The organism is Heyndrickxia sp. NPDC080065 (genome assembly GCF_050281185.1).
Classification (GTDB): Bacteria; Bacillota; Bacilli; order Bacillales; family Bacillaceae_C; genus Heyndrickxia.
In genome coordinates this window covers 1-57310 of record NZ_JBNNWS010000024.1, presented here as the reverse complement: position 1 = coordinate 57310, position 57310 = coordinate 1, and the positions used below count along the sequence as shown (strand labels likewise).

Genomic DNA, 57310 nt, shown 5'->3' with positions numbered 1-57310 from the left:
AAGCCATGAGCAATTAAAATTCTTTCCATCTCTTTTGGGAATACATATCTTAAGCTAATATTTGTTCTTTTTTCTTTTAAAATTTCACCGGCATTATTTTTATATCTTCTAATAGTTGTATAATGTTGAATTTGATTTAGAGAGTCGTAATCACTAATAGTAAATAAATCAACTGTATTTAAAGTTTCATTGTCAGTATAAGATCTCCAAAACTCTTCAGTACTAGGTTGTAACAATTCTTCAACACTAGGAAACCTTGTACCAAAAATGAATATACCTTCAATCTCTAAAGACTTATTTATGGAAGTAAGTAATCCATCCTGCGATTCATTTGTAAGGAAGTGTTGAAAAGAGTTACCAACTGAATATACTAAATTACTCTTGATTTTTAAATCTAATTTAGTACAATCCTGTTCAGTCCAATCTATTTGTAAATTAAGTTCATCTGCCTTCTTTTTGGCATGGTTTAACATTCCCTTATGTATATCTACTCCTACAAGCTTATGTCCTTTTTGCGCTAGAGGAATAGTTACTCTACCAGTACCACAAGCGATATCAATTATAGGACCTTGTTTTTTAGTTGCCCATTTTAGTAAAAATGGTATCTCTGGCATAAATAATTCATTTTCTTTATCGTATAAAATAGGGTCATCATATTCTTGAGAATTATTTAAAATCATTTTCTCCCCTTAAATTAATGCTAAGACATGTCTAATTATAATTTTATCCCATAATTGGAAATTTTCCAATAAAATAACCTACTAAGTTTGTACCATAAGTATGGATTTCTACATTATTACAGGAATGCTGCCACTGTAGTTTCAGAAAAGACATAAGAAATAAGAGCATGGATTTATGCATCCGTTCATTTAATATTTGGTGCTATGCTCAAAAATGTCTATTTTTAATCTCTTTAACACTTCAATAGCTTCTTTTACTGGTAATTTGGGTAACTTAAACTCTTCTATTAATACTGTTCTAATTTCCTCTTCTGATGATAAAGTTAAAACATTTGTTTCACCATTTGAATAACGTATACTGAACTTATTATTTACGATAGAAATACTTCTTTGTTTAGGGATTTGATATAGTTGGCATCTTAAAATAGTCATAAATGTGGCGTTAGGTTTATAAGATTTTTTTATTACTTCATTAAAATCACTAACTTTAGCTACTTTTCGAGAATTAAAGTGCCAAGCTTTTCCGCTTTGTTTCCCATTAACGTGGCGAACATATCTATACCTATTTAGTCGAGGATCTTCTGGTAATATATTAACTTCATCTTTACCAAAAGAGGAGATATTCTCAAAATCATTCTCAAAACGCACCGGTTTGAAAAAGGGAGCAGCAGCACCACAATCAACATAAAAACGTTCTTTATTAATTTTAACTATAATGCCCATGTGCTTTTCTTCAAGCATCACATGATAACAATCAAACCCAATCCCCCTTAATAAAATCAATAGGTTGGAATTCAAGGTGTAACAAGTTCCTCCAAAATTATATTCCTTAAAATTCTTAGTAAACAACTCAAATGAAGGTATTTCGAAATAATTATTATTATGATTTTCACAATATAAAAGCTTACTGATATTCTCAAAGGGAAAAGTATTTAATTGTGCATTACAAATTCTTTCTAAATAATTTAATGATGGCTTCTCTAAAGGTAAATTAAGAATGTCCAGATATTTAGTTATAGTTTCAGTTATATTTGCCAAGCTATTCTACCTCCCCAATACCTTTGTGTAGATTGTTTCTGTTTAACTAATCGTTTGTTCAGCCTTCTGTTTACTGTTATTCTTATATATTTGTTGAAGTTTCTCTTCTTGCGAATCTGTAATTTTATTTGAATTAAGTATTTTTAATACTTCATTCTTAACAATTGATCTTTCAGATTTAATTGTACTAATTCTTTGATATGTATTACTACCAATTATAAGTCCAACAAGTAATAAAGGAATAGATAAGTTTAGGGTAAAATATTTCAACTTCTTTATATAAAATTTGGAAGACGTTACATAATAGCATTCCATATCATTTATCTAACAACAGGATCGGAGCATTTTTTTGTTAAGAAATTCACTTAAACTATCTTGCCACGATTGTGACATAAACATGGCTCTTCATTTATAATAGGAATGTTATTACTTTAATCTTTACTTAAATAAGACAAATACTGTTAAAGCTACTTCTTTAGGTCTTACATCTATAGATAACAGTTTTATTCTCTTAATATTATAGTATAGTTAAATCGTTATAGACGGTGAAGTTATAGTTTCAGACAATCAAGGAAAGCCTGATTTTGAAGCTGTAATGGAACGCTTTAAATCAAAAAAATCATTTCATGAGATAACCTATTGTGTCTTTGATATTCTCTATTATAACTGTGAAAAGATAACTCATAGACCACTCTTAGAGAGAAAAGAAATACTCTCTCAAATCATTCCCGAAGATAAATATCTTTCTGGAATTTCTTTACTTTTTTCTTCAATATGACTTTTTCGTTCTTGGTGACGTTTTTTTGTTTTAAAGTCCTTTTTATAAATCAGATTATCATGTTGTGCTATTTTTTACACTCCTTCCAATTTTCTAACAATTCAATTTTACCTCACTAAATAAGTTACGACAACTCTATAATGTCATAACTTATTTTTCTATTTAAAAACTAAGTTTTTTTATATAACTTTAAAATAAATTTTGATTAGAAATACCAAATAAACATGAAATTTATACAGTAAATTTAAAGAATCCATTTTGAAAAAAATCTATCAAAATGGATTCTACAGTTTTTATTACAGATGTATTTTTATATTTAGCCCCCTTACATAATAAAAAAAATTAAACTAGATGATGAAACATTCGAGATCATAAAGGAACTAATGAATTTGAATGAAGAACATAGAAATGAGTTTGGTAATCCAGAAATAGAACATTTTCTGTTTCCGAGAGAGGATTTAAGACCTATGAGACTTGAATACCCCAATGAAACCCTATTTTCGGCTTGTAAGAGGTTTAAGGTAGATAAACATTAAAGTACATGGATTAAGGCATACACACGCTTCTATGCTGTTTGCGGCAGGTGCTAGAATGAAGGACGTACAAATGAGATTAGGACACTCCCGAATTTCTATTACAATGGACATTTATACCCACGTTACAAAGCAAAGTGAAGAAGATATAAACGACTTGTTGGCAGATTATCTAAATAGAAATACGCATGAAAATAAAGAAAAAGAGCCACAAAAATAATTTATAAATTTTTGCAGTCAAATTGCAGTCAAAAGCTTTTTAAGTCATAAAAACAGCCCATTCCAACAAAGTTGAAACGAGCTGTAAACGTTGATTTATTAACGTTTTGAGAACTGAGGTGCACGACGAGCGCCTTTAAGACCGTATTTTTTACGTTCTTTCATACGAGCGTCACGAGTTAATAGACCTGCACGTTTTAATGTTGAACGGTATTCAGGATCAGCTTGCAATAATGCACGAGCGATACCATGACGGATTGCTCCAGCTTGACCTGTGAAACCACCACCACTAACGTTTACTAAAACATCGTAGTTACCAAGAGTTTCAGTTGCGTTTAATGGTTGTTTAATTACTTCGATTAAAGCTGCAAATGGAATATAGTTTTCTACTTCACGTCCGTTGATTACGATACGACCGTTACCAGGAACTAAACGAACACGTGCAACAGAGCTTTTACGACGTCCTGTTCCGTAATATTGAACTTGTGCCAAATTAATACCCTCCCTTATTGATTATCCGCGAAGTTCGTACACTTCTGGTTTTTGTGCTGTATGTGGATGTTCTGCACCTGCATACACATGTAATTTCTTGAACATTTGGCGACCTAAAGAACCTTTTGGAAGCATTCCTTTAATAGCTAGTTCAAGCATTTTTTCTGGATAGTTTGTACGCATTTCGTTTGCTGTACGAGTTTTTAAACCACCAGCAAATTGTGAATGACGGTAATAGATTTTGTCAGATAATTTCTTACCTGTTAATTCGATTTTTGATGCATTTAAAATAATAACATAATCACCAGTATCAACATGTGGTGTGAAAGTTGGTTTATGTTTACCGCGCAAAATAGATGCTACTTCACTTGATAAACGACCTAAAGTTTTACCTTCAGCATCCACAACGTACCATTTACGTTCTATATTGTTTGCATTAGCCATATACGTAGTACGCATTAGTTACCCTCCTAAAAATAAAAAATTAAATTCTATCGTATTTATTATTATCACGAATAAGTTCCGGGGCTTATTTGTGGGGTTAATAACATACCATATGTAATAATATCTTTTTATAACATCAATGTCAAGATAATGTTACACCTGGTTTAGTTGTTTTGGTGGTGTTAGTAAATTCCAACTCTAGCACCAAGCCCCAATTCCCTATTTATAATACACCTTCCACAAATAAAGCCCTTCAGCCGGGGCAGTTTTCCCAGCATATGCACGATTTTTCTTTTCAAGAATAATAGGAATATCTTGTGGACTTTTTTTCTTCATTCCTACCTCTAAAATCGTTCCCATCAGAATTCGAACCATATTATAAAGGAAACCATTTCCCACAAATGTAAATTCAAGTTCATCATTTTCTTTAGAAAAATGAATCTCTTGTAACGTTCTAACTTTGTCTATGATCTCAGTTTTGGCAGAACAGAAGCTGGTAAAATCATGTGTTCCAATTAAATAGTTACAGGCTTTTTCCATCGCACTGTAATCTAATGAATAAGGAAAATGATATGAATAATGACGTTTAAAAGGGTCTCTAAATAGACTTGTGTGCACCTTATAATGATATTCCTTCTGAGCGACGGAATACCTCGCATGAAAACCTGAATCCGCTATTTTCATATTTTTAATTGATATATCATCAGGAAGAGTACTATTCATCACAATTGGCCAACGCCCAAGTGGAATATTAAGGGGCGAATCAAAATGAATCACTTGCCCAATTGCATGAACACCTGCATCCGTTCTTCCGGATCCTGTTACTTTTATCTCTTCACCCTTATGAATCTTTTTCAGAGCCGCTTCAAGCTCCCCTTGAACCGTACGACCATTTGGTTGAACTTGATAGCCTGAAAATCCTGAACCATCATACGATATTACACACTTATATCGAAACATGAACTTTCCCTCACGCTCTAAAGATAATTAATGCTATAGTTAATAGGAGTAAAAGTAATACCGCCAGAGAATCTGATCTTCTCCAGTTTAACAATCGATATTTTGTACGACCTTCTCCACCACGATAGCCTCTCGCTTCCATAGCTGTTGCCAATTCCTCAGCCCGTTTAAAAGAACTAACAAAAAGTGGAATAAGCAATGGAATAATAGCTTTTATTCGATCTTTTATCGGACCACCTGAAAAATCGACCCCTCTGGCCATTTGTGCTTTCATAATTTTATCTGTTTCATCCATCAGTGTAGGAATAAACCGTAAAGAAATAGACATCATTAAAGCTAATTCATGGACAGGAAATTTCAATTTTTTTAATGGGTTTAATAAGGTCTCCAATCCATCTGTTAGAGATATAGGTGTTGTTGTTAATGTCATAAGAGATGTAACAAAGATTAATAACATAAATCTAAGAGAAATAAAAAGACCCTGTTTTAAACCTTCTTCATATATTTTAATAAATCCCAAGTGAAAAATGAGACTCCCTTGTTTCGTAAAAAATAAATGTAATACTAACGTAAACAGGATCAGCCAAAGAATAGGCTTTAACCCCTTAATAAAAAAATTAAAAGGTATTTTTGAAATAAAAACTAATAGAATTGTAAAAACAGCCAATATGCCGTAAGTTATCGCATTATTCGCCAAAAAGACAATGCATATAAATGCAAATACAAAAATCAGTTTTGAACGTGGATCTAGTCGATGGATAACAGACTCAGCTGGAACATAACGACCAAAAATCATTTTTTCCATCATGGCCGTTCACCTCGACTATATAAATTTTTTACTGCATTTGAGAGCTCCTCAATCGTTAAGCATGTTTTTCCCAGATTTCTGTTTATTTTTTCTTCTAAAAGGTACTGGAAACTTACGACATCTGGAACATTTAACCCTAATGATAATAGTTCCTTAGGTTCTGAAAAAATTTCTTCTGGGGTCCCTTTTCGTTTTATCTCCCCTTGATGCATAATAACAATTTCGTCTGCATAAACAGCCGCATCCTCCATACTATGTGTAACAAGTACAGTTGATAAACCTTTTTCCTTATGAAGACGATAAAACATTTCCATGATTTCTTTACGCCCTCTCGGATCTAGTCCTGCTGTAGGCTCGTCCAAAACTAGCACTTCCGGTTCCATCGCTAATACACCGGCGATTGCCACTCTTCTCATTTGCCCACCAGATAAATCAAATGGCGATTTTGTAAGTACTTCTTCTGATAATCCTACTTGAAGAATCAGTTCCCGTGCTCGTTTCTTAGCTTCTTCTTTACTTACCCCATAATTCAGCGGACCAAAACAAATATCTTTTTCGACTGTTTCTTCAAAAAGTTGATGCTCAGGAAATTGAAAAACGATTCCAACCTTTTGTCGAACTTGGCGAAGGTTTTTTTCCTTTTTTTCAGAGTTGATAACATAATCACCAACATTTATTTTTCCCTTTGTAGGCTGCAATAAAGCATTTAAATGCTGCAGAAGGGTGGATTTCCCGGAACCGGTATGACCGATAATGGCTATAAAGCGGCCTGAAGGAATAGACAAATCAATATTCTTTATCGCTAACCTTTCAAAAGGAGTATTCGCTTGATAACGATATTCTACTTGCTCAAGTGTAATGTCCATAGTGCATCCACCAATTCTTTTTCTGTTAAATACATATTAGGCAAATGAAATCCTTGTTCCTCTAACTGCTTGCCCATTTTTATTGTAAAAGGGATATCTAACCCAAGCTTAACTAGTTCTTCTTCCATTCGAAAGATTTCAATGGGGGTACCTTCTTTAAAAACTTCTCCTTTATTTAAAACAATGATTCGGTCTGCTCTTGATGCTTCTTCCAGATCATGTGTAATTGAAATAACAGTAAGTCCAATTTTCTCCTTTAGCTCTCGAATCGTTTCCAAAACCTCTTTGCGGCCTTTTGGATCTAACATCGATGTAGCCTCATCCAAAATGATTACTTTCGGCTGAAGTGCAATAACACCTGCAATTGCGACTCTTTGTTTCTGTCCCCCAGATAAATGGTGTGGCTCTTGATCAAGAAACTTAAGCATATTTACTCTACTTAAAGCGTCATTTACACGCTCTACCATTACCTTTTGATCAACACCGTTATTTTCTAAACCAAAAGCCACATCATCCTGCACAGTCGTTCCAACAAACTGATTATCAGGGTTTTGAAACACCATACCAATCAGCTTTCTAATATCCCAAACGGTTTCCTCAGATAATAAAATATCTTCAACCATTACTTTTCCCATTTCCGGAAAGTGAAGGCCATTTAACATCTTTGCCAATGTAGATTTACCAGAACCATTGTGGCCTACGATTGCCAGCCATTCCCCATGATTAATAGATAATGATACATCGTTAAGTGCATAAGGCTCTTGACCAGGATAACGATAAAAAACATTTTCTATAGAAATAACCTGTTCTGCCATTTCCATGCCTCCTCTAAGCTAAGCTATTCTGTCTCGTCTCTAAAAATTTATACGAAAAATAAAAAAGCCTGCATCCCTCTCCTGGGGAATTATACACGTTCCCTGGTCACAAAAACTCTATTTACTAGAGATGGAGAGGGATGCAAGGAGCTAGACGCGATAGATCTATAATCTACCCATCGTAACACTCTATTAGCTTCAATACATCACGTTTATTAAAATTTGCACAAAAAGGGCATAGAAGCAGTTAAAAATCACTAACTGTCCTGCCCTTTTTGAAAGAAATATTATACTAATTCAATAATTACTACTGGTGCACCGTCACCACGACGAGGTCCAAGTTTCATGATACGAGTGTATCCACCTTGGCGTTCTTGATAACGTGTAGCGATGTCAGAGAATAACTTTTGAACTGCATCTTGGTTTGTTTCTGCATCAGCAATTTCATGACGAATAAATGCTGCTGCTTGACGACGCGCGTGTAAATCTCCACGTTTACCAAGAGTAATCATTTTTTCAACAACTGAGCGTAACTCTTTCGCACGAGCTTCAGTAGTTTCGATGCGCTCATTGATGATAAGGTCAGTTGCTAAATCACGAAGCAACGCTTTACGTTGGGCACTAGTACGTCCTAGTTTTCTGTATGGCATGAAGTTTCCCTCCCTTGTTGAAATTTATTCATACGAGTTATTTAGCATCAATCGTCTTTTCGTAAGCCTAAGCCAAGTTCTTCTAACTTCGCTTTTACTTCTTCTAAAGACTTGCGACCTAAGTTACGTACTTTCATCATATCTTCTTCTGTTTTGTTTGCTAGTTCCTGAACAGTATTGATACCAGCACGTTTTAGGCAATTATAAGAACGAACGGAGAGATCTAGCTCTTCAATAGTCATTTCAAGAACTTTTTCTTTCTGATCTTCTTCTTTTTCAACCATGATTTCAGCATTTTGTGCTTCATCAGTAAGTCCAACGAAAATATTCAAGTGCTCTGTAAGAATCTTTGCACCTAGAGAAATGGCCTCCTTAGGCCCAATACTTCCATCTGTCCAAACATCAAGAGAAAGCTTGTCATAGTTTGCAACTTGGCCGACACGTGTATTTTCTACTTGATAGTTTACACGTTGAACCGGTGTGTAAATGGAGTCAATTGGGATAACACCAATTGGAAGATCTTCGCGTTTATTTTGTTCAGCAGGTGTATAACCACGACCTGTTACAGCTGACATACGCATGCGGAAGTGAGCATTTTTCCCTAAAGTCGCAATGTAAAGATCCGGATTGAGAATTTCAACATCGCTGTCATGAGTAATGTCAGCAGCTGTTACGACTCCCTCTCCTTGCACATCAATTTCAAGCGTCTTTTCTTCGTCAGAGTATATTTTCAAAGCTAGCTTTTTTATATTAAGAATAATTGATGTTACATCTTCAACGACGCCTTCAATTGTTGAGAACTCATGCATGACACCATCTATTTGTATAGAAGTGACAGCTGCACCTGGAAGTGAGGATAATAGGATACGACGTTTGGTGTTACACAAAGTTGTACCATATCCACGCTCTAGTGGTTCTACGACGAACTTCCCGAAGCTTGTGTCATCGTTGACCTCAACCGTTTCAATTTTTGGTTTTTCGATTTCAATCATTAAAATTTACCCTCCTTCAAAACGTCGAAACCCCGGTAAAGATAGATTTTAATCGACCTAACCGAAATTCCCCATGTTTACATTCCGTTTGTGCACAACAACTGGATTAATCATTTCTGTTTTGAAAATTTTTCACATATCATATCCCATTATTGACATGGATACAAATTCTATACAGAAAAATTAAACACGACGGCGTTTTGGTGGACGGCAACCATTGTGTGGTACCGGTGTAACATCTTTAATTGCTGTTACTTCTAGACCAGCAGCTTGAAGTGCACGAATAGCAGCTTCACGACCTGCACCAGGTCCTTTAACAGTTACTTCAAGAGTTTTCATTCCATGTTCCATGGAAGCTTTAGCTGCAGTTTCTGCTGCCATTTGAGCTGCAAATGGAGTAGATTTACGAGAACCTTTAAATCCAAGAGCACCCGCACTAGACCATGCAACAGCATTACCATGAGAATCTGTAATTGTTACGATTGTATTATTAAATGTAGAACGAATGTGTGCAATACCTGTTTCTATATTCTTTTTCACACGACGTTTACGAGTGTTTGTTTTACGTGCCATATTACTATGAAACCTCCTTTACTAATTATTTCTTTTTACCTGCTACAGTCTTACGAGGACCTTTACGTGTACGAGCATTGTTCTTCGTATTTTGACCACGAACCGGTAAGCCACGGCGATGGCGAAGTCCACGATATGAACCAATTTCCATTAAACGTTTGATGTTTAAAGATACTTCACGGCGAAGGTCACCCTCAACCTTTAATTTGTCAATAATATCACGGATTTTATTTAATTCATCTTCAGTTAAATCACGAACACGAGTATCTTCTGATACACCTGCTTCGGCTAAGATTTTTTGGGCAGTTGGTTTACCAATCCCAAAAACATAAGTTAAAGAGATCACTACACGTTTATCACGTGGAATGTCTACACCTGCAATACGTGCCATAGTATATTGCGCACCTCCTTCAATATTATCCTTGTTTTTGTTTATGTTTAGGGTTTTCACAAATAACCATTACTTTACCATTTCTGCGAATGATTTTGCACTTTTCACAAATTGGTTTTACTGATGGTCTGACTTTCATCTGTTTTACCTCCTTAACAGTACGGAGTGCATTATTATTTGAAACGATACGTAATTCTTCCGCGCGTTAAATCATATGGAGAAAGTTCAACTGTCACTTTGTCCCCAGGTAAAATACGAATGAAATGCATTCTAATTTTCCCAGAAACATGTGCGAGAACAGTATGACCATTCTCTAATTCTACCTTAAACATTGCGTTTGGCAAAGTTTCACTAACAGTACCTTCAACCTCGATAACATCGTCTTTCGCCACCTGTACCCATCTCCCTTCTTCTTACATTTATGGACTATAAGTAATACCACTTTCACAAAAGTTATGGCTGTGTGATTGTTAAAATTTCATATCCAGTGTCTGTAATCGCGACAGTATGCTCAAAATGTGCACACAAACCACCGTCAACCGTCACAACCGTCCAATCATCTTGGAGAGTTTTAACATAACGACTACCCGCGTTTACCATTGGTTCAATACACAATACCATTCCTGGCATTAAGCGAGGGCCTTTGTTAGGCGGTCCATAATGAGGTATTAGTGGGTCTTCATGTAATTCTTGACCAATCCCGTGTCCGGCATACTCGCGAACGATAGAAAAGCCATGATTTTCTACAAACGTTTGAATCGCATGAGAGATGTTCGAAAGACGCTCACCAGGCTTTATTTCATTTAAGCCATGATAGAGAGATTTCTCTGTCACATCTAGCAGCCTTTGTGCCTCTTTATCTATTTTCCCAACAGGATATGTCCATGCAGAGTCACCATGGTAGCCATTATACTCCACACCAATATCTATTGTGATAATATCACCTTCATTAAGCGTTAAATCACCTGGAATTCCGTGAACTAGTTGATCATTGACCGAAGTACAAATACTGCCACGAAACCCATTATACCCTTTAAATGAAGGAATTGCATCAAACTTGCGAATAAAATTTTCAGCAATTACATCCAATTCTTTTGTCGTAATTCCTGATTTTATATACTTTTTTAATTCTTGATGGGTTAAAGCAACAAGCTTACCTGCCGTTTTCATAATATCAATTTCTTGGGCAGTTTTGTAAACGATCATTCACACAAGCTCCCAAGCAGTGTATCAATATCAGTAAAAACTTTATTGATGTCTTGTTGGCCATCAATAGTTTGTAAATAGCCTTTGCTTGCATAAAAATCTAGAAGAGGTTGAGTCTGTTTAATATTCACATCTAGACGATTTTGAACAGTTTCTTCATTATCGTCTGCACGTTGATATAATTCTCCGCCACAGCGGTCACAAACACCAGCTTCTTTTGGTGGATTAAAAACGAGATGATAAGTTGCACCACAATTTTTACAAATGCGTCGGCCAGTAAGCCGTTCCATTAAAATCTCTTTTTCCACTTTGATATTTATACAATAGTCTATTTGTTTATTAAGATCACGAAGGATTGCCTCAAGTGCTTCTGCTTGTGGCACAGTTCTAGGGAATCCATCTAGCAAAAATCCTTTTTGACAATCATCCTTGCTTAAACGTTCACGGACAATTCCAATTGTCACTTCGTCAGGAACAAGTTCACCTTTATCCATAAACGATTTTGCTTTTAAGCCGAGTTCTGTTCCTTCTTTTATTGCAGCACGGAACATATCGCCAGTTGAGATATGAGGGATTTCATACTTATCTACGATTCTTTCGGCTTGTGTTCCTTTACCGGCACCGGGAAGGCCCATTAACACTAAATTCACTAGTACTTCCCCCTCAGACTCTTCATTTTAGTTTTAGGAACAATCACTGTTCCTAAAACTATAACTATTTAATAAAACCTTTATAATGACGTTTCACAAGTTGTGATTCTAATTGTTTCATTGTATCAAGTGCCACACCAACTACGATTAGCAAGCTAGTACCGCCAATTTGAGCCGAATCTGGTAAATTTGCAAATTTTGTAAACAACACAGGAAGTATTGCTACAACAGCCAAGAAAATTGAGCCAACAAACGTTAATCGATAAAGAACATTTGTTAAATACTCTTTTGTACTCTTACCAGGTCGAATTCCTGGAATATAGCCTCCTTGTTTCTTGAGGTTATCAGCCATTTGCTCAGGATTCACTTGTACGAACGCATAGAAATATGAAAAAGCTATAATTAACGCAACATAGATGATCATTCCAACCGGTTTCGTATAATCAAAAACCCATTGAATAGTATCTGTTACACTATTTGAACCAAAGAATGATGCAATAGTTCTTGGTGCAATGATAAACGAAACTGCAAAGATAACCGGAATAACACCAGCTGCATTTACTTTTAAAGGTAAGTGTGTAGACTGGCCACCAACTGGGTTACGCCCTGCAAGGCGTTGTGCATATTGAATTGGTATTTTTCTCAATGCTTGTTGGAAGAAAATTACTGAAACTATTATAGCAAGCACAACTAGCAAAATAAGTAATAAGATAACAATTTTGATAAATAGTTGTTGTCCTGCGTTTTTGAGCTGTTGCTCGAAAATCTGCTGTAAAATACTCGGGATACGTGCAACAATACCAGCTAAGATAATAATGGAAATGCCATTTCCAACACCTTTTGCTGTAATCTGTTCACCTAGCCACATAAGAAATGCAGTACCTGCTGTCAAAACAACTGCGATGATCAAATACGTACCGAAATTAGGATTTGAAATCAATTGGCCTTGAGTCATAGTATTGAAACCATAAGACATACCTACAGCTTCAATAAAACCTAGAACGATAGTAAAGTATCTTGTAAATTGAGCTAATTTACGACGACCAACCTCACCTTGTTTTGACCATTCAGTAAACTTAGGAACAACATCTATTTGTAAAAGTTGAACAATGATTGATGCAGTGATGTAAGGCATAATCCCCATTGCCAAAATGGAAAATTGGTATAATGCCCCACCACCAAATGTATTTAGAATGCTAAAGAAACCAGTTTGGTCATTAGCCTCTAAGGCACGTGCATCAACACCAGGAACAGGTATAAAAGTACCGATCCTAAACACAATTAACATTAACAGGGTGAAAAGAATTTTATTTCTTATTTCACCCACACGCATAAAATTGGAGATTGTCTTTAACATTAGATCACCTCAGTTGATCCGCCAGCAGCTTCGATAGCTTCTTTAGCAGCAGAGGAGAATTTGTGAGCTTTGACAGATAATTTTTTCTCAAGCTTACCATTTGCAAGAATTTTAATTCCTGCTTTCTCTTTGCTAATTACTCCTGTTTCAACTAGAAGTACCGGAGTAATTTCAGTACCATCTTCAAAACGATTTAATGAATCAAGATTCACGATTGCATATTCTTTACGATTAATGTTAGTAAAGCCGCGTTTTGGTAAACGACGGAATAAAGGAGTTTGACCACCTTCAAATCCAGGGCGTACTCCACCGCCAGAACGAGCATTTTGCCCTTTGTGACCTTTACCAGCAGTTTTTCCATTACCAGAACCAATACCACGACCTACACGATTACGCTCTTTACGTGATCCTTCAGCAGGTTTTAATTCATGAAGTTTCATTGTCGGCACCTCCTTGTATTAGTAAATTCGATTACTGTTCTTTTACTGTTACGAGATGAGCAACTTTAGTGATCATGCCACGTATTGCAACATTATCTTCATGCTCAACAGTTTGATTTACTTTGCGCAAACCAAGAGCTTTAACTGTTTCACGTTGATTTTGCGGACGGCCAATCAAGCTGCGAGTGAGGGTAATTGCTAATTTGTTTGCCATTAAAATCCCTCCTTATCCTAACAGTTCTTCTACTGATTTATTACGTAATTTAGCAACATCTTCCGCACGTTTTAATTGCTTAATACCATCGATAGTTGCACGAATCATATTAATTGGTGTATTAGAACCAAGTGATTTAGATGTGATATCAGCTACTCCACCTAATTCTAGGACCGCACGAACTGGACCACCTGCAATTACTCCAGTACCTGGAGAACCTGGCTTCATAAGAATTTGGCCAGCTCCGAATCGACCGATTACTGCATGAGGAATTGTTGTACCAACAATCGCTACTTCTACTAAGTTTTTCTTCGCATCTTCAACTGCTTTGCGGATTGCATCAGGTACCTCTTGAGCTTTACCTGTACCGAAGCCAACATGACCGTTTCTGTCACCTACAACAACTAGTGCAGAGAAACGGAAACGACGTCCACCTTTAACAACCTTCGCAACACGGTTAACAGTAACAACGCGTTCTTCTAATTCAAGTTTGTTAGGATCAATGTGACGCATCTATATGTCCCTCCTTTTTCTATTAAAATTCTAGGCCGTTTTCACGAGCTGCATCAGCAAGTGCTTTAATACGTCCATGGTAGAGGTATCCACCACGATCGAAAACTACAGCTTTAACGCCTTTTTCAACTGCACGCTTAGCGATCAATTCACCGACTTTTTGTGCCGCATCTAAATTGCTATTAGATTCAAGGTTAAGATCTTTATCTAGTGTAGATGCACTAGCTAAAGTTACACCATTCACATCATCGATCAATTGAGCATAAATGTTTTTATTTGAACGATATACGTTTAAGCGAGGACGAGTTGTTGTACCACTTAATTTAGCACGTACACGAGCATGTCTTTTCTTACGTACTTTATTTTTATCTGGCTTAGTGATCACCTGCGGTCACTCCTTTCTTTTAGCCTTAAGCAGCATTATTTACCAGTTTTACCTTCTTTTCTACGTACATATTCGCCTTCATAACGAATTCCTTTTCCTTTATAAGGTTCAGGCGGACGAACACCACGAATATTAGCAGCTAATGCTCCAACGCGTTCTTTGCTTGTACCTTTAACAATAACTTTTGTATTGGAAGGAACTTCGACTTCAAGTCCAGCTTCTGGTTCGAATTCTACTGGATGTGAATATCCTACACTTAGAACAAGTTTATTACCTTGTTTTTGAGCACGATATCCAACCCCGATTAGTTCTAAAGATTTTTCAAATCCTTTAGAAACTCCTTCAACCATGTTTGCAAGTAGAGCGCGAGTTGTTCCGTGTAATGCACGGTGCTCCTTCGCATCTGATGGGCGAGTAATGTTGATTACATTTTCTTCAATATTAATTGTAATGTCAGGGTTAAAGTTGCGAGTAAGCTCACCTTTAGGACCCTTAACAGTAACATTGCTTCCATCTAATGTAACTGTTACACCAGAAGGAATTTCAATAGGTTTTTTACCTACACGTGACATTCTTTTGCACCTCCATTCATGCCTTTATATTACCAAACGTACGCTAATACTTCTCCACCGACTTGTTTGTTACGAGCTTCTTTATCAGTTAAAACACCTTGAGAAGTAGAAACGATTGCGATTCCAAGACCATTAAGGACTTTAGGAACTTCGTTCGCTTTTGCATATACGCGCAAACCTGGTTTACTAATACGTTTAATACCAGTGATTACACGCTCATTGTTTACACCATATTTCAAGAAGATCCGGATGATACCTTGTTTGTTATCTTCGATAAATTCAACGTCACGAATAAAACCTTCACGCTTAAGAATTTCAGCAACTTCTTTTTTGATTTTAGAAGCAGGAACTTCTAATTTTTCGTGACGAACCATGTTCGCATTACGAATGCGAGTAAGCAAATCTGCAATTGGATCTGTCATTACCATAATATTAACCTCCTTCCCAATTTCGGGGTTTACCAGCTAGCTTTTTTAACGCCAGGAATTTGACCCTTATATGCAAGTTCACGGAAACAAATACGGCAAAGTTTGAATTTGCGAATGACTGAATGTGGACGGCCACAACGTTCGCAACGTGTATAAGCTTGCACTTCAAACTTTGGTGTGCGCTTTTGTTTCACGATCATAGATTTTTTAGCCACGTTTTCGCCTCCCTTTTTTAGCGATTACTTTTGGAATGGCATTCCGAGTTGTGTTAATAATTCGCGAGCTTCTTCGTCTGTTTTAGCAGTTGTTACGATAACGATGTCCATTCCACGAACTTTGCTAACTTTATCGTAATCAATTTCAGGGAAGATAAGCTGTTCTTTTACTCCAAGTGTGTAATTTCCACGTCCATCAAAAGCTTTCTTTGAAATACCGCGGAAGTCACGTACACGTGGTAGTGAAACTGAAATTAGTTTGTCTAAGAATTGATACATGCGTTCGCCACGAAGTGTAACTTTCGCACCGATTGGCATACCTTCACGAAGACGGAAGCCAGCAATAGAATTTTTAGCTTTTGTTACTACAGGTTTTTGTCCTGTGATGATAGATAGTTCTTCTACAGCATTATCTAATACTTTAGAGTTTTGAACTGCATCACCAACACCCATGTTAACAACAATTTTTTCAATTTTTGGTACTTGCATTACTGATTTGTAATTGAACTTGCTTAATAAAGCAGGAGTCAATTCTTTTTCATATTTTTCCTTTAGGCGGTTCATGTCGTGTACCTCCCTTCATCTAAAAACTATTTATCTAAAACTTCACCAGATTTTTTTGCTACACGTACTTTTTTACCGTTTACTTCTTTGAAACCAACACGTGTTGGTTCATTTGTTTTAGGATCTACTAACATTACGTTAGATACGTGAATAGCTGCTTCGAAGCTAACGATTCCACCTTGTGGATTAGCTTGGGAAGGCTTAGAATGCTTTTTCACGATATTTACACCTTCAACAATTACACGGTCCTTTTTAGGAAACGCTGCTAAAATCACACCTGTTTTCCCTTTATCTTTACCAGTGATAACCATTACTTTATCGCCTTTTTTAACATGCATCTCAATCGCACCTCCTTGGTTTACGAATCAATTATTATTAAAGAACTTCCGGAGCTAAGGATACGATTTTCATGAAATTGTTGTTACGAAGTTCACGAGCAACTGGTCCGAAGATACGAGTTCCACGAGGGCTCTTATCATCACGGATAATTACACATGCATTCTCATCGAAACTTATATAAGATCCATCCGGACGGCGGACACCACTCTTAGTACGAACAACAACCGCTTTAACAACTTCACCTTTTTTAACAACGCCTCCTGGTGTTGCTTGTTTCACTGTACAAACAATAACATCACCAATATTAGCAGTTTTACGTCCAGATCCACCTAGTACTTTAATTGTTAAAACTTCTTTTGCACCAGAGTTGTCAGCAACTTTTAAACGAGATTCTTGTTGAATCATTATGGTTTACCTCCCTTCGGAAAAACTAATCCGAAAAATTCTATTAGATAATAACAGCCTTCTCAACGACTTCAACAAGACGGAAACGTTTTGTCGCAGATAGTGGGCGTGTTTCCATAATGCGAACGATATCGCCGATTTTTGCTTCATTTTGCTCATCGTGTGCTTTGAATTTCTTAGAGTATTTCACGCGTTTGCCGTAAAGTGAGTGTTTTTTATATGTTTCTACAAGAACTGTAACTGTTTTATCCATTTTATCAGAAACAACACGCCCTGTATAAACTTTACGTTGGTTCCGTTCACTCATTTTCGAAAAACCTCCTCTCTTTATCGATTATTTACGCCGATCTCTCTTTCACGGATCACTGTTTTCATACGAGCAATCGCTTTGCGTACTTCACGAATGCGAGCTGTATTTTCAAGTTGTCCAGTAGCTAATTGGAAACGTAGATTAAATAGTTCTTCTTTAAGAGATTTTACTTTTTGTTCAATTTCAGCAGTGGTAAGGTCACGAATTTCATTAGCTTTCATTTGATTCACCACCAATTTCTTCTCGTTTTACAAACTTACATTTAACCGGAAGTTTATGTGCTGCAAGACGAAGTGCTTCACGAGCAATCTCTTCAGATACTCCTGCAATTTCAAACATAATTTTTCCTGGTTTTACAACTGCTACCCAACCTTCAGGTGCCCCTTTACCGGAACCCATCCGTACTTCTAATGGTTTTGCAGTATATGGCTTATGAGGGAAGATTTTAATCCACACTTTACCGCCACGTTTCATATAACGTGTCATTGCAATACGAGCAGCTTCAATTTGACGGTTAGTGATCCAAGATGCTTCAACAGCTTGTAGACCATATTCACCAAATGCAACTTCAGTGCCGCCTTTAGCGCGTCCACGCATTTTTCCACGATGTTCGCGACGATATTTAACGCGTTTAGGTAATAACATGATTATTTTCCTCCTTCCTCAGATTTTTTCTTCGCAGGAAGAACCTCTCCACGATAAATCCATACTTTTACTCCAAGTTTACCGTATGTTGTATCTGCTTCCGCATGTGCGTAATCGATATCAGCACGAAGTGTATGAAGTGGAACAGTTCCTTCGCTATAATGTTCAGCACGAGCGATATCTGCTCCGCCAAGACGTCCAGAAACTTGTGTTTTAATTCCTTTAGCACCTGCACGCATCGCACGTTGGATCGCTTGCTTTTGTGCACGACGGAATGATACACGATTTTCTAATTGACGAGCAATATTTTCTGCAACTAGCTTAGCATCGATATCAGCTTTTTTAATTTCAACGATATTGATGTGTACACGTTTGCCTGTTAAAGAGTTTAATGCTTTTCGAAGTGCTTCTACTTCAGTACCACCTTTACCGATAACCATTCCTGGTTTTGCAGTACGGATAGTAATATTGATGCGATTCGCAGCACGTTCAATTTCTACACCAGATACAGAAGCATCTACTAGGCGTTTTGCAATGTATTCACGTACTTTCAAATCTTCATGTAAAAGATCTGCATAGTCTTTTTCAGCGTACCATTTAGATTCCCAGTCACGAATGACTCCAATACGCAAACCTATAGGATTTACTTTTTGACCCACGAATTATCCCTCCTTCTTTTCTGATACCACAACTGTAATGTGGCTAGTACGTTTAAGGATTTGGCTTGCACGTCCTTGTGCACGTGGACGGAAACGTTTTAAAGTTGGTCCTTCGTTCACATAAGCCTCAGTTACAACTAAGTTATTGATATCCATATCATAATTGTGTTCTGCATTTGCGATAGCAGATTTTAATACTTTTTCTACAACCGGTGAAGCAGCTTTAGGAGTTAAATTTAAAATTGCCACTGCTTCTCCTACTTGCTTACCTCGTATTAGATCGACAACTAAGCGTACTTTACGAGGAGCAATACGAACTGTTCTTGCAACAGCTTTAGCTTGCATCAGGATGCCCTCCTCTCATTAGCGTCTTGTTTTCTTATCGTCACTAGCGTGACCTTTATAAGTACGAGTTGGTGCAAATTCACCAAGCTTATGACCTACCATGTCTTCAGTTACGTAAACAGGAACGTGTTTACGACCATCATAAACAGCAATCGTATGTCCGATAAATGCTGGGAAGATTGTAGAACGACGAGACCAAGTTTTTACTACTTGTTTTTTTTCAGACTCGTTAAGAACTTCAACCTTTTTCATTAAATGTTCATCAACAAAAGGACCTTTTTTTAAGCTGCGACCCATGGTCGAACCTCCTTTCGTGATTGCTCTACGGCCCTACAATGAACCGTAGTTCAACCCGAGTTATTTTTTGCGGCTACGCACAATAAACTTATCAGATTTGTTATTCTTCTTACGAGTTTTGTAACCAAGAGTTGGTTTACCCCAAGGAGTCATTGGTGACTTACGTCCGATTGGAGCACGTCCTTCACCACCACCGTGTGGATGGTCATTAGGGTTCATAACAGATCCACGAACAGTTGGGCGTTTACCTAACCAACGAGAACGACCTGCTTTACCAATATTGATCAACTCGTGTTGTTCATTACCAACTTGACCAACAGTTGCACGGCAAGTAGCAAGAATCATACGAACTTCACCAGAGTTTAATCGTACTAGGACATATTTACCTTCTTTACCAAGTACTTGTGCTGAAGTACCTGCAGAACGAACTAATTGTCCACCTTTACCAGGTTTTAGCTCGATGTTGTGGATAACAGTACCAACAGGAATATCAGATAATGGAAGTGCATTTCCAACTTTGATATCAGCATCTGGACCAGATACTATTTCCATACCAACTTTAAGATTTTTAGGTGCTATAATATAGCGCTTTTCTCCATCTACATAGTTAATTAAAGCAATGTTAGATGAACGGTTTGGATCATACTCGATTGTAGCAACGCGTCCAGGTATACCATCTTTATCACGTTTGAAATCGATGATACGGTATTGACGCTTATGACCGCCACCTTGATGACGAACTGTTAACTTACCTTGGTTGTTACGACCGCCTTTTCTCTTAAGTGGTGCAAGTAATGATTTTTCCGGTTGATCAGTTGTGATTTCCGCAAAATCAGATACAGTCATACCACGACGTCCGTTGGAGGTAGGTTTGTATTTTTTGATCGCCATTTTATTCCCTCCTCTTCAATATTGTTAGTTTTATGAATTAAACTTCGAAGAATTCGATTTCTTTACTATCGTTAGTTAAAGTAACAATTGCTTTACGGCGCTTGTTAGTGTAACCAGCATGTTTGCCCATGCGTTTGAACTTACCTTTGTAGTTCATTACATTGACTTTAGCTACTTTCACACCAAAGATTTCTTCAACTGCATCTTTAACTTGTGTTTTATTAGCTCTTACGTCAACTTCAAACGTATATTTTTTATCAGCCATTACGTCCGTTGAACGTTCAGTGATGACAGGGCGCTTAATGATATCACGTACATCCATTATCCAAGCACCTCCTCTACTTTTTCAACAGCGGCTTTTGTAATGATCAATTGATCATGTGAAACCACATCTAAAACATTAACTCCATTTGCTTCTACAACAGTAATACCAGGAATATTACGTGCAGATAGAGCAACATTCACATCAGAACCATCTGTAACTACAAGAGCTTTCTTGCCTACAGATAAGTTTTTCAATACTGCAACAAATTCTTTTGTTTTAGGAGCAGCAAAAGAAAGTGATTCTAAAACTAGAATCTTTTCTTCTAATACTTTTGAAGAAAGTGCAGATTTGATTGCTAAACGACGAACCTTCTTAGGTAGTTTATAGCTATAGCTACGTGGAACTGGGCCAAATACAGTACCACCGCCACGCCATTGTGGTGAACGAATAGAACCTTGACGAGCACGGCCAGTACCTTTTTGACGCCATGGTTTACGACCACCGCCACTAACTTCAGAGCGATTTTTTACTTTGCTTGTACCTTGACGTAATGATGCTCTTTGCATAACAATCGCGTCAAACAATACATTATTATTTGGTTCAATACCAAAAACAGAATCTTTAAGCTCGATATCACCAACTTGAGATCCGCTTTGATTATATAAAGCTACTTTCGGCATTCCTGTTTCCTCCTTTCCTTCTGATTAATCTACTTTGCTTTAATCGCTGTTTTGATTATAAGCATTGCTTTTTTAGGACCAGGAACATTACCCTTGATTAGGATAAGATTGCGTTCTGCGTCAACTTTGACAACTTCTAAGTTTTGGATAGTAATTTGTTCTCCACCCATACGTCCTGGTAGTGCTTTTTGTTTGAAAACACGGTTTACAATGGCACCCATTGAACCAGGGCGACGATGGTAACGAGAACCGTGAGACATAGGTCCACGAGATTGTCCATGACGTTTAATAGCACCTTGGAAACCTTTACCCTTAGAAATTCCAGTTACATCTACGATGTCACCTTCTGCAAAAATATCAACTTTGACTTCTTGACCAATTTCATACTCATCTGAGTTTACTGCGTCGAATTCGCGAATGAAGCGCTTAGGAGCAGTATTTGCTTTTGATACATGACCTTTTTCCGGTTTATTAGCTAACTTTTCACGCTTATCTTCAAAGCCAAGTTGAATAGCTTTATAACCATCAGTTTCAACAGTTTTCTTTTGAAGAACAACGTTTGGAGCAGCTTCAACAACTGTTACTGGAATTAGATCTCCATTTTCAGCAAATATTTGCGTCATACCGATTTTTCTTCCTAAGATTCCTTTGGTCATGAGTCACACCTCCTAGTATTAATTAACATTATTATTTATTAAAGTTTAATTTCGATGTCTACACCTGATGGCAAATCTAAACGCATCAATGAATCTACTGTTTGTGGAGTAGGGTTAACGATGTCGATTAGACGCTTATGAGTGCGCATTTCGAATTGTTCACGAGAATCTTTGTATTTGTGCACCGCACGTAGGATTGTATATACAGATTTTTCAGTCGGAAGCGGAATCGGACCAGATACGCTAGCACCAGATCTTTTAGCTGTTTCAACGATTTTTTCTGCAGATTGATCAAGGATTCTGTGATCATAAGCCTTTAAACGAATACGAATTTTTTGTTTTGCCATTATTTTCCCTCCTTTATCGCCTATTTTTAGAATAGACATTCTCCGTGGAAATTTCCCACACACGCGCCATGGCAAAGCGGCCGGGTGTGTCAGCAACCTCCCACATCATCGCAGTCAAAGACCAACATTCTCTATTATACATAAAACATACAAACTATGCAAGATAATAATAGTTATTTGTTTGGATTTTAACACTTTTTCAATTATACATAGATATTAGCGTTAGTTCAAGTATATCTGTAATTGTTGTAAAATATTGATTCTTTATTCCTAAAGAACAAAAGCGCAAGCGCCTTGCTCATCGGCGTACGGATTTCATAGTCTTCGACTGAGATAAAGGAAACACGGTGAGGTAGTTCACGAGCCGATGTTGACTTATTGTAGGGAGGGGACGGAGAAATCCGCTAGCCGATAGGCGCTGGAGCTAGACGTAAACTTCGCTATTCATAAAGTTATCCACAGTACGAATATTTTATAGACAATAAAAAAAGCAGACGATCGTCACCGTCTGCTTTTTATTATTTGTAAATAGATTACTTAGTAATAGATGTTACTACACCAGAACCTACTGTACGTCCACCTTCACGAATTGAAAAACGAGTTCCTTCTTCAATCGCAATTGGTGAAATAAGTTCTACATTCATTTCAGTGTTATCGCCAGGCATTACCATTTCTGTACCTTCGTTAAGATGAACAATACCAGTTACATCAGTTGTACGGAAATAGAATTGTGGACGATAGTTAGAGAAGAATGGAGTATGACGTCCACCTTCTTCTTTAGACAAAACGTAAACTTCAGCTTTGAAGTTTGTGTGTGGTGTAATTGTTCCTGGTTTAGCAAGAACTTGACCACGTTGGATATCTTCACGAGCAACCCCACGAAGAAGTGCACCAATGTTATCTCCAGCTTCTGCGTAATCAAGAAGCTTACGGAACATTTCTACACCAGTTACAGTTGTAGATTTTGGTTCTTCAGCTAAACCGATGATTTCAATAACATCACCAACTTTAACTTGACCACGTTCTACACGACCTGTAGCAACAGTACCACGACCTGTGATTGAGAATACATCCTCAACAGGCATCATGAATGGTTTTTCGTTATCACGTTCTGGAGTTGGAATGAATTCATCAACTGCAGCCATTAATTCAGTGATTTTTTCTTCCCAAGCTGGATCTCCTTCAAGAGCTTTAAGAGCAGAACCTTTGATTACTGGTACATCATCACCAGGGAAACCATATTCAGAAAGAAGGTCACGTACTTCCATTTCTACTAATTCAAGTAGTTCTTCGTCATCAACCATATCACATTTGTTTAAGAATACAACTAGGTATGGAACACCAACGTTACGTGATAATAGGATATGTTCACGAGTTTGTGGCATTGGACCATCAGCAGCAGATACTACTAGGATACCACCGTCCATTTGAGCCGCACCAGTGATCATGTTTTTAACATAGTCAGCATGTCCTGGGCAGTCAACGTGCGCATAGTGACGAGTTGCAGTTTCATATTCTACGTGTGCAGTGTTGATTGTGATACCGCGTTCACGTTCTTCTGGAGCACCATCAATTTGATCGTAAGCGCGAGCTTCCGCACCACCAGTTTTTGCAAGAACAGTTGTAATTGCAGCAGTTAAAGTTGTTTTACCATGGTCAACGTGTCCAATTGTACCAATATTAGCATGTGTTTTGGAACGGTCGAATTTTGCTTTAGCCATTAGGAAAATCCTCCTCAATAATTAAAATTATTTAAATGTATATATGACGCTTTAAGGATGAGCGCTCATCCTTAAAACAATCATTTCTCATATATTGTAGTTATACTTTATAAAGGAAAAGAAATCAATTACTCACCTTTATTTTTTTTGATAATTTCTTCAGAAATTGTTTTTGGTACTTCTTCATAGTGATCAAAGTGCATTGTAAATACTCCGCGACCTTGAGTACTAGAACGAAGTGCTGTTGCATACCCAAACATTTCTGAAAGTGGAACCATCGCACGAACAACTTGTGCATTTCCGCGTGCTTCCATACCTTCAACACGTCCACGACGAGCTGTAATTTGACCCATGATATCACCTAGGTATTCTTCAGGGATTACAACTTCAACTCTCATAGTCGGTTCAAGGATAACAGGGTTACATTTTGATGCTGCATTTTTAAGTGCAAGAGAAGCAGCAATTTTAAATGCCATTTCACTTGAGTCAACATCATGGTATGAACCATCATATAACTTAGCTTTAACGTCAACTAATGGATATCCCGCTAATACACCTCGATCTAACGCATCTACTAGACCCGCTTCAACCGCAGGGATGTATTCACGAGGAACAACACCACCGACGATAGCATTTTCAAATTCAAAACCTTTACCTTCTTCATTTGGAGAGAACTCAATCCAAACATCACCATATTGACCACGACCACCAGATTGGCGAGCAAATTTACCTTGAACTTGCGCGCTAGAGCGGAAAGTTTCACGGTAAGCAACTTGAGGTGCACCAACATTTGCTTCTACTTTGAATTCACGTTTCATACGGTCAACAAGAATGTCTAAGTGAAGCTCACCCATACCTGCAATGATAACTTGTCCAGTTTCTTGATCAGTATGTGCTCTGAATGTAGGATCTTCCTCTTGAAGCTTTTGTAATGCTGTAGTCATTTTATCTTGGTCAGCTTTAGATTTAGGCTCAACAGATAACTGAATAACTGGCTCAGGGAATTCCATTGATTCTAAGATTACTAAATCTTTATCATCACATAGAGTATCACCAGTAGTAGTATCTTTTAGCCCAACTGCTGCAGCGATGTCACCAGCATGTACTTCTGTAATCTCTGCACGGTGATTCGCATGCATTTGAAGAATACGTCCAACACGCTCACGTTTACCTTTTGTAGAGTTCTGTACATAAGAACCAGAGCTTAATGTACCAGAATACACACGGAAGAATGTTAACTTACCAACGTAAGGGTCAGTCATTACTTTAAATGCTAAAGCAGCAAATGGTTCATCATCACTTGAATGCTTCTCTACTACTTCATCTGAATCAGGAAGTGTACCTTTAATAGCAGGAACATCTAATGGCGATGGAAGATAGTCGATAACAGCATCAAGCATTAATTGAACGCCTTTGTTTTTGAAAGCAGATCCACAAATAACAGGATAGAATTCAACATTAACAGTACCTTTACGAATTGCTGCTTTTAATTCAGCAACTGTAATTTCTTCTCCGCCAAGGTATTTTTCCATTAATTCTTCATCAAGTTCTGCAACTGCTTCAACTAACTTTTCATGGTATTCATCCGCTTGATCTTTGTATTCAGCAGGGATTTCAACCTCTTCGATTTCAGTCCCTAAATCATTACCATACATAATAGCTTTCATTTCAACAAGGTCAATAATACCTTCGAATTGATCTTCAGCTCCGATTGGTAATTGAATAGCATGAGCGTTTGCTTGTAAACGATCATGAATAGTACCTACAGAGTATAAGAAATCTGCACCGAGTTTATCCATTTTATTAACGAATACAACACGAGGTACTCCGTAAGTTGTTGCTTGGCGCCAAACAGTTTCTGTTTGGGGTTCTACTCCAGATTGAGCATCAAGAACAGCTACTGCACCATCAAGTACACGTAATGAACGTTCAACTTCAACAGTGAAGTCTACGTGTCCTGGTGTATCGATGATATTAACGCGGTGACCTTTCCATTGTGCAGTTGTTGCAGCAGATGTAATGGTAATTCCGCGTTCTTGCTCTTGCTCCATCCAGTCCATCTGAGACGCACCTTCATGAGTTTCACCGATTTTATGAATTTTACCAGTGTAATAAAGGACACGTTCAGTTGTTGTCGTTTTACCAGCATCGATGTGTGCCATGATGCCGATATTTCGAGTATTTTCTAAGGAGAACTCTCTTGCCATTGGTTTTTTCTCCTTCCTAATATGAGAATAGTTTTTTGATTGAAGGTTAGATTACCAACGATAGTGAGCAAACGCTTTGTTTGCTTCTGCCATCTTATGAGTATCTTCACGCTTTTTAACTGCAGCACCAGTATTGTTTGCTGCATCTAAAATTTCATTAGCTAGACGCTCTTCCATCGTTTTTTCTCCACGAAGACGAGCATAGTTAACTAACCAACGAAGTCCTAGTGTAGTACGACGCTCAGGGCGAACTTCTACTGGTACTTGATAGTTAGCACCACCTACACGACGAGCTCTTACTTCAAGTACAGGCATAATGTTTTTTAGTGCTTGATCAAACACTTCCATTGGATCTTTGCCAGTACGTTCACGAATAATATCGAATGAAGAATATAGGATAGTTTGAGATTTACCTCTCTTACCATCTACCATCATTTTATTAATTAAACGTGTAACTAGTTTTGAATTATACATAGGATCTGGCAATACATCTCTTTTTGCAACAGGACCTTTACGAGGCATTGTACTTCCTCCTTTCAGAAAGTCTTTTTATCTTGTCGAATTATTTTTTCTCTTTTGGACGCTTAGTACCATATTTAGAACGTCCTTGTCTACGGCTATCAACACCCGCAGTATCTAAAGCACCACGTACAATGTGATAACGTACCCCTGGTAAGTCTTTTACACGTCCACCGCGAATTAATACAACGCTGTGTTCTTGTAGATTATGACCAATACCAGGAATGTAAGCAGTAACCTCAATACCGTTAGTTAAACGAACACGAGCATATTTACGAAGCGCTGAGTTCGGTTTTTTCGGAGTCATAGTACCAACACGAGTACAAACACCACGTTTTTGAGGTGAAGATAAGTCTGTATTCGCCTTTTTGAAGCTGTTGTATCCTTTGTTAAGTGCTGGTGACTTAGACTTTGTAATTTTAGATTTACGAGGTTTACGCACTAATTGATTAATAGTAGGCATTTTAATATCCTCCCTTCCAATTTTGTTTAAGCCCACACATCCAGGTGGTTCATTTTAAAGCAAAAACAAAGTTTTTGCAGTATATTGATCTGCAAAAACAGCTTTAATAAATAACTGCAACAGCAGCAGCTCCAACTTCTATTCCACATACCTTACCAAGCTTTTTCATAGAATCAACTTTTGATATTGGTATGTTCATATCATTTGCAACTCGAATAACTTTTTCAATGATAAAAGGATCTGCATCCTCTGCCACTATGAGTTCATTCACGTTGTTAGTTTTTAGAGCTTTGACTGTTTGTTTTGTTCCTACAATGATTCTCTTCGCCTGCAATACTTTTTCATAAGACATTTATCATATCCTCCAAAGTAACAGGTGTACGATAGGAGCACCTTGAATATAGTATCATTTTCATATATTAATGTCAATACGAAATATGAAATATTAAACCAATTATGAGGCCGGTAATAAATACCGGCTTCACATTCAGAAATTAGAGGTTGGAAGTCAGATTAGGAGAAATCGACGAGTTAGCCGATTTCTTTACCATCCAACTGATTTCTAATTCTAGTCCTGTTTCCTTACAGGGATTTATTATTCTACGGTTACTTGTTCTTCTACTACAGGAATTTGAGGTTCCGCTTTACGGTAGCGTTGCATACCTGTTCCTGCAGGTACAAGTTTTCCGATTATGACATTTTCTTTTAATCCAAGAAGCTCATCACGTTTACCTTTAATTGCAGCATCTGTTAAAACACGTGTTGTTTCTTGGAAGGACGCTGCTGATAAGAAGGAATCTGTTTCAAGTGATGCTTTTGTAATACCTAGTAAAACCGGTCGGCCAGTAGCTGGTATTTTTCCTTCTAATATCGCTTTTTCGTTTGCATCAGTGAATTGGTGAATATCGAGCAATGATCCAGGCAATACATCTGTATCCCCAGCATTGTTTACGCGAACTTTACGAAGCATTTGACGCACCATTACTTCAATATGCTTATCCCCAATTTCAACCCCTTGCATACGATAAACCTTTTGCACTTCTTTAAGCAAGTATTCTTGAACAGAGTTTACATCACGAACCTTGAGCAATTCTTTAGGATCAATTGAACCCTCTGTTAACTCTTGACCTCGCTCTACTTTACTATCAATCGCTACTTTTAATCTCGATGTATATGGCGCATTATATGTGCGTGATTCAACATTACCTTGAACAACGATTTCATGTTGACGATCCCGTCCTTCATTTATTGCTGTTACAATACCATCGATTTCAGAAATAACCGATACTCCTTTTGGATTACGCGCTTCAAACAACTCTTGAATACGAGGTAAACCTTGAGTGATGTCATCTCCAGCAACCCCACCTGTATGGAATGTACGCATAGTTAACTGTGTACCAGGTTCCCCGATGGATTGTGCAGCAATAATACCTACTGCTTCGCCCACTTCAACCTCTTGACCAGTTGCCAAGTTACGTCCATAACATTTTTTACAAACACCGTGGCGTGTATTACATGTAAACGCAGATCGAATCCACACTTCTTCAATACCTTCACTGACAATATATCTCGACAAATCTTCAGTAATTAATCCATTTTCAGGAACGATTACTTCACCAGTTTCAGGATGTTTGATTGCCTTTCTAGCATAACGACCAATCAGACGTTCTTCTAAAGTTTCGATAATTTCTGTTCCTTCTTTTAATGAACCGACTAATAATCCTCTGTCAGTACCACAATCGTCTTCACGAACAATTACATCTTGTGCAACATCAACTAGTCGACGAGTTAAGTATCCAGAATCAGCAGTTTTTAGTGCTGTATCAGCAAGACCTTTACGAGCACCGTGTGTTGAAATAAAGTATTCCAATACTGTTAAACCTTCACGGAAACTTGATTTAATCGGTAACTCAATGATACGACCTGCTGGGTTGGCCATTAGTCCACGCATACCCGCAAGCTGGGTAAAGTTTGATGCGTTACCACGGGCACCAGAATCACTCATCATGAATATCGGGTTACGTTTATCTAGTGATTCCATTAACTTACCTTGAATTATATCTTTCGCTGCACTCCAGATGGAAATGACACGATCATAACGTTCGTCTTCTGTAATTAAACCACGTCTAAACTGTTTCATTACATTATCGACTTTACTTTGTGCATCAGTTAGTATATGTTCCTTTTCAGCTAATACAACGATATCAGCCACACCAACCGTGATACCAGCTTTAGTAGAGTATTTGAATCCTAAATCCTTCATACGGTCAAGCATTTTTGATGTCTCAGTAATTTGGAATCGTTTAAAGACTTCTGCAATAACATTTCCTAAGAACTTTTTAATAAACGGTTTAATAATCGGTTGTTTACTAATATGTTCTTTTACATTTACATCAGTATCTACAAAATATTTTTCTGGAGTTTTTTCTTCCAGATTAGTTTTAGTTGGTTCATTCATGTAAGGGAATGATTCAGGTAAAATTTCATTGAAAATTAATTTACCAACTGTTGTAATTAATAATTTTGTTTTTTGTTCTTCAGTAAATGTTTGGTTGTTTACCGCACTTGCATGTACCGCAATACGTGTATGCAAATGAACATAACCATTTTGATAAGCTAGCAGCGCTTCGTTAATATCTTTAAAGATTTTCCCTTCTCCAACTGCATCTTCACGTTCTAATGTAAGGTAATAGTTACCCAATACCATATCCTGAGATGGTGTAACAACTGGTTTACCATCCTTAGGATTCAGAATGTTTTGAGCTGCCAGCATAAGTAATCTTGCTTCTGCTTGTGCTTCTGCTGATAGAGGTACGTGAACAGCCATCTGGTCTCCGTCAAAGTCTGCATTATAAGCTGTACAAACAAGTGGATGAAGACGAATTGCACGTCCTTCAACAAGTGTCGGTTCAAAAGCTTGAATTCCTAGTCTGTGTAAAGTTGGGGCACGGTTTAATAGTACTGGATGTTCCTTAATTACTTCTTCTAAAACATCCCATACTTCAGGTTGAACACGTTCAATTTTTCGTTTTGCACTCTTAATATTATGTGCTAAACCTTTTTCAACTAGCTCCTTCATAACAAACGGCTTGAATAATTCAAGAGCCATTTCTTTTGGAAGACCGCATTGGTACATTTTCAAATTAGGTCCAACGACGATTACAGAACGTCCTGAATAGTCAACACGTTTACCTAATAGATTTTGACGGAAGCGTCCTTGCTTACCTTTTAACATATGGGAAAGTGATTTTAACGGACGATTTCCCGGTCCTGTTACAGGGCGACCACGACGGCCATTATCGATCAAAGCATCAACAGCTTCTTGAAGCATACGCTTTTCGTTTTGCACAATGATGCTAGGCGCACCTAAGTCCAATAAACGTTTTAAGCGATTATTACGGTTAATTACTCGACGATATAAATCATTTAAATCAGAGGTTGCAAAACGTCCACCTTCTAATTGCACCATCGGTCTTAATTCTGGTGGGATAACAGGAAGTACATCCAAAATCATCCAATCCGGTTCATTTCCAGAATGACGAAATGCTTCTAGAACTTCTAAACGTTTAATTGCTCTTGTACGGCGTTGTCCTTGAGCAGTTTTGAGTTCTTCTTTAAGAGCTTCTACTTCTTTATTTACATCAATATCTTGTAGGAGTTTTTTAACAGCTTCGGCTCCCATTGACGCTTGAAATTTATTACCGTATTTTTCACGATATGCACGGTATTCTTTTTCTGAAAGAAGTTGTTTCTTTTCAAGTGGTGTATCACCAATTTCAGTAACAACATAAGAAGCGAAATAAATCACTTCTTCTAAAGCTCTAGGGGACATATCTAAAACAAGTCCCATTCGGCTTGGAATCCCTTTGAAATACCAAATGTGGGAAACAGGAGCAGCAAGTTCGATATGGCCCATGCGTTCACGGCGGACTTTAGAACGAGTAACTTCAACTCCACAACGGTCACACACTACACCCTTATATCTTACACGCTTGTACTTACCACAATGACATTCCCAATCCTTTTGAGGTCCAAAAATACGTTCACAAAAAAGACCGTCTTTTTCAGGCTTCAAGGTTCTATAATTGATAGTTTCTGGTTTCTTGACTTCTCCAAATGACCAAGAACGGATCTTATCTGGTGAAGCAAGACCAATTTTCATATACTCAAAATTATTTACATCTATCAAGGGGCCTACCTCCCTTTTTCGTCTACAAGTTTTACCTAGAAAGCTCCTATAGTGAAGATTCTAGTCACCACTATTTACTACGGGGGAATTTCTATTCTTTTAAATAAGGTGGCGTGAGTAAAGCTATGTTAGCGGCACTCCGTCCCCTTTTCCTTCATAAAAAGGCACTAGCGCCATTAAGTCCAAAGGCCATCACCTCCATGAGACGAAACCTAAGGGGCTTGGCGCTAGAGCAACATTAATTATTTTTAAATATATATTTCTAACTGATTAAAGGACTATTCTTTTGAAGCAACAATTTCAGATTCTTCTCTAGATTCCGGTGCGATATTTAAAGTATCGGCTTGACTTGCATCATCCTCATCCTCTAAATCACGCATTTCAATTTCTTGATCGTCACTAGATAATATCTTAACGTCCATACCTAAACTTTGTAATTCCTTAATCAATACTTTAAATGATTCTGGAACACCTGGCTCTGGTACATTTTCACCTTTCACAATTGCTTCGTATGTTTTTACACGTCCTACAACATCATCAGATTTAACTGTAAGGATTTCTTGTAGTGTATAAGCGGCACCATAAGCTTCAAGTGCCCATACTTCCATCTCACCAAAACGTTGTCCACCAAATTGTGCTTTACCACCAAGAGGTTGTTGAGTTACTAGTGAGTAAGGACCAGTTGAACGAGCATGTAATTTATCGTCAACCATGTGTGCCAGTTTAATCATATACATAATTCCTACTGATACACGATTATCAAACGGTTCCCCAGTTCGACCATCATATAAAATGGTTTTTGCGTCGTTAGCCATCCCAGCTTCTTCAATGGTATCCCAAACATCTTCTTCTGTTGCACCATCAAATACTGGTGTTGCCACATGAATTCCGAGGTATCTCGCTGCCATACCTAGATGTAATTCAAGCACCTGACCAATATTCATACGAGAAGGAACCCCTAATGGGTTTAACATAATATCAATAGGTGTACCATCAGGTAAGAACGGCATATCCTCTTCAGGAAGAATACGAGATATTACCCCTTTATTTCCGTGGCGGCCTGCCATTTTATCGCCTTGGTGAATTTTCCGTTTTTGAACGATGTATACACGAACCAATTGATTAACTCCCGGAGGAAGTTCGTCACCGTCTTCGCGGTTAAAGACTTTAACATCTAAAACAATTCCACCGCCGCCATGAGGTACACGTAGCGATGTATCTCTTACTTCACGTGCTTTTTCACCAAAGATGGCATGTAACAAACGTTCTTCTGCAGTAAGTTCAGTAACACCTTTTGGAGTTACTTTACCAACAAGTAGATCTCCGTCTTTTACTTCTGCACCAATACGGATAATTCCTCGCTCATCCAAATTACGAAGTGCATCTTCACCAACATTCGGAATATCACGAGTCATTTCTTCTGGACCAAGTTTTGTATCACGAGCTTCTGATTCATATTCTTCAATATGAATGGATGTATAAACATCATCCTTAACAAGCCTTTCACTCATGATAATCGCATCTTCATAGTTATAGCCGTCCCAAGTCATAAATCCAACAAGTACATTTCGACCTAAAGCAAGCTCTGCCTTCTCCATGGATGGACCATCACCAAGAACTTCGCCTTTTACAACTCGGTCTCCAACACTTACAATTGGACGCTGATTATAGCATGTTCCTTGGTTTGAACGAATAAATTTTTGCAGACGGTATTTATCTAAATCGCCTTTCACTTCTTGGCCATCCACTTCTTTTACTCGACGAACCCAAATTTCTCGAGCTTCTACATGCTCAACAATCCCATCATGCTTACAAATAACAGCTGCACCAGAATCTTTTGCTGAAACATGTTCCATTCCTGTTCCAACAATTGGAGCTTCTGGCTGCATTAAAGGAACAGCTTGACGTTGCATGTTCGCTCCCATTAACGCACGGTTTGAGTCATCATTTTCTAAGAAAGGAATACAAGCTGTCGCCGCAGAAACTACCTGTTTAGGAGATACATCCATATAATCGATTCGATCACGTTTTACAACTGTGTTTTCTCCTCTAAAACGAGAGATAACTTCTTCATCAACAAAGAATCCATCCTCAGATAATCTTGCATTCGCTTGGGCAACAACATAATTATCTTCTTCATCGGCAGTTAAATAATCGATATGATCTGTTAACGTTCCCGTTTCAGGATCTACACGACGATATGGAGTTTCAATAAACCCAAAGCGATTTACTTTTGCATAAGATGACAATGAGTTAATTAGTCCAATGTTCGGTCCCTCTGGGGTTTCAATCGGACACATACGCCCATAGTGCGAATAGTGAACGTCACGAACTTCCATCCCTGCACGTTCACGAGTTAAACCACCCGGTCCTAATGCAGAAAGTCTTCGTTTATGTGTTAATTCAGCCAGTGGATTCGTTTGATCCATAAACTGTGATAACTGTGAGCTACCAAAGAACTCTTTAATCGCAGCAATTACTGGTCGAATATTAATTAATTGTTGTGGTGTAATCGTGTTAATGTCCTGAATAGACATTCTTTCACGAACAACACGTTCCATACGAGATAATCCAATACGGAATTGATTTTGCAACAGTTCCCCTACAGAACGCAAGCGACGATTTCCTAAATGATCGATATCATCTGTATCACCGACACCATGTAGTAAATTAAAGAAATAACTAATAGAAGCAATGATATCTGCTGGTGTAATATTTTTTACACTTTCATCAACATAAGCATTACCCAATACATTTATCACTTTTTCCCCATCGTCAATTGGTGCATAGATTTTGATAGATTGTAGTACGATATCATCCTCTACCACACCGCCAACTTGTGGATAAACTTTAAATCCAGTGCCATTTTCTATGTTTGGCAAGATTTTATCTAAAGTCCGACGATCAAGCGTCGTTCCTTCTTCAGCGATTATTTCACCTGTTTCAGGATCAGCTAAGCTTTGAGCTAATCTCTGTCCAAAAAGCCTATTTTTCAAATGAAGCTTTTTATTAATTTTATAACGTCCTACATTTGCTAAATCATAGCGTTTCGGATCGAAGAAACGCGAAATTAATAAACTTTTCGCATTTTCTACAGTAGGAGGTTCACCTGGACGAAGACGTTCATAAATTTCTAATAACGCCTTTTCTGTACTTTCGGTATTATCCTTTTCAAGGGTATTACGAATGTACTCGTTATCTCCTAATAAATCGATGATTTCTTGATCAGAGCCGAACCCAAGTGAACGTAAAAGAACAGTTACAGGTAATTTTCTTGTACGATCGATACGTACATAAACTACATCCTTTGCATCTGTTTCGTATTCGAGCCACGCTCCACGATTTGGAATAACAGTAGCCGCAAAGCCCTGCTTTCCGTTCTTATCCATTTTTCCATTAAAATACACACTTGGTGAACGAACAAGCTGTGATACAATAACCCGTTCTGCCCCATTAATGATAAAAGTACCTGTCTCTGTCATTAATGGAAAATCACCCATAAATACATCCTGATCTTTCACTTCACCAGTCTCTTTGTTAACAAGACGTACTTTCACTCGAAGAGAAGCGGAAAAAGTAACATCACGCTCTTTACACTCTTCTACGGAGTACTTTGGTTCTCCGAGACTATAATCGATAAATTCTAATGATAGATTTCCTGCGAAATCTTCAATAGGTGAAATGTCCTGGAACATTTCTCTCAAACCCTCATCAAGAAACCATTGATACGAAGAGGTTTGAATTTCAATAAGATTTGGTAATTCTAGAACTTCGCTAATACGCGCAAAACTTCTGCGTTGGCGGTGTCGTCCATACTGAACAAGTTGACCTGTCAACTGATTCACCCCTCAAATCAAGCGTTTTGGTTGCGTTTACTATATCTTAATGCAGGACAACCAACCTGACATAAGACAAAAAGAAAAAGGGTTTTCTATAAAAACCACAATTTCCACATGACGAGCTATTATTTTATAAGTATTTTCCATAACACCAAAAATTTATACTTGACATATTGAAAATTGGCTATAATTATAGAAAATATCATATTGGCATTTTTTAATGCTAACACATTGTTTAATTAACGTCAAGATTTTTTAGCCTTTAAAATATAATATCCTTTATTTTTACCCACTAACTCTATTTCTTCAAATATTTCCTCTAACTTAGCTTTTGCGGATGGCGCTCCCTGTTTCTTTTGAATGACTACCCAGAGTTCACCTTGTGATTTTAAATAATTATAACTATTCACTAAAATATCATGGACAATGTTTTTCCCAGCTCGAATTGGCGGATTTGTTACGATAGCAGCAAATCCTGTTTCTTTTACATTTTCATACCGATCACTTTCATATATTTCAACGTTTTTCACATGATTATTCTCAGCATTTTCTTTAGCCAGTTCAAGTGCTCTTCCATTCACATCAATCATATGCATCATTCTATCAGAATGCATTTTTGCTATCGCAAGCCCAATAGGACCATAACCACATCCTACATCAAGGATCGGTCCATCAATCTCAGGCATTCGGAACATGTCAATTAATACACGCGACCCAAAATCTACTTCCTTTTTAGAAAAAACACCTTGATCTGCTTTAAATCTAAACATCTGTCCGCGAAGAGGGAAATCCCAATACACTGGACGACTTTCTATTTCTGGCTTACGGGAAAAGTAATGATTAGTCATCTTATCTCGTCCCCTTTTAAAGTTCAATTATTATAGAAATAGACAAAAAAAGCCCGCTTTAAACAGCGAGCTTTTTTAAATCGTGATGATTACTTAACTTCAACGCTAGCTCCAACTTCTTCAAGTTTAGCTTTGATTTCTTCAGCTTCTTCTTTAGCAACGCCTTCTTTAAGTGATTTTGGAGCGTTGTCAACAACTTCTTTCGCTTCTTTAAGGCCAAGACCTGTGATTTCGCGAACAACTTTAATAACTTTAATTTTTTGTGCACCAGCATTAGCAAGTACTACATCAAATTCAGTTTTTTCAGCAGCAGCTTCTCCACCAGCAGCACCAACTACAGCAACAGGAGCAGCAGCAGTTACACCAAATTCTTCTTCAATAGCTTTAACAAGGTCATTTAATTCAAGAACTGTCATTTCTTTGACAGCTTCAATGATTTGTTCTTTAGTCATTATGATATCCTCCTAAATTTTCATTATATTATTTTGTATAGTGTGTTTTAGAAATTTAACTTAATATAAACTAAGCAATTACTTTTATTATATTACGCGCCTTGTTCTTCTTTTTGATCAGCAACAGCTTTTGTTGCAAGAGCAAGGTTGCGGATTGGTGCTTGAAGAACGCTAAGCAACATAGAAAGTAAGCCTTCGCGAGATGGAAGTTCTGCAAGAGCTTTAATTTCTTCAACTGTCGCAGTATTGCCTTCAATCACACCTGCTTTAATTTCAAGAGCTTCGTTCTTTTTAGCAAAATCATTCAAGATTTTAGCTGGCGCAACTACATCTTCAGTACTGAATGCGATTGCGTTTGGTCCAGTTAAAGAATCTTCTAAACCAGATAATTCAGCTACTTCTGCAGCACGACGAGTTAAACTGTTTTTGTAAACTTTGAATTCAATACCAGCTTCGCGAAGTTGTTTACGAAGTTCAGTAACTTGAGCAACATTCAATCCACGGTAATCTACAATTACTGTAGATACGCTTGATTTTAATTTACCAGCAATCTCGTCTACGATTTGTTTCTTTTGATTAATTGCACTGCTCATCTTTACACCTCCTGTAAATTTAGATGAACACTTATACCGAAACATAAAAACCTCCATATCTCAAAGTAGACATGGAGGTTTAATGCAAATAGCCCAAATCGGCTATTATTATATATCGCATTACCTCGGTAGGGAATTAAGCTAAAAGATAGCACCTACTGTCTACGGTACAAATGTTATTTATTTTAACAACATCATTAATTGTATCAAAGATCATTAATGATGTCAAATTAGTTTTTAACAACAAATGATGAAGCGTCTACTTTTACGCCAGGTCCCATTGTTGAAGTAACTGAAATGTTCTTCATGTAAGTACCTTTTGCAGCTGCTGGTTTCACTTTCATCAAAGTATCAAAAATAGTTGTAAAGTTTTCAACTAATTTATCAGTATCAAATGATACTTTACCAACCGGAACATGAATATTACCCGCTTTTTCAACACGGTATTCAACTTTACCAGCTTTGATTTCGTTAATAGCTTTAGTTACATCAAATGTAACTGTTCCAGTTTTAGGGTTTGGCATTAAACCTTTTGGTCCAAGAACACGACCAAGTTTACCAACTTCACCCATCATATCAGGAGTTGCAACGATAACATCAAATTCAAACCAACCTTGGTTGATTTTATTAATATATTCGCTATCTCCTACATAATCTGCTCCAGCTGCTTCTGCTTCTTTCGCTTTTTCACCTTTAGCAAATACTAATACGCGTTGTGTTTTACCAGTTCCATTAGGTAATACAACTGCTCCACGGATTTGTTGGTCCGCTTTCTTAGGATCTACTCCAAGACGGAAAGCAACTTCAACAGTTGCATCAAATTTAGCAAAGCTTGTTTTCTTTACTAATTCAATCGCTTCACTTACAGAATAAGCTTTTGTGCGATCTACTAATTTTAATGCTTCAACGTACTTTTTACCTTTTTTAGCCATTCAAATTTTCCTCCTCGAATGTGGTTTTAACGGATTAACCTCCCACGAATAAAGGTTGCGAGCAGTTTCAAATTCTAGCATCGCAACCCCGTCGGATGAAAAACCAATTTTTTTACATGGATTAATCTTCGATTACGATACCCATGCTGCGTGCAGTACCTTCTACCATACGCATTGCCGCTTCAACACTTGCAGCGTTAAGGTCAGGCATTTTTGTTTCAGCGATTTCACGCACTTTGTCGCGTTTAACAGTCGCTACTTTTTTACTATTAGGTTCACCTGAACCTGATTCGATTCCAGCTGCTTTTTTAAGTAAAACTGCAGCAGGTGGGGTTTTTGTGATAAATGTAAATGAACGGTCTTCAAAAACCGTAATTTCAACAGGGATAATTAAACCAGCTTGGTCTGCAGTACGAGCGTTAAACTCCTTACAGAATCCCATGATATTTACACCAGCTTGACCAAGTGCAGGACCAACCGGTGGAGCTGGGTTTGCTTTACCAGCAGGAATTTGTAGTTTTACAATCTTCACTACTTTTTTAGCCACGAGACACACCTCCTTAAAGTCCGTGATGTGGTAATAGGGGTTTCCCCTCCCACTCCTAACAGAAAAATCTTTATTATTAATAAAGATATATATGTTTGTTCAGTAGCAAATACTGACCTAAAGAATTTTACCATTCTTAATGGCAAATTTCAAGTTGTTTCAAATTATATTTTATCAATCTGTGCAAAAACTAGATCTACTGGTGTTTCTCTTCCAAACATATTAACCATAACTTTCGCTCTGCCTTTATCACGGTCAATTTCCTCAATTTTCCCTTCAAAGTTTGCAAAAGGTCCTTCTTTAACGGTAACAGTTTCACCGATTTCAAAATTAACATCCACTCGTTTTTCTTCCATACCCATATGTTTTAGAATCACTTTCACTTCATCAGGAAGAAGTGGTGTCGGTTTAGACCCAGATCCTGCTGAACCAACAAAACCGGTAACTCCAGGTGTATTCCGTACAACGTACCATGAATCATCCGTCATAATGATTTCTACTAAAACATAACCTGGGAATACTTTCCTCTTCGTTACTTTCTTTTTCCCATTTTTTACTTCTGTTTCCTCTTCTTCAGGAACAACCACACGAAAAATTTTATCTTGCATTCCCATTGATTCTACTCGTTTTTCCAAGTTAGCTTTTACTTTATTTTCATAACCAGAATACGTATGGACAACATACCAATTCTTTTCCATTTATAAGGACTAACGTCCGTCCCTCCCTAACTAATGTAAAATATTACTTTATCTAAAGGCTTTGAGATGTTATTAGTAACAACAATATTGTTTTAACAAAGCCTTCCCAAAATAAAAAACCCGTTAACCGGGCTAAAAAATGCACTTATTATTTCCATTATACCATGCATCGACATATGTTATTCAACACAAAGATTCAAAATCTATTTATTTTACTTTAAAATCCATTTTATCAGTGATGATATGCCTAAATCAACTACCATAAAAAATACTGCTAAAATTACAACTGTTGCAATTACTGTAATCGTGTAGCCAGTTAACTCCTTCTTTTTGGGCCAACTAACTTTTCTCATTTCACTTGATACGTTTCGAAAGAATTTCGTAATCGACATGTTTTGTGACCTCCGGCATGATATGGTTAGCATTTAAATATTTTAGAAGCTCTACTTTGTTTCGCGATGAACAGTATGGGTTTTACAATACTTGCAGAACTTTTTTACCTCTAACCGTTCACTATCTGTTTGTTTATTATAAATGGTCGAGTAATTTCTCGAACCACATTGGGCACATGCTAGTACTATTTTTCTTTGCATCCAGAACACCTTATTACTCTTTCTATTAAAAAAATATCTGCTACTCTAGGTTAGCATGAATTTTATAGATTTACTCTATTAAATAACTCTATCTTGTTTAAAAAGTAACACGCAAAATCTAAATTTGTCAATAATAGGTTTAATTATGAACTGAATTCACGGACTTCCAAGTAGCGTTCTAGTTTGCGCTTTACTCTTTGAAGTGCGTTATCAATCGATTTAACATGTCGATTTAGTTCTTCAGAAATTTCTTGATAGGATTGTCCATCTAAATACAAGGCCAATACCTTTCTTTCTAAGTCACTTAATAACTCAGAGATTTTCCCTTCGATATTTCCATATTTCTCACGGTTGATAATTAGCTCCTCAGGATTCATAATTTTTGCTCCAGAAATTACATCCATAAGGGTTCGATCAGATTCTTCATCATAAATAGGCTTGTCAAGAGAAACATACGAGTTCAACGGTATATGCTTCTGACGGGTGGCTGTTTTTATTGCTGTAATAATTTGACGAGTTATACATAACTCTGCAAAGGCTTTAAATGAAGTAAGCTTGTCCTCTTTATAATCTCGAATGGCCTTATATAGCCCAATCATACCTTCTTGAACTATATCCTCTTTATCAGCACCAATTAAAAAATAAGAGCGAGCCTTAGCTCTTACAAAATTTCGATATTTTTGGATAAGATAATCCAAAGCCTCACTTTCCCCTTTATGTACTAACTCGATCAATTGCTCATCTTCCATCATCACATAATCCTCGTTATGTGTTACCTCAATGTTTAGGTTCACATGAATCCCCCTGACCGCACAAAGCAATAGATAGAAATATTATACATTACAGAATTTTCAAGCGTCAACTCATTGTTTTCCTCTTCGGAGTTTTTCGAAAAATTCTTCAACATCTTTGCTAAGTGGAATTCTCGAAGCAGGTTTATACTCATGTATTTCCTTTACACTTTTTTCGATTTTTTTATGAATCATGTTTACTTCATTTAATAACTCCCTTGCTGATATCCGAAGAGCACCTTGTCCAAAAATGGCCCATTGTTCTGTGTAATCAGAAGTTGCAACATGGACTTGTGTTCTCCGGTTATTTAGTTGAATGGCCAGCTTTTCAATACGCTCATCTGCTGATTCATTTTCTTTTGTAAAAATGACTTCCACCTTATGCTGATGGTATAATTTCTCCAACCCTTTCACATATAGTGCATCAAATACAATAATAACCCTATAACCTGTATAGCCTTGATATTCTGCCATTTTTTCAATTAATCGATCCCTAGCATGACTTAAATTTGTATTTTTTAATTTTCTAAGCTCTGGCCACGCACCTATAATGTTGTAACCATCAACGAGCAGAATATCCATCATTATTCCCCTTGAGGATGGCGTTTTCGATAAACCTCATAAATTAATAAGCTGGCAGCGACAGAAGCATTGAGAGACGTAACATGACCAACCATTGGTAAATGAATAAGGAAATCACAATTTTCTTTAATCAAACGACTAATTCCTCTTCCTTCGCTACCTATTACAAGTGCTAAAGGCATTTTTCCATCCATAGTACGGTAATCTTGACTCCCCTTTGCATCCGTACCAAAAATCCATACTCCCCGTTCTTTTAACTCCGCAATCGTTCTAGCTAAATTTGTTACCCTCACAACTGGGACATATTCTATTGCTCCTGTTGAAGCTTTTGCAACTGTTGCAGTTAATCCAACAGCTCTTCGCTTAGGTATAATTACTCCGTGAACACCTGCTGCATCAGCTGTTCTTAATATTGATCCAAGATTATGCGGGTCTTCTAATTCATCAAGTATGAGAAAGAAAGGATCTTCCTGCTTCTGTTCAGCACGCTTAAATAAATCATCTAATTCTGCATACTGATAAGCTGCAACTAAAGCTACAACTCCTTGGTGGTTTTCTTTTACCATTTGGTCAATCTTCTGTTTTGGTACATATTGAACCAACACTCTTGATTGTTTGGCAAGCTGTACTATTTGCTGCATTTGCCCCTTCACTGAACCTTCTGAAATCCAGATTTTATTAATATCTCGTTTAGATTTTAGAGCTTCAATGACCGGATTTTTTCCAGCGATATATTCTTGTTCCATGATTTTAAACCTCCTGCTTCTAGTGATTAAGTACGATGATTATTGTTCTACTGTTTCTATAGCCATTGAAATAACTCGTTCTAATCGATCGAAATTCTTTGTTAAATAAAGGTGACCTATTAGTGATTCAAACCCAGTGCTATGATTATACGTTTGAACATCCGTATTCTTTGGAACCGATCCAGATTTAGCATTTCTTCCACGCTTTACGATGACTTTTTCTTCTTCTGTTAATACATCTTGTTCTAAAAAACTCTTCAAAATACTTGCTTGTGCTTTAGCAGAAACGAATTTTGTCGCTTCCTTATGCAGCTGATGAGGTTTGGTTTTTCCTAGGTGGAGAAGGTGATGCCGTATATATACTTCATATACCGCATCCCCCATATAGGCAGCCGCAAGACTATTAATCTGCATAACATCTACAGTTTCTTGTATTTCTTTCATTGTCTATCCTCTTCTCCATCTAATTCCTTGCGGTGTATCTTCTAGGATAATATTCATTTCTTTTAATTGATCGCGAATAGCATCAGCCAAGGTAAAATCCCTATCTTTTCTAGCTTGAATTCTTTTTTGGATTAATTCTTCAATTTCCTCATCGAGTAATTCTTCGGATTCCAGCTTTAATCCTAATACACCAAATAAATTTTTGAATTCATCTATGAATGTATTTAATACTTTTTCCGAAGTGTTCTTTTCACGTAAATAATAGTTAGCTTGCTTGGATAAATCGAATAAAACAGAAATCCCATTTGCCGTATTAAAATCGTCATCCATTTCACGAATAAACTCATTATGATAATATTGGATTTTTTCAAGCCATTCTTGATCATTTTCAGTTAAATTTGAACTGCTTTGTAAACGGTGCTTCATATTTTGATAAGAGGTTTTTAACCTTTCTAATCCGCTGCCTGCATTCTCAAGTAATTCATCACTGTAATTAATCGGATTACGATAATGGACTGCAAGCATAAAAAATCTTAGTACTTGTGGATCATAGTGTTTAATAATCTCATGAACTAGGACAAAGTTCCCGAGAGATTTGGACATTTTTTCATTATTAATATTAATATATCCATTATGCATCCAATACTTAGAGAAAAGCTTCCCGGTGTAGCTTTCCGATTGGGCAATTTCATTTTCATGGTGTGGAAACGTTAAATCTTGCCCACCAGCATGAATATCGATTGTATCTCCTAAATATTTTCGAGCCATCGCTGAGCATTCAATATGCCAGCCCGGTCTCCCCTTCCCCCATGGACTTTCCCAGTAGATTTCTCCTTCTTTCGCTGCTTTCCAAAGAGCAAAGTCCAGTGCATCCTCTTTCTTTTCTCCTACTTCAATACGCGCACCTGATTTTAATTCATCAATTGATTGATGTGAAAGCTTTCCATAACCATTAAAGCTTCTTGTTCGGTAATAAACATCTCCTGCAGATTCGTAAGCATACCCTTTATCGATTAGTGTTTCGATAAATTCGATAATGATATCCATATTTTCAGTTACTCTTGGATGAACATCTGCCGTCTTGCATCCCAGTGCAGAAACATCCTCAAAGTATGCGTCGATAAAACGGTCAGCAATAGTTGGCACATCTTCACCAAGTTCTTTAGCCGCTCTGATAAGCTTATCATCAACATCCGTAAAGTTTGATACGAAATTTACATCAAAACCACGATATTCTAGGTAACGTCGGACAGTGTCAAATACAATAGCTGGTCTTGCATTTCCAATGTGAATGTAGTTGTAAACGGTTGGACCGCAAACATACATTTTTACTTTGCCTTCTTCTAGAGGGATAAACGGTTCCTTTTGTCTCGTTAGCGTATTATAAATTTGAATAGTCATGTGTTTGTTCGACTCCTTCCTCTTTTAACCGAGCTACTTCTGTTTGTAATTGATTAATTTGATTCTCTATTGCAGAACATCGATCTGCAACAGGATCTGGTAAATCACTGTGATTTAAATCTTTCTTTATTTTTATTCCATCGCGTATAACTACTCGTCCCGGTATTCCTACAACGGTTGAATTAGGAGGGACCTCTTTAAGTACTACTGATCCGGCTCCAATTTTTGAATTTTCCCCCACTGTTATGGAACCAAGGACTTTTGCTCCTGTCGCAATAAGTGCATTATCTTTAATAGTGGGATGTCGCTTCCCTTTCTCTTTACCGGTACCTCCTAATGTAACACCCTGAAATACGGTTACATTATCTCCTATTTCACATGTTTCGCCAATAACGACTCCCATTCCATGATCGATAAAAAAGCGACGTCCTATTTTGGCTCCAGGATGGATTTCAATCCCTGTAAAGAATCGGCTAACTTGTGAAATCACTCGAGCAATAAAGAAAAACTTTCTTTTATATAAACTATGAGCTACTCGATGAGCCCATATTGCATGTAATCCAGAATAGGTAAGAATAACTTCAATATAACTTCTTGCAGCAGGATCTTGTTCAAACACCACTTCTATATCTTCTTTCATACGTCTAAACACACTAACCACTCCTTTCCTTAGTATTAGTAAGAAAGCATGTTTTCATAATTTGAATAGAAAATTCGAAATCCGCTTTGCAATAGAGCTAGACAATAAAAAAAGCACCTCTGAATAGACAGAGGCGCTTCTACGCGGTTCCACTCTGTTTGAATACAATAAGTTTATAAAACTTATTAGATCCCAACTTTGGCCTTTTTAACGATAGGTAACCGCCTATTCCTACTAGAAATTGCTCCAAAAGTTCGTTCGGAATAAGATTCAGAGGTGCATTTCACAAAACGAGGGGCTTAAACCACTTTCAGCCGGTGATGGTTCTCTCTTTTATGGTAGTTCAAATAGTCCGAGAAATTGCCCTCCTATTTGAATTTCCATTTTAAAGCAATCGTTTTGCTACTTCTCCTCTTCAACACTTTTTATATATTAATAATTTTTTATTATTGATCATTTCTTATATAGTCATACTATATTACATTTCATTCAAAATGTTAACCAATAATATCTTCTAGTCGTTTAATTATTTTTTCTTTGCCTAATAATTGAATTGCCTTTGGTAAATCAGGTCCGTGTTCTTGTCCAGTAACAGCAACCCGAATTGGCATAAATAATTTTTTCCCTTTATGACCAGTTGACTTTTGAACAGATTTAATCGCATTTTTAATTTCATCCGCATTATACTCTTCTAATCCATTTATTTCATTTAGAAAAGCCTTTAACACTTCAGGAACTTGTTCTTCGCTAAGAATTTCTTTTGCATTTTCATCAAAATCGATTTCATCAGTAAAAAATAGCTTGGATAATTCAACTATTTCAGCACCATAACTCATTTGGTCTTGATATAAGGCAACTAAATTGTCAACCCAATCCTTTTCACTTTCAGATAAATTTTCGTTTACTAATTCAGCTTTAATAAGATGTGGCAATGCAATTTCCACAGCACGGTCTATGTCTAGTTTTTTTACATATTGATTATTCATCCATGTTAACTTGTTCTTATCAAAAAGCGCTGGAGATTTCGATAACCGTTTTGCATCAAAAATCTTAATAAACTCGTCTTTTGTAAATAATTCTTCTTCTCCTTTTGGAGACCATCCTAATAACGCAATAAAATTGAATAGTGCTTCTGGTAAATATCCCAGCTCTTCATATTGCTCGATAAATTGTATGATACTTTCATCACGTTTACTAAGCTTTTTATGATTTTCATTTACAATCAATGTCATATGCCCAAACACAGGAGGCTCCCAACCAAATGCTTCATATATCATTAATTGTTTTGGTGTATTCGTAATATGGTCATCACCACGAAGAACATGAGATATTTTCATTAGGTGATCATCCACTGCTACTGCAAAGTTATACGTTGGAATTCCGTCCTTTTTAATGATAACAAAATCACCAATTCCGTCCGACTCAAAGGATACTTCATCCTTTACTATATCCTTAAAAGAATAAGTACGCCCTTTTGGTACGGCAAACCGTATACTCGGCTTTCTACCCTCGTTTGCTAAACGTTGTTGTTCTTCCGGTGTCAGATGCCTGCATTTTCCTGAATATTGAGGAGTTTCTCCTCGTGAAAGCTGCTCTTCACGCTCAGCCTCCAATTCTTCTTCCGTACAATAACATTTATAAGCAAGATCTCTATCTAAAAGATCGTTATAATACTTTTGATAAATTTCCCCACGCTCTGATTGACGATATGGAGCAAATTCGCCTTCTTTATCAATGCTCTCATCCCAGTCCATACCCAGCCATTTTAAATATTTTAGCTGACTTTCTTCTCCACCAGCGATATTACGCTTCTGATCTGTATCTTCAATACGAATAACAAAAGTTCCACCTTGACTTCGAGCAAATAAATAATTAAATAGGGCAGTCCTTGCATTTCCTATATGTAAATGTCCGGTTGGACTTGGTGCATACCGAACACGAATATCGGTTGACATGAGTATTTCCTCCTAATTTATCAAAACTATACCTCAATAATTTTCATTACAGTTTTATTTTAACACCAGTAAAAGTATGAAAAAAGCATTCGTAAAAACTTTTTTAATTAGAATTTTTCCGTTACTGTACAAGGAATTTATTTACCAGCTAAATCTTTTTCCAAAAGGATAACCGCCATGGCGGCAATCCCCTCTCCTCTTCCAGTAAAACCTAACTTTTCTGTTGTTGTTGCTTTTACATTAACCTGTTCGACTGATCCCTCAAGTAGCTGTGCGATTCTCTTGCATATTTCATTGATATAAGGTGACATTTTCGGTTTTTGTGCAATAATCGTACAGTCAATATTACCTAAACGGTATCCCTTTTGTTTAACTAACTTCCACACATGCTCGAGAAGAACAGCAGAATCTGCATCCTTAAATGTAGGATCTGTATCAGGAAAGTGCCTTCCTATATCCCCTTCACCAATGGCACCTAAACAAGCATCTGCAACAGTATGTAATAAAACATCCGCATCAGAATGACCTAGTAAGCCTTTCTCATAAGGAATTGTTACTCCTCCAATAATGAGAGGTCTCCCTTCAATAAGCTGATGTACATCATAGCCTTGACCAATTCGAAACATCTTCTGATATTCTCCTTTTTTAACATTATTTCCTTACTGATCTTTTTTTTAGGATGGCTTCTGCAAAATAAAGATCCTCTGGAGTTGTTAACTTTATATTGTCATAATCTCCAGTTACAATGTGAACGGGATATTCTAGTCGCTCGACAAGAGAAGCTTCATCTGTTCCTAGAAACTTTTCTTTATTTGCTTGTTGATGAGCATTAAAAAGAATTGAAAAGCGAAAAGCTTGTGGAGTTTGAACCTGCCACAAGCTTGTACGCTCTATTGTCTCCATTACCTGAAAATTATTGACCTTTTTTATCGTATCTTTTACGGGAACAGCAGCAATTGCCGCTCCCTTTTCAAATGCAGCATTCACTAATTGGTGAATGGTACTTAATTTAATAAAAGGTCTAGCACCATCATGTACAAGTACAATTTCTGTATTTTCAACAGCAAGAAGGCCGTTATAAACACTATATTGTCTTTCAATACCTCCATACACGATTTTGATTTTCTCTTTCATGGGACAATTTTTCAGCAGTACTTTAAATATTGGCTCATCATCAGGTTGAATCACTAGAATAATTCCTTTGCAGTAATTATCATGAAGAAAAACATTGATCGTATGAAGAATGATCGGTTGTTCCTGTAATTCTAGTAATAATTTGTTTTTCCCCGCTCCCATTCTTTTTCCTTGTCCTGCTGCAGGAATAATCACCTGATAATCCATATATTATACTCCTATAATGACTATTATAATGCTTTTTCTAAAAGCTTAGGCTTAGCAAATATCATTCTTCCTGCGGATGTTTGCAACACGCTCGTCACTAATACATCAATTCGTTTGCCTATATAGTTTCTTCCTTCTTCGACTACAATCATGGTACCATCGTCCAAATAAGCTATACCTTGATGAGATTCTTTACCATCTTTAATTAATTGGACATTTAACTCTTCACCCGGAAGGACAACAGGCTTCACTGCATTCGCTAAATCATTAATATTTAAAACTTGTACACTTTGAAGTTCACAGACCTTGTTAAGATTAAAATCATTCGTTACAACGATCCCGTTCGTCAGCTTTGCAAGTTTTATTAATTTGCTATCTACCTCTTGGATGTCATCAAAGTCACCTTCATAGATTTGAACTTCGATTGGAAGTTCCTTTTGAATTCGCTTAAGAATATCCAATCCTCTTCTGCCTCTATTTCGTTTAAGGGCATCTGATGAATCTGCAATATGCTGCAGCTCCTCTAAAACAAACTGTGGAATAACGATGATTCCATCTAAAAATCCAGTTTGACAAATATCCGCAATTCTACCATCAATAATGACACTTGTATCCAAAAGTTTCAACGATTTTGATTGATTAACTTCCTCTTCCGATTCTATAGAATTCTTCTTTTTATTACGTGCAGATATAGTAAATAAACTCATAAGCTCTTCCCGTTTTTTAAATCCAACTTGGAATCCTACATATCCAAGAAGCATGGTTAAAAGAATAGGAATCACAGTATTAAGAATAGGAATCTCCATTTTATTGAATGGAATCCCTAATAAATACGCTGCTAACAACCCAAAAATAAGACCAAGACTTCCAGATAATATTTCAGTAATTGGTGCTTTAACAATTGAGTCCTCAAACCATTTTACAAAACCAACAACATAATCTACAGCCCAAAAAGAAATAAAATAAAAAATAATAGCACCTAGAATGGCTGTAACATACGGATTATTAATAATAACATGATGAGATAGATTTAAAAGCTTTAATAGTTCAGGGAGCAAAAAAATACCAAGTGTCCCACCTATAATTAAAAAACATGCTTGAACAATTTTCTTTAACATCTCTTCACCTCCTTTAATCATTATAAACAAATTCTAAACTTTAAAACGTCGAATTCATGAATATTTTTATAATGTAATGTTATAGAAACACTTTTGTTATATTGAAAAAGGTTTATGCACATATGAAATTTCTCCTTATGGTTTTTACAATAGGACTTTTCTAAAACAATGTTATTTTAAAAAGGATAGGATATTTTTTAAATAGAATTTCTTTACGAAAGGAAGCCTTTACAGCTGACGGTCAGCAAATGTTTGTTCTTTAATCAATTTTAACCCTTCTTTAATTTTCCTAGCCCTTACCTCTCCAATACCATCAACTTCATCAAGCTCATCTACTGTTGCTTTTAATACATTAGGTAATACTTTAAATCGAACAATCAAATTTTCCAAAATTGATAGAGGCAGTCTTGGAATTTTATTTAGAACCCTATATCCTCTTGGACAAACATAATCATCTGGATGTATATAGTTGTTATAGCCCAATAATTTCATAATGACATTGTCATCTAAAACATCCGAACTAACGAGATCCTGGAAGCGTGAAAGCATTTCCAATGGTTTTGTCTGCCCTTCGTTAGCATAGTCACGAATAATTAAAACTGATTCTTCTTCAATATCAGTTAGTAATTCTTTCATTTGTAAGCGAACAAGTCTTCCTTCTGTACCCAGCTCATTTAAATAGGTTATTAGCTCTTTTTTTATTCTAATGACCATTTCAACCCGATGCAGCACCTGCAGCAAATCACTATATGTTACAAGTTCTTCAAATTCTAGTACAGACAAGTTAGCGATGCTTTGATCTAAAACAACCTTATACTTTTCTAGAGTTTGAATCGCTTGATTAGCTTTTGTTAAGATAACACCTATATCTTTTAAAGCATATCGAAAGCTACCTTGATATAAAGTAATTACATTTCGTCTTTGTGAAATCGCGATAACAAGAGATTTTGTTTGCTTCGCTACCCTTTCTGCCGTTCGGTGACGCATTCCAGTTTCTGAGGAAGAAATAGACGGATCAGGAATGAGCTGAGCATTTGCAATCAATATTTTATTTCCCGTCTCATTTAAGATGATTGCCCCATCCATTTTAGCTAGTTCATATAAATAGCTTGGACTAAATTGACAATTGATTGTAAAACCCCCATCAACGATCGATTTTACTCGGTCATTGAACCCGAGAACGATCAATCCACCTGTATTAGCACGTAAAACATTATCAATACCTTCACGTATTGGTGTGCCAGGCGCAATTAACTGTAATATTTCTGACATGGACTTTTGTTGGGGCTTTTTTTCATCCATCCACTCAACCTCCTAGTGCATGCTGTAAAGCTTCTTGAACAGTTGAAACGCCAATTACTTGGGTGCCATGAGGAATGGACCAGCCTCCAAGATTATTACTCGGAATGATCACCCTATTGAAGCCAAGTTTTGCAGCTTCCTGAACACGTTGTTCAATACGAGAAACACGTCTAACTTCGCCTGTTAAACCTACCTCTCCAATAATACAGTCATCCGCTCTTGTCGGTTGATCTCGAAAACTAGATGCAATACTAATGATAACAGCTAAATCAATAGCTGGTTCATCCAGCTTTATTCCTCCGGCTACTTTTAAATAAGCATCGTGATTTTGTAATAATAACCCTACCCTTTTTTCTAATACAGCCATCAGTAATGTCACTCGATTATGGTCAATACCTGTACCCATTCTTCTTGGCATTCCATATATAGAAGGAGAAATAAGTGCTTGTATTTCAACTAAAACAGGACGTGTTCCCTCCATTGAGGCAACAACTGTAGATCCTGATGCACCTTTTGAACGCTCTTCCAAAAATATTTCTGAGGGGTTATTTACTTCAGTAAGCCCAAGTTCCTTCATTTCAAAAATTGCCATTTCATTAGTAGAGCCAAATCGATTTTTGACCGCTCTCAAAATACGATAGGAGTGGTGACGTTCACCTTCAAAATAAAGCACTGAATCTACCATATGCTCTAATAGCCTTGGTCCTGCAATAGATCCTTCTTTCGTAACATGCCCAACAATAAAGATTGCGATTCCTTTTGTTTTTGCAATTCTCATTAACTCAGCTGTACATTCTCTAACCTGTGAAACACTGCCTGGTGCAGATGTAATCTCTGGATGAAAGATCGTTTGAATTGAATCAATAACAACAAAATGTGGAGTGATCTCTTGTATAGTTTGGTGGATAGCCTCAAGGTTGGTTTCAGAAAAAACATATAGTTGATCAGATGCGATTTGAAGACGATCAGCTCTTAGTTTCGTTTGCTTAACTGACTCCTCACCTGATATATATAGAACCTTTTGATCATTTTTAGATAATTGAGAAGAGACTTGAAGAAGTAAGGTGGATTTCCCAATTCCAGGATCACCGCCAATTAAAATAAGAGAGCCGGGAACTACTCCTCCACCTAACACTCTATTTAATTCTTTTAATTCTGTTAAAACTCTTTCTTCCTGCTCTGAAACAATTGTAGTTATCGGAGTTGCCTTAACTACCTCCCCAACAGGGGTATGTAAAAATGCACCTTTTCGAGGTTTTCCTGTAATTTCAACTTCTTCGACCATTTTATTCCATTCACTACACCCCGGACATCTACCCATCCATTTTGCAGATTCATACCCACATGACTGGCAAATAAATTTCGTCGTTCTTTTTGCCATTTTTTACTTCCTCTCTATATATCTATGCTTTTCTGACATAGTAATTACTTTTTCATTAGTCTTATAAAAACTTAATAAGAAATCCGCTAGCCGATAGGCGCTGGAGCTAGACACAGCAGACACTTTTCATGACTAATATCCTTAGTAGATTTTATACATTCTTACCTTTTAAAAAAGTACATGCCAATTATGTCAATGTGGAAACTTTATAAAAAAAACATCTAAGTCTATTTATGTTTTCCCCATAAATGATTACTTTATATAGACGTTTGAATCATGTATATAGTTTCATTTTCTTGGCAAGTTCCAATACCATAAATGGAACTTGCCCTTTATTGACAATTTGCATGTACTTTTACTTATCATAAAATTGACTCTGTAACCTCTGATGGTCTCACTGTAAATTCCCCATCAATAACATCTATAACAACCGTTTGCCCTTCTAAAATTACGCCCTTTAGTAATTCTTCTGATAAACGATCTTCAATATGTTTTTGAATCGCTCTTCTTAACGGTCTTGCACCGTATTCTGGGTCATAGCCTTCTTCTGTAATTTTTTCTTTTGCTGCTTCTGTAAGCTCTAAGTCAATATTTTTCTCTTTTAATCGTTTTACTAATTGTTCGGATAAGAGTGAAACAATATGTTTTAAATGCTCTTTTTCTAGTGCATGGAAAACAATAATTTCATCAATTCGGTTTAAAAATTCAGGTCGGAAGGCTTTTTTAAGCTCCTCCATTACTTTACTTTTCATATCTTTATAATCTTGATTTCCATCTTGAATATTGAAGCCAACATATTTGTTTCGTTTTAAGGATTCTGCGCCAACATTAGATGTCATAATTAGCACTGTATTTCTAAAATCAACCGTACGTCCTTTAGAATCAGTTAGACGACCATCTTCTAATACTTGTAATAGAATATTAAAGACATCTGGGTGTGCTTTTTCGATTTCATCTAATAAAATTACCGAATACGGCTTACGGCGAACTTTTTCTGTTAATTGCCCGCCTTCTTCAAAACCTACGTATCCTGGAGGGGAGCCAACAAGTCTAGAAGTAGAATGTTTCTCCATATATTCAGACATATCAATCCGAATCATTGCATCTTCGTCACCAAACATTGCCTCTGCTAATGCTCTAGCAAGCTCAGTCTTTCCAACTCCCGTTGGTCCTAGGAATACAAAAGACCCTATAGGACGTTTTGGATCCTTTAAACCTGCTCTTGCACGTCTGACAGCCTTTGAAACAGCTTTAACAGCCTCTTCTTGACCAATAACACGTGAATGCAAGATTTCTTCAAGATTTAATAATTTTTCTGTTTCGGTCTGTGCAAGTCTTGAAACCGGGACTCCAGTCCAATTGGAAACTACTGAAGCAATATCTTCAACTGTCACTTCACTATTCTCTTGTCCTTGCTTTTCCTTCCATGACTTTTTCGTTTCTTCTAGTTTTTCACGAAGTCGTTGTTCTGAATCACGGAGCGATGCAGCCTTTTCAAATTCTTGACTTTGTACCGCAGCGTCTTTCTCTTTTCTAATTTCCTCTAAATTCAACTCTAATTCCTTTAAATTTGGCGGAGTTGTATAAGAGCGTAATCGTACTTTAGAACCTGCTTCGTCAATTAAATCAATTGCTTTGTCTGGTAAAAATCGATCTGAAATATATCGGTCTGATAGTTTTACTGCAGCTTCTATCGCTTCATCAGAAATTGAAACACGATGATGTGCCTCATATCGGTCTCTCAAACCCTTCAAAATTTGAATTGATTCATCAGTGGAAGGCTCATCTACTTGAATAGGCTGAAATCTGCGTTCTAAAGCTGCATCCTTTTCAATATATTTTCGATACTCATCTAGTGTAGTTGCACCTATACATTGCAGCTCGCCTCTTGCTAATGATGGTTTTAATATATTCGAAGCATCAATAGCTCCTTCCGCACCACCTGCACCAATGAGTGTATGAAGTTCATCTATAAATAAAATAATATTCCCCGCTTGTCGAATTTCGTCCATCACTTTCTTTAAGCGATCCTCGAATTCTCCACGGTATTTTGTTCCTGCTACAACTGTTCCCATATCTAAAGTCATCACTCTTTTATCACGAAGAGTCTCTGGTACTTCATTATTTACAATTTGTTGAGCAAGGCCTTCTGCGATTGCTGTTTTCCCTACCCCAGGTTCACCAATAAGAACAGGATTATTTTTTGTACGACGACTTAATACTTCAATGACCCGTTGAATTTCCTTACTACGTCCAATAACAGGATCTAACGTATCCTCTCTTGCAATAGCTGTTAGATCACGTGCAAGACTGTCTAAAGTAGGAGTATTCGCATTTGAGGTATTACCTCCTTGATGTCCCCCAGTCTCATTACTTCCAAGCAATTGAAGAACCTGCTGTCTTGCTTTATTTAAGCTAACACCTAGGTTATTTAAGACTCTTGCTGCAACCCCTTCTCCTTCACGAATTAGACCTAATAAGATATGCTCTGTACCAACATATGAATGACCTAATTTTCTAGCTTCATCCATAGAAAGCTCAATAACTTTTTTTGCACGGGGTGTATAATGAATGGTTTGTCCGGAATCCTTACCTTTACCTATTAAATTTTCCACTTCAATTTGTATTTTTTCTGGGCTTAAACCAAGCCCATACAGTGCTTTAGCGGCGATTCCTTCTCCTTCTTGGACTAATCCAAGAAGAATATGTTCTGTACCAATATTATTATGTTTTAATCGAATTGCTTCTTCTTGGGATAGCGCTAAAACTTTTTGTGCTCTTTCAGTAAATCGTCCAAACATCATTACGATCTCCTCCTAACCATTATTTATTTCTTCAAGCTTTAAACGCTCGCGAATTAATGTTGCTCTACGAATATCTCTTTCATGTGGGCGAAGAGGCCCACCTGCAAATAGTTGTAAAAAACCTGGTTGAGTTAATATCATTAATTCATTTAGTATATTTTTTGATACATTTTTTATATATCCTATATCAATTCCTAAACGGACATCAGATAGGCACTGTGCTGCCTCTTTCGTTTCAATGATTCGACTATTAGCCAATACACCATAAGAGCGATGTACTCTATCTTCTAATTGTATGTTTGAGGTTTTAATCAATGCTTCTCTTGCAGACCTTTCTTGTGCAATTATTTGATGGACGACACTTATCAAATCCTCTACTATATCTTTTTCTGTTTTCCCTAATGTGATTTGATTTGATATTTGAAATATATTCCCTAAAGCTTCGCTGCCTTCACCATAAATACCTCTTACTACAAGACCTAATTGGTTAATAGCGGGTATAATTCGATTCATTTGCTGTGTTAATATGAGACCTGGTAAATGAACCATAACTGAGGCTCTTAGCCCTGTACCTACATTTGTGGGACAGCTAGTTAAGTAACCAAGTTTCTCGTTAAAAGCATAGTCAATGTGTTCTTCCAATATGTCATCTATGCTACTTGCCTTTTCAAGTGCTTCTGCTAGTTGTAAACCAGGAAACAGACATTGGATACGAATATGATCTTCTTCATTTATCATAATGCTACTATCTTCTTCACCTGATAATATAACCGCACCATGTGATGAATCATCTGCTAAATTTGGACTTATTAGATGTTTCTCTACTAAAACTCTCTTTTGTAAATTTTGTAAATCGTCCATTAAAAGTAATTCAATCTTACCACCATCTTGAATATTACTGGATTGCAATACAGACTCTACTTTAGAAATTATTTCCTTAGCTTCTTCATTATTAAACAAGGTAGGAAATTTATATTGTTTAAAATTTCTTGCTAAACGGATTCTTGTACTTAAAACAATATCTGAATATGGTCCTTCTTGATTCATCCATGAACTAACTGCCTGGCTTATAAACTTTTCTAAACTCATGAAGTTTTTCCCCCTTCGTCAAGAAGCGAACCCTCCAAAGCACGAACCTGATCACGTATTTCAGCAGCCTTTTCAAATTCTTCATTACTTATTGCTTGTTGTAAATCCAATTTTAGTTGTTTTATTTGTCTTTTTATATGGACCGTTCCGCCTATTCTTTTAGGAAGCTTTCCGTGATGTTCAATATTTCCACTATGAAGTCTTTTAATAATTGGTTGTAAATGATTATTAAAAGTTTCATAGCAATTTGCACAACCAAAGCGACCAATATTTACAAATTGTTTAAACGTCATCTTACAATGAGGACATTGCAATATCTCATTCTTTGGCATGGTCTCTTGTTTTGCTTGCTGGAAAACTGGATCAAAATTCAATAATCCCGCAATTAAATTATTTATAGAGAATCCTGGTTCACCCTCAAACATAAACATTTCACCTTTTTCTTGCGCACAATTGTCACAATAATGGAATTCTGTCTTCTCTCCATTAATGATTTTGGTGAAATGTAGGGTTGCCGGCCTTTCATTACACTCCTGACAGATCATTACATTCACCTCTATCTCTATTTATATTTAATCGACATCAACATCGCACTTAACATTCGAGATCTTAATTGATCTCTTTCAGGAAGATCAATGTATAAAACTGAACGATCCATTACACTTAACATAATTTTTGCTTCCCTTTCAGAGATCACTTCTTCTTCTACTAAACGTATAATTACATCTTCTGCATTGGATTGGGATATACGGGTCTTTATTAATCGTAATAAATGATCAATTAAATGTGCCTGGTCATGGGGTCGAACTCTAATTATTCGAATATAGCCCCCACCACCTCTTTTACTTTCAACTAAATATCCTCTTTCAATAGTAAACCTTGTATTAATTACATAGTTAATTTGAGAGGGTACGCATTGAAACTTATCAGCTATTTCACTTCTTTTTATTTCTACTATTTCACTGCCATTCATCTCTAAAACTTGCTTAAGATAATTTTCAATGATATCTGATATGTTTCTCATCAAGCCCACCTCCTTCTCCAACTTGACTTTGACTATATTTGACATTAATTATACATGAAAGTATTAGAAAAGCGCAAGCGCCTTGGTTAGCTCCGACAAGCAAATGTTTAAGGAAAATCTGCCTTTAGAATGTCTACTAAAATAGTTTTGCCAAGAATAAATAAAATAATCAGCAAGTCAGTAAAAATCAACTTTATAACGAGTAGAATAGTCCTCATAATTTTATGTCTTTTATTTTCACCACGTGTTTGTTTACAATACGAAAAGTGAAAACACTGAATCTAGACAACAAAAAAGCACAGAGTGAACACTCTGTACTTTAGCATGCCTGGCAACGTCCTACTCTTGCAGGGGGAGAGCCCCCAACTACCATTGGCGCTGAGAAGCTTAACTTCCGTGTTCGGGATGGGAACGGGTGTGACCTTCTCGCCATAGTTACCAGACTTGTATTTAGTTAAGGGATTGTTCC

At 36.8% G+C, this 57310-nt stretch carries 71 protein-coding genes, 1 rRNA gene and 1 other annotated feature (1 of these 73 cut by a window edge); of the genes, 2 read left to right on the top strand and 70 right to left on the bottom strand.

Translation table 11 applies throughout. The features are described 5' to 3' along the window. Both ACQKP0_RS22595 and ACQKP0_RS22590 read right to left on the bottom strand, forming a co-directional pair. A protein-coding gene (locus tag ACQKP0_RS22595; RefSeq protein ID WP_427408073.1) for a class I SAM-dependent methyltransferase crosses the window boundary here: on the bottom strand, nucleotides 1–680 show its 5' portion. The gene continues 91 nt to the left of window position 1, outside the view; 680 of the gene's 771 nt are visible here — the first part of the coding sequence; the start codon lies at nucleotides 678–680; its stop codon lies off the left edge, out of view. 189 nt (nucleotides 681–869) lie between these two features. Then, nucleotides 870–1718, bottom strand: a complete 849-nt coding sequence (locus ACQKP0_RS22590) for an arylamine N-acetyltransferase (protein ID WP_427408072.1) — start codon at nucleotides 1716–1718, stop codon at nucleotides 870–872. 532 nt (nucleotides 1719–2250) lie between these two features. Between ACQKP0_RS22590 and ACQKP0_RS22585 the strand changes: the two genes are divergently transcribed. Together ACQKP0_RS22585 and ACQKP0_RS22580 are read left to right on the top strand one after the other, a co-directional pair. Next, nucleotides 2251–2496: a hypothetical protein gene (locus tag ACQKP0_RS22585; RefSeq protein ID WP_427408077.1), complete on the top strand. Its 246-nt coding sequence runs from the start codon at nucleotides 2251–2253 to the stop codon at nucleotides 2494–2496. Nucleotides 2497–3021: 525 nt separating this feature from the next. Then, nucleotides 3022–3249, top strand: a complete 228-nt coding sequence (locus ACQKP0_RS22580; protein WP_427408076.1) for a tyrosine-type recombinase/integrase — start codon at nucleotides 3022–3024, stop codon at nucleotides 3247–3249. Nucleotides 3250–3347: 98 nt separating this feature from the next. Here the strand turns inward: ACQKP0_RS22580 and rpsI are convergent, their stop codons facing one another. The 68 genes from rpsI to rrf form a co-directional block, all read right to left on the bottom strand. Next, a complete protein-coding gene (gene rpsI / locus ACQKP0_RS22575; RefSeq protein ID WP_427408071.1) occupies nucleotides 3348–3740 on the bottom strand; it encodes a 30S ribosomal protein S9 in 393 nt (130 codons plus the stop codon). A 21-nt stretch (nucleotides 3741–3761) separates the two neighbouring features. Then, a complete protein-coding gene (rplM, locus tag ACQKP0_RS22570; protein ID WP_427408070.1) occupies nucleotides 3762–4199 on the bottom strand; it encodes a 50S ribosomal protein L13 in 438 nt (145 codons plus the stop codon). 204 nt (nucleotides 4200–4403) lie between these two features. Then, complete coding sequence (gene truA / locus ACQKP0_RS22565; RefSeq protein ID WP_427408069.1) at nucleotides 4404–5144, bottom strand: tRNA pseudouridine(38-40) synthase TruA; 741 nt, start codon at nucleotides 5142–5144, stop codon at nucleotides 4404–4406. 10 nt (nucleotides 5145–5154) lie between these two features. Next, complete coding sequence (locus ACQKP0_RS22560; protein ID WP_427408068.1) at nucleotides 5155–5952, bottom strand: energy-coupling factor transporter transmembrane component T family protein; 798 nt, start codon at nucleotides 5950–5952, stop codon at nucleotides 5155–5157. After that, nucleotides 5949–6818 carry an energy-coupling factor ABC transporter ATP-binding protein gene (locus ACQKP0_RS22555; RefSeq protein ID WP_427408067.1) on the bottom strand — a complete coding sequence of 290 codons (870 nt, stop codon included), beginning with the start codon at nucleotides 6816–6818 and terminating at the stop codon, nucleotides 5949–5951. Before ACQKP0_RS22555 ends, ACQKP0_RS22560 begins: the two co-directional genes overlap by 4 nt. Next, nucleotides 6794–7633 (bottom strand): energy-coupling factor ABC transporter ATP-binding protein, encoded by an 840-nt coding sequence (locus ACQKP0_RS22550; RefSeq protein WP_427408066.1) that lies wholly within the window; start codon nucleotides 7631–7633, stop codon nucleotides 6794–6796. The genes ACQKP0_RS22555 and ACQKP0_RS22550 overlap by 25 nt, the downstream gene beginning before the upstream one ends. Before the next feature lie 287 nt (nucleotides 7634–7920). Then, entirely contained in the window at nucleotides 7921–8283 is a 363-nt protein-coding gene (gene rplQ, locus ACQKP0_RS22545; RefSeq protein WP_427408065.1) for a 50S ribosomal protein L17, read from the bottom strand. A gap of 47 nt (nucleotides 8284–8330) precedes the next feature. Beyond that, nucleotides 8331–9275: a DNA-directed RNA polymerase subunit alpha gene (locus ACQKP0_RS22540; protein ID WP_427408064.1), complete on the bottom strand. Its 945-nt coding sequence runs from the start codon at nucleotides 9273–9275 to the stop codon at nucleotides 8331–8333. Nucleotides 9276–9458: 183 nt separating this feature from the next. Beyond that, entirely contained in the window at nucleotides 9459–9848 is a 390-nt protein-coding gene (gene rpsK, locus ACQKP0_RS22535) for a 30S ribosomal protein S11 (protein WP_427408063.1), read from the bottom strand. Nucleotides 9849–9873: 25 nt separating this feature from the next. Beyond that, nucleotides 9874–10239, bottom strand: coding sequence for a 30S ribosomal protein S13 (rpsM, locus tag ACQKP0_RS22530; RefSeq protein WP_427408062.1), 366 nt, complete (start codon nucleotides 10237–10239; stop codon nucleotides 9874–9876). Between the two features lie 25 nt (nucleotides 10240–10264). Continuing rightward, complete coding sequence (gene rpmJ, locus ACQKP0_RS22525; protein ID WP_058005985.1) at nucleotides 10265–10378, bottom strand: 50S ribosomal protein L36; 114 nt, start codon at nucleotides 10376–10378, stop codon at nucleotides 10265–10267. 34 nt (nucleotides 10379–10412) lie between these two features. Continuing rightward, nucleotides 10413–10631 (bottom strand): translation initiation factor IF-1, encoded by a 219-nt coding sequence (infA, locus tag ACQKP0_RS22520; protein ID WP_058005984.1) that lies wholly within the window; start codon nucleotides 10629–10631, stop codon nucleotides 10413–10415. Nucleotides 10632–10692: 61 nt separating this feature from the next. Then, complete coding sequence (map, locus tag ACQKP0_RS22515) at nucleotides 10693–11445, bottom strand: type I methionyl aminopeptidase (protein ID WP_427408061.1); 753 nt, start codon at nucleotides 11443–11445, stop codon at nucleotides 10693–10695. Further along, nucleotides 11442–12095: an adenylate kinase gene (locus ACQKP0_RS22510; protein ID WP_427408060.1), complete on the bottom strand. Its 654-nt coding sequence runs from the start codon at nucleotides 12093–12095 to the stop codon at nucleotides 11442–11444. Before ACQKP0_RS22510 ends, map begins: the two co-directional genes overlap by 4 nt. A 64-nt stretch (nucleotides 12096–12159) precedes the next feature. Next, a complete protein-coding gene (gene secY, locus ACQKP0_RS22505) occupies nucleotides 12160–13452 on the bottom strand; it encodes a preprotein translocase subunit SecY (RefSeq protein WP_427408059.1) in 1293 nt (430 codons plus the stop codon). After that, complete coding sequence (rplO, locus tag ACQKP0_RS22500) at nucleotides 13452–13892, bottom strand: 50S ribosomal protein L15 (RefSeq protein ID WP_427408058.1); 441 nt, start codon at nucleotides 13890–13892, stop codon at nucleotides 13452–13454. Before rplO ends, secY begins: the two co-directional genes overlap by 1 nt. Before the next feature lie 31 nt (nucleotides 13893–13923). Next, nucleotides 13924–14106 carry a 50S ribosomal protein L30 gene (rpmD, locus tag ACQKP0_RS22495; RefSeq protein WP_427408057.1) on the bottom strand — a complete coding sequence of 61 codons (183 nt, stop codon included), beginning with the start codon at nucleotides 14104–14106 and terminating at the stop codon, nucleotides 13924–13926. 12 nt (nucleotides 14107–14118) lie between these two features. Continuing rightward, the gene (rpsE, locus tag ACQKP0_RS22490) at nucleotides 14119–14619 is read right to left on the bottom strand and encodes a 30S ribosomal protein S5 (RefSeq protein ID WP_427408056.1); all 501 of its coding nucleotides are present in this window, start codon (nucleotides 14617–14619) and stop codon (nucleotides 14119–14121) included. Between the two features lie 22 nt (nucleotides 14620–14641). Then, the gene (gene rplR / locus ACQKP0_RS22485) at nucleotides 14642–15004 is read right to left on the bottom strand and encodes a 50S ribosomal protein L18 (protein ID WP_427408055.1); all 363 of its coding nucleotides are present in this window, start codon (nucleotides 15002–15004) and stop codon (nucleotides 14642–14644) included. A 35-nt stretch (nucleotides 15005–15039) separates the two neighbouring features. Beyond that, nucleotides 15040–15576, bottom strand: a complete 537-nt coding sequence (gene rplF, locus ACQKP0_RS22480; protein WP_427408054.1) for a 50S ribosomal protein L6 — start codon at nucleotides 15574–15576, stop codon at nucleotides 15040–15042. A gap of 29 nt (nucleotides 15577–15605) precedes the next feature. Continuing rightward, nucleotides 15606–16004: a 30S ribosomal protein S8 gene (gene rpsH / locus ACQKP0_RS22475; protein WP_427408053.1), complete on the bottom strand. Its 399-nt coding sequence runs from the start codon at nucleotides 16002–16004 to the stop codon at nucleotides 15606–15608. A 29-nt stretch (nucleotides 16005–16033) separates the two neighbouring features. Next, a complete protein-coding gene (locus ACQKP0_RS22470) occupies nucleotides 16034–16219 on the bottom strand; it encodes a type Z 30S ribosomal protein S14 (protein WP_055737812.1) in 186 nt (61 codons plus the stop codon). Nucleotides 16220–16243: 24 nt separating this feature from the next. Further along, entirely contained in the window at nucleotides 16244–16783 is a 540-nt protein-coding gene (gene rplE / locus ACQKP0_RS22465) for a 50S ribosomal protein L5 (protein ID WP_427408052.1), read from the bottom strand. A 26-nt stretch (nucleotides 16784–16809) separates the two neighbouring features. Next, nucleotides 16810–17121, bottom strand: coding sequence for a 50S ribosomal protein L24 (rplX, locus tag ACQKP0_RS22460; protein ID WP_427408051.1), 312 nt, complete (start codon nucleotides 17119–17121; stop codon nucleotides 16810–16812). Between the two features lie 37 nt (nucleotides 17122–17158). After that, nucleotides 17159–17527, bottom strand: a complete 369-nt coding sequence (rplN, locus tag ACQKP0_RS22455; RefSeq protein ID WP_427408050.1) for a 50S ribosomal protein L14 — start codon at nucleotides 17525–17527, stop codon at nucleotides 17159–17161. A 43-nt stretch (nucleotides 17528–17570) separates the two neighbouring features. Continuing rightward, nucleotides 17571–17834 (bottom strand): 30S ribosomal protein S17, encoded by a 264-nt coding sequence (rpsQ, locus tag ACQKP0_RS22450; protein ID WP_066226688.1) that lies wholly within the window; start codon nucleotides 17832–17834, stop codon nucleotides 17571–17573. A gap of 20 nt (nucleotides 17835–17854) precedes the next feature. After that, nucleotides 17855–18058 (bottom strand): 50S ribosomal protein L29, encoded by a 204-nt coding sequence (gene rpmC, locus ACQKP0_RS22445; protein WP_003351417.1) that lies wholly within the window; start codon nucleotides 18056–18058, stop codon nucleotides 17855–17857. Continuing rightward, complete coding sequence (rplP, locus tag ACQKP0_RS22440) at nucleotides 18048–18482, bottom strand: 50S ribosomal protein L16 (RefSeq protein WP_427408049.1); 435 nt, start codon at nucleotides 18480–18482, stop codon at nucleotides 18048–18050. The genes rpmC and rplP overlap by 11 nt, the downstream gene beginning before the upstream one ends. A gap of 2 nt (nucleotides 18483–18484) precedes the next feature. After that, complete coding sequence (gene rpsC / locus ACQKP0_RS22435) at nucleotides 18485–19141, bottom strand: 30S ribosomal protein S3 (protein WP_427408048.1); 657 nt, start codon at nucleotides 19139–19141, stop codon at nucleotides 18485–18487. A 3-nt stretch (nucleotides 19142–19144) separates the two neighbouring features. Further along, entirely contained in the window at nucleotides 19145–19486 is a 342-nt protein-coding gene (gene rplV, locus ACQKP0_RS22430; RefSeq protein ID WP_058005969.1) for a 50S ribosomal protein L22, read from the bottom strand. Nucleotides 19487–19504: 18 nt separating this feature from the next. Then, nucleotides 19505–19783, bottom strand: a complete 279-nt coding sequence (gene rpsS, locus ACQKP0_RS22425; RefSeq protein WP_058005968.1) for a 30S ribosomal protein S19 — start codon at nucleotides 19781–19783, stop codon at nucleotides 19505–19507. A gap of 60 nt (nucleotides 19784–19843) precedes the next feature. Continuing rightward, nucleotides 19844–20674, bottom strand: coding sequence for a 50S ribosomal protein L2 (rplB, locus tag ACQKP0_RS22420; RefSeq protein ID WP_427408047.1), 831 nt, complete (start codon nucleotides 20672–20674; stop codon nucleotides 19844–19846). A gap of 37 nt (nucleotides 20675–20711) precedes the next feature. Then, nucleotides 20712–20996, bottom strand: a complete 285-nt coding sequence (rplW, locus tag ACQKP0_RS22415) for a 50S ribosomal protein L23 (protein ID WP_427408046.1) — start codon at nucleotides 20994–20996, stop codon at nucleotides 20712–20714. Beyond that, entirely contained in the window at nucleotides 20996–21619 is a 624-nt protein-coding gene (rplD, locus tag ACQKP0_RS22410; protein ID WP_427408045.1) for a 50S ribosomal protein L4, read from the bottom strand. The genes rplW and rplD overlap by 1 nt, the downstream gene beginning before the upstream one ends. Nucleotides 21620–21648: 29 nt before the next feature. Beyond that, nucleotides 21649–22275, bottom strand: a complete 627-nt coding sequence (rplC, locus tag ACQKP0_RS22405) for a 50S ribosomal protein L3 (protein WP_427408044.1) — start codon at nucleotides 22273–22275, stop codon at nucleotides 21649–21651. A 38-nt stretch (nucleotides 22276–22313) separates the two neighbouring features. Beyond that, nucleotides 22314–22622 (bottom strand): 30S ribosomal protein S10, encoded by a 309-nt coding sequence (gene rpsJ / locus ACQKP0_RS22400; protein ID WP_025729837.1) that lies wholly within the window; start codon nucleotides 22620–22622, stop codon nucleotides 22314–22316. A 533-nt stretch (nucleotides 22623–23155) separates the two neighbouring features. Next, nucleotides 23156–24343 (bottom strand): elongation factor Tu, encoded by a 1188-nt coding sequence (gene tuf / locus ACQKP0_RS22395; protein ID WP_427408043.1) that lies wholly within the window; start codon nucleotides 24341–24343, stop codon nucleotides 23156–23158. 128 nt (nucleotides 24344–24471) lie between these two features. Further along, nucleotides 24472–26550 (bottom strand): elongation factor G, encoded by a 2079-nt coding sequence (gene fusA, locus ACQKP0_RS22390; RefSeq protein ID WP_427408042.1) that lies wholly within the window; start codon nucleotides 26548–26550, stop codon nucleotides 24472–24474. Between the two features lie 51 nt (nucleotides 26551–26601). Next, complete coding sequence (rpsG, locus tag ACQKP0_RS22385; RefSeq protein ID WP_058005961.1) at nucleotides 26602–27072, bottom strand: 30S ribosomal protein S7; 471 nt, start codon at nucleotides 27070–27072, stop codon at nucleotides 26602–26604. A gap of 40 nt (nucleotides 27073–27112) precedes the next feature. Further along, entirely contained in the window at nucleotides 27113–27532 is a 420-nt protein-coding gene (gene rpsL / locus ACQKP0_RS22380; RefSeq protein WP_427408041.1) for a 30S ribosomal protein S12, read from the bottom strand. Between the two features lie 103 nt (nucleotides 27533–27635). Next, nucleotides 27636–27884, bottom strand: coding sequence for a 50S ribosomal protein L7ae-like protein (locus tag ACQKP0_RS22375; protein ID WP_427408040.1), 249 nt, complete (start codon nucleotides 27882–27884; stop codon nucleotides 27636–27638). Between the two features lie 243 nt (nucleotides 27885–28127). Next, complete coding sequence (gene rpoC / locus ACQKP0_RS22370) at nucleotides 28128–31721, bottom strand: DNA-directed RNA polymerase subunit beta' (RefSeq protein ID WP_427408039.1); 3594 nt, start codon at nucleotides 31719–31721, stop codon at nucleotides 28128–28130. 278 nt (nucleotides 31722–31999) lie between these two features. Continuing rightward, nucleotides 32000–35557, bottom strand: a complete 3558-nt coding sequence (gene rpoB / locus ACQKP0_RS22365) for a DNA-directed RNA polymerase subunit beta (protein WP_427408038.1) — start codon at nucleotides 35555–35557, stop codon at nucleotides 32000–32002. A 248-nt stretch (nucleotides 35558–35805) separates the two neighbouring features. Continuing rightward, on the bottom strand, nucleotides 35806–36408 hold the full coding sequence (locus ACQKP0_RS22360) for a class I SAM-dependent methyltransferase (protein WP_427408037.1): 603 nt from the start codon (nucleotides 36406–36408) through the stop codon (nucleotides 35806–35808). An 89-nt stretch (nucleotides 36409–36497) separates the two neighbouring features. Next, on the bottom strand, nucleotides 36498–36860 hold the full coding sequence (rplL, locus tag ACQKP0_RS22355; RefSeq protein WP_427408036.1) for a 50S ribosomal protein L7/L12: 363 nt from the start codon (nucleotides 36858–36860) through the stop codon (nucleotides 36498–36500). 92 nt (nucleotides 36861–36952) lie between these two features. Then, nucleotides 36953–37453, bottom strand: coding sequence for a 50S ribosomal protein L10 (gene rplJ, locus ACQKP0_RS22350; protein ID WP_427408075.1), 501 nt, complete (start codon nucleotides 37451–37453; stop codon nucleotides 36953–36955). A gap of 35 nt (nucleotides 37454–37488) precedes the next feature. Continuing rightward, nucleotides 37489–37639, bottom strand: a sequence feature (ribosomal protein L10 leader region). A gap of 44 nt (nucleotides 37640–37683) precedes the next feature. Continuing rightward, a complete protein-coding gene (rplA, locus tag ACQKP0_RS22345) occupies nucleotides 37684–38385 on the bottom strand; it encodes a 50S ribosomal protein L1 (RefSeq protein ID WP_427408035.1) in 702 nt (233 codons plus the stop codon). A gap of 121 nt (nucleotides 38386–38506) precedes the next feature. Further along, nucleotides 38507–38932, bottom strand: a complete 426-nt coding sequence (rplK, locus tag ACQKP0_RS22340) for a 50S ribosomal protein L11 (RefSeq protein ID WP_427408034.1) — start codon at nucleotides 38930–38932, stop codon at nucleotides 38507–38509. Nucleotides 38933–39096: 164 nt separating this feature from the next. Next, the gene (nusG, locus tag ACQKP0_RS22335; protein WP_427408033.1) at nucleotides 39097–39630 is read right to left on the bottom strand and encodes a transcription termination/antitermination protein NusG; all 534 of its coding nucleotides are present in this window, start codon (nucleotides 39628–39630) and stop codon (nucleotides 39097–39099) included. Nucleotides 39631–39842: 212 nt separating this feature from the next. Beyond that, complete coding sequence (gene secE, locus ACQKP0_RS22330; RefSeq protein WP_427408032.1) at nucleotides 39843–40022, bottom strand: preprotein translocase subunit SecE; 180 nt, start codon at nucleotides 40020–40022, stop codon at nucleotides 39843–39845. A gap of 51 nt (nucleotides 40023–40073) precedes the next feature. Continuing rightward, nucleotides 40074–40223: a 50S ribosomal protein L33 gene (gene rpmG, locus ACQKP0_RS22325; protein ID WP_427408031.1), complete on the bottom strand. Its 150-nt coding sequence runs from the start codon at nucleotides 40221–40223 to the stop codon at nucleotides 40074–40076. 143 nt (nucleotides 40224–40366) lie between these two features. Next, the gene (gene sigH, locus ACQKP0_RS22320) at nucleotides 40367–40975 is read right to left on the bottom strand and encodes an RNA polymerase sporulation sigma factor SigH (protein WP_427408074.1); all 609 of its coding nucleotides are present in this window, start codon (nucleotides 40973–40975) and stop codon (nucleotides 40367–40369) included. Nucleotides 40976–41086: 111 nt separating this feature from the next. Further along, on the bottom strand, nucleotides 41087–41596 hold the full coding sequence (locus tag ACQKP0_RS22315; protein ID WP_427408030.1) for an NYN domain-containing protein: 510 nt from the start codon (nucleotides 41594–41596) through the stop codon (nucleotides 41087–41089). A 2-nt stretch (nucleotides 41597–41598) separates the two neighbouring features. Continuing rightward, on the bottom strand, nucleotides 41599–42342 hold the full coding sequence (gene rlmB / locus ACQKP0_RS22310; protein ID WP_427408029.1) for a 23S rRNA (guanosine(2251)-2'-O)-methyltransferase RlmB: 744 nt from the start codon (nucleotides 42340–42342) through the stop codon (nucleotides 41599–41601). Between the two features lie 39 nt (nucleotides 42343–42381). Next, nucleotides 42382–42786 carry a Mini-ribonuclease 3 gene (locus ACQKP0_RS22305; protein WP_427408028.1) on the bottom strand — a complete coding sequence of 135 codons (405 nt, stop codon included), beginning with the start codon at nucleotides 42784–42786 and terminating at the stop codon, nucleotides 42382–42384. Nucleotides 42787–42789: 3 nt separating this feature from the next. After that, nucleotides 42790–44187: a cysteine--tRNA ligase gene (gene cysS / locus ACQKP0_RS22300; protein WP_427408027.1), complete on the bottom strand. Its 1398-nt coding sequence runs from the start codon at nucleotides 44185–44187 to the stop codon at nucleotides 42790–42792. Further along, nucleotides 44168–44839, bottom strand: a complete 672-nt coding sequence (gene cysE, locus ACQKP0_RS22295) for a serine O-acetyltransferase (protein WP_427408026.1) — start codon at nucleotides 44837–44839, stop codon at nucleotides 44168–44170. Before cysE ends, cysS begins: the two co-directional genes overlap by 20 nt. A 485-nt stretch (nucleotides 44840–45324) precedes the next feature. Continuing rightward, on the bottom strand, nucleotides 45325–46782 hold the full coding sequence (gene gltX / locus ACQKP0_RS22290; protein WP_427408025.1) for a glutamate--tRNA ligase: 1458 nt from the start codon (nucleotides 46780–46782) through the stop codon (nucleotides 45325–45327). 137 nt (nucleotides 46783–46919) lie between these two features. Beyond that, on the bottom strand, nucleotides 46920–47408 hold the full coding sequence (gene ispF / locus ACQKP0_RS22285; RefSeq protein WP_427408024.1) for a 2-C-methyl-D-erythritol 2,4-cyclodiphosphate synthase: 489 nt from the start codon (nucleotides 47406–47408) through the stop codon (nucleotides 46920–46922). Nucleotides 47409–47433: 25 nt separating this feature from the next. Next, nucleotides 47434–48123: a 2-C-methyl-D-erythritol 4-phosphate cytidylyltransferase gene (gene ispD / locus ACQKP0_RS22280; RefSeq protein ID WP_427408023.1), complete on the bottom strand. Its 690-nt coding sequence runs from the start codon at nucleotides 48121–48123 to the stop codon at nucleotides 47434–47436. 23 nt (nucleotides 48124–48146) lie between these two features. Next, complete coding sequence (locus ACQKP0_RS22275) at nucleotides 48147–49241, bottom strand: PIN/TRAM domain-containing protein (RefSeq protein WP_427408022.1); 1095 nt, start codon at nucleotides 49239–49241, stop codon at nucleotides 48147–48149. Between the two features lie 228 nt (nucleotides 49242–49469). After that, nucleotides 49470–50543 (bottom strand): DNA integrity scanning diadenylate cyclase DisA, encoded by a 1074-nt coding sequence (disA, locus tag ACQKP0_RS22270; RefSeq protein ID WP_427408021.1) that lies wholly within the window; start codon nucleotides 50541–50543, stop codon nucleotides 49470–49472. Nucleotides 50544–50547: 4 nt separating this feature from the next. Beyond that, nucleotides 50548–51924 (bottom strand): DNA repair protein RadA, encoded by a 1377-nt coding sequence (gene radA / locus ACQKP0_RS22265; protein WP_427408020.1) that lies wholly within the window; start codon nucleotides 51922–51924, stop codon nucleotides 50548–50550. Nucleotides 51925–52286: 362 nt separating this feature from the next. Then, nucleotides 52287–54728 (bottom strand): ATP-dependent protease ATP-binding subunit ClpC, encoded by a 2442-nt coding sequence (gene clpC / locus ACQKP0_RS22260; protein WP_427408019.1) that lies wholly within the window; start codon nucleotides 54726–54728, stop codon nucleotides 52287–52289. 12 nt (nucleotides 54729–54740) lie between these two features. Beyond that, a complete protein-coding gene (locus tag ACQKP0_RS22255) occupies nucleotides 54741–55817 on the bottom strand; it encodes a protein arginine kinase (protein WP_427408018.1) in 1077 nt (358 codons plus the stop codon). Continuing rightward, on the bottom strand, nucleotides 55814–56362 hold the full coding sequence (locus ACQKP0_RS22250; protein WP_427408017.1) for a UvrB/UvrC motif-containing protein: 549 nt from the start codon (nucleotides 56360–56362) through the stop codon (nucleotides 55814–55816). The genes ACQKP0_RS22255 and ACQKP0_RS22250 overlap by 4 nt, the downstream gene beginning before the upstream one ends. A 17-nt stretch (nucleotides 56363–56379) precedes the next feature. Then, nucleotides 56380–56841, bottom strand: a complete 462-nt coding sequence (locus tag ACQKP0_RS22245) for a CtsR family transcriptional regulator (RefSeq protein ID WP_427408016.1) — start codon at nucleotides 56839–56841, stop codon at nucleotides 56380–56382. Nucleotides 56842–57167: 326 nt separating this feature from the next. Continuing rightward, nucleotides 57168–57284: ribosomal RNA gene (rrf, locus tag ACQKP0_RS22240) — 5S ribosomal RNA — on the bottom strand. Nucleotides 57285–57310 lie beyond the last annotated feature (26 nt).

Bases quoted from the DNA above. Each gene is read 5' to 3' on its own strand.
- rplM (WP_427408070.1), bottom strand. From the start codon at position 4,199: ATGCGTACTACGTATATGGCTAATGCAAACAATATAGAACGTAAATGG.
- truA (WP_427408069.1), bottom strand. From the start codon at position 5,144: ATGTTTCGATATAAGTGTGTAATATCGTATGATGGTTCAGGATTTTCA.
- ACQKP0_RS22560 (WP_427408068.1), bottom strand. From the start codon at position 5,952: ATGATGGAAAAAATGATTTTTGGTCGTTATGTTCCAGCTGAGTCTGTT.
- ACQKP0_RS22555 (WP_427408067.1), bottom strand. From the start codon at position 6,818: ATGGACATTACACTTGAGCAAGTAGAATATCGTTATCAAGCGAATACT.
- ACQKP0_RS22550 (WP_427408066.1), bottom strand. From the start codon at position 7,633: ATGGCAGAACAGGTTATTTCTATAGAAAATGTTTTTTATCGTTATCCT.
- rplQ (WP_427408065.1), bottom strand. From the start codon at position 8,283: ATGCCATACAGAAAACTAGGACGTACTAGTGCCCAACGTAAAGCGTTG.
- ACQKP0_RS22540 (WP_427408064.1), bottom strand. From the start codon at position 9,275: ATGATTGAAATCGAAAAACCAAAAATTGAAACGGTTGAGGTCAACGAT.
- rpsK (WP_427408063.1), bottom strand. From the start codon at position 9,848: ATGGCACGTAAAACAAACACTCGTAAACGTCGTGTGAAAAAGAATATA.
- rpsM (WP_427408062.1), bottom strand. From the start codon at position 10,239: ATGGCACGTATTGCAGGTGTAGACATTCCACGTGATAAACGTGTAGTG.
- rpmJ (WP_058005985.1), bottom strand. From the start codon at position 10,378: ATGAAAGTCAGACCATCAGTAAAACCAATTTGTGAAAAGTGCAAAATC.
- map (WP_427408061.1), bottom strand. From the start codon at position 11,445: ATGATCGTTTACAAAACTGCCCAAGAAATTGATATTATGAAAACGGCA.
- secY (WP_427408059.1), bottom strand. From the start codon at position 13,452: ATGTTAAAGACAATCTCCAATTTTATGCGTGTGGGTGAAATAAGAAAT.
- rplO (WP_427408058.1), bottom strand. From the start codon at position 13,892: ATGAAACTTCATGAATTAAAACCTGCTGAAGGATCACGTAAAGAGCGT.
- rpmD (WP_427408057.1), bottom strand. From the start codon at position 14,106: ATGGCAAACAAATTAGCAATTACCCTCACTCGCAGCTTGATTGGCCGT.
- rpsE (WP_427408056.1), bottom strand. From the start codon at position 14,619: ATGCGTCACATTGATCCTAACAAACTTGAATTAGAAGAACGCGTTGTT.
- rplF (WP_427408054.1), bottom strand. From the start codon at position 15,576: ATGTCACGTGTAGGTAAAAAACCTATTGAAATTCCTTCTGGTGTAACA.
- rpsH (WP_427408053.1), bottom strand. From the start codon at position 16,004: ATGGTAATGACAGATCCAATTGCAGATTTGCTTACTCGCATTCGTAAT.
- rplE (WP_427408052.1), bottom strand. From the start codon at position 16,783: ATGAACCGCCTAAAGGAAAAATATGAAAAAGAATTGACTCCTGCTTTA.
- rplX (WP_427408051.1), bottom strand. From the start codon at position 17,121: ATGCATGTTAAAAAAGGCGATAAAGTAATGGTTATCACTGGTAAAGAT.
- rplN (WP_427408050.1), bottom strand. From the start codon at position 17,527: ATGATTCAACAAGAATCTCGTTTAAAAGTTGCTGACAACTCTGGTGCA.
- rpsQ (WP_066226688.1), bottom strand. From the start codon at position 17,834: ATGAGTGAACGGAACCAACGTAAAGTTTATACAGGGCGTGTTGTTTCT.
- rpmC (WP_003351417.1), bottom strand. From the start codon at position 18,058: ATGAAAGCTAATGAAATTCGTGACCTTACCACTGCTGAAATTGAACAA.
- rplP (WP_427408049.1), bottom strand. From the start codon at position 18,482: ATGTTATTACCTAAACGCGTTAAATATCGTCGCGAACATCGTGGAAAA.
- rplV (WP_058005969.1), bottom strand. From the start codon at position 19,486: ATGCAAGCTAAAGCTGTTGCAAGAACAGTTCGTATTGCTCCTCGTAAA.
- rpsS (WP_058005968.1), bottom strand. From the start codon at position 19,783: ATGGGTCGCAGCTTAAAAAAAGGTCCTTTTGTTGATGAACATTTAATG.
- rplB (WP_427408047.1), bottom strand. From the start codon at position 20,674: ATGGCGATCAAAAAATACAAACCTACCTCCAACGGACGTCGTGGTATG.
- rplW (WP_427408046.1), bottom strand. From the start codon at position 20,996: ATGGATGTACGTGATATCATTAAGCGCCCTGTCATCACTGAACGTTCA.
- rplD (WP_427408045.1), bottom strand. From the start codon at position 21,619: ATGCCGAAAGTAGCTTTATATAATCAAAGCGGATCTCAAGTTGGTGAT.
- rplC (WP_427408044.1), bottom strand. From the start codon at position 22,275: ATGACCAAAGGAATCTTAGGAAGAAAAATCGGTATGACGCAAATATTT.
- rpsJ (WP_025729837.1), bottom strand. From the start codon at position 22,622: ATGGCAAAACAAAAAATTCGTATTCGTTTAAAGGCTTATGATCACAGA.
- tuf (WP_427408043.1), bottom strand. From the start codon at position 24,343: ATGGCTAAAGCAAAATTCGACCGTTCCAAAACACATGCTAATATTGGT.
- fusA (WP_427408042.1), bottom strand. From the start codon at position 26,550: ATGGCAAGAGAGTTCTCCTTAGAAAATACTCGAAATATCGGCATCATG.
- rpsG (WP_058005961.1), bottom strand. From the start codon at position 27,072: ATGCCTCGTAAAGGTCCTGTTGCAAAAAGAGATGTATTGCCAGATCCT.
- rpsL (WP_427408041.1), bottom strand. From the start codon at position 27,532: ATGCCTACTATTAATCAATTAGTGCGTAAACCTCGTAAATCTAAAATT.
- ACQKP0_RS22375 (WP_427408040.1), bottom strand. From the start codon at position 27,884: ATGTCTTATGAAAAAGTATTGCAGGCGAAGAGAATCATTGTAGGAACA.
- ACQKP0_RS22360 (WP_427408037.1), bottom strand. From the start codon at position 36,408: ATGACTAATCATTACTTTTCCCGTAAGCCAGAAATAGAAAGTCGTCCA.
- rplL (WP_427408036.1), bottom strand. From the start codon at position 36,860: ATGACTAAAGAACAAATCATTGAAGCTGTCAAAGAAATGACAGTTCTT.
- rplJ (WP_427408075.1), bottom strand. From the start codon at position 37,453: ATGAGCAGTGCAATTAATCAAAAGAAACAAATCGTAGACGAGATTGCT.
- rplA (WP_427408035.1), bottom strand. From the start codon at position 38,385: ATGGCTAAAAAAGGTAAAAAGTACGTTGAAGCATTAAAATTAGTAGAT.
- nusG (WP_427408033.1), bottom strand. From the start codon at position 39,630: ATGGAAAAGAATTGGTATGTTGTCCATACGTATTCTGGTTATGAAAAT.
- secE (WP_427408032.1), bottom strand. From the start codon at position 40,022: ATGTCGATTACGAAATTCTTTCGAAACGTATCAAGTGAAATGAGAAAA.
- rpmG (WP_427408031.1), bottom strand. From the start codon at position 40,223: ATGCAAAGAAAAATAGTACTAGCATGTGCCCAATGTGGTTCGAGAAAT.
- sigH (WP_427408074.1), bottom strand. From the start codon at position 40,975: ATGATGGAAGATGAGCAATTGATCGAGTTAGTACATAAAGGGGAAAGT.
- ACQKP0_RS22315 (WP_427408030.1), bottom strand. From the start codon at position 41,596: ATGGATATTCTGCTCGTTGATGGTTACAACATTATAGGTGCGTGGCCA.
- rlmB (WP_427408029.1), bottom strand. From the start codon at position 42,342: ATGGAACAAGAATATATCGCTGGAAAAAATCCGGTCATTGAAGCTCTA.
- ACQKP0_RS22305 (WP_427408028.1), bottom strand. From the start codon at position 42,786: ATGAAAGAAATACAAGAAACTGTAGATGTTATGCAGATTAATAGTCTT.
- cysS (WP_427408027.1), bottom strand. From the start codon at position 44,187: ATGACTATTCAAATTTATAATACGCTAACGAGACAAAAGGAACCGTTT.
- gltX (WP_427408025.1), bottom strand. From the start codon at position 46,782: ATGTCAACCGATATTCGTGTTCGGTATGCACCAAGTCCAACCGGACAT.
- ispF (WP_427408024.1), bottom strand. From the start codon at position 47,408: ATGTTTCGAATTGGTCAAGGCTATGATGTACATCAGCTTATTGAAGGG.
- ispD (WP_427408023.1), bottom strand. From the start codon at position 48,123: ATGGATTATCAGGTGATTATTCCTGCAGCAGGACAAGGAAAAAGAATG.
- ACQKP0_RS22275 (WP_427408022.1), bottom strand. From the start codon at position 49,241: ATGTTAAAGAAAATTGTTCAAGCATGTTTTTTAATTATAGGTGGGACA.
- disA (WP_427408021.1), bottom strand. From the start codon at position 50,543: ATGGATGAAAAAAAGCCCCAACAAAAGTCCATGTCAGAAATATTACAG.
- radA (WP_427408020.1), bottom strand. From the start codon at position 51,924: ATGGCAAAAAGAACGACGAAATTTATTTGCCAGTCATGTGGGTATGAA.
- clpC (WP_427408019.1), bottom strand. From the start codon at position 54,728: ATGATGTTTGGACGATTTACTGAAAGAGCACAAAAAGTTTTAGCGCTA.
- ACQKP0_RS22255 (WP_427408018.1), bottom strand. From the start codon at position 55,817: ATGAGTTTAGAAAAGTTTATAAGCCAGGCAGTTAGTTCATGGATGAAT.
- ACQKP0_RS22250 (WP_427408017.1), bottom strand. From the start codon at position 56,362: ATGATCTGTCAGGAGTGTAATGAAAGGCCGGCAACCCTACATTTCACC.
- ACQKP0_RS22245 (WP_427408016.1), bottom strand. From the start codon at position 56,841: ATGAGAAACATATCAGATATCATTGAAAATTATCTTAAGCAAGTTTTA.